Origin of the sequence: Bradyrhizobium sp. McL0615, from assembly GCF_049993905.1 — a bacterium.
Taxonomy (GTDB): Bacteria; Pseudomonadota; Alphaproteobacteria; order Rhizobiales; family Xanthobacteraceae; genus Bradyrhizobium.
Genome location: NZ_CP188254.1, coordinates 4,736,515 through 4,789,745 on the forward strand (window position 1 = coordinate 4,736,515; position 53,231 = coordinate 4,789,745).

60 protein-coding genes and 2 tRNA genes (2 of these 62 only partly in view) are annotated in these 53,231 nt (G+C 62.4%); 35 read left to right on the forward strand and 27 right to left on the reverse strand.

Translation table 11 applies throughout. From position 1 onward, the window contains the following. The 4 genes from ACPPVP_RS22370 to ACPPVP_RS22385 all read right to left on the reverse strand — a co-directional run. Positions 1–269: the 5' portion of a VOC family protein gene (locus ACPPVP_RS22370; protein WP_426524476.1), read on the reverse strand. Its footprint begins 184 nt before the window's first position; the window shows 269 of its 453 coding nt (coding positions 1–269); its start codon is at positions 267–269; its stop codon lies beyond the left edge, outside the window. A gap of 165 nt (positions 270–434) precedes the next feature. After that, positions 435–620, reverse strand: a complete 186-nt coding sequence (locus ACPPVP_RS22375; RefSeq protein WP_426524478.1) for a hypothetical protein — start codon at positions 618–620, stop codon at positions 435–437. Between the two features lie 317 nt (positions 621–937). Continuing rightward, positions 938–1,225, reverse strand: a complete 288-nt coding sequence (locus ACPPVP_RS22380) for a hypothetical protein (protein WP_426524480.1) — start codon at positions 1,223–1,225, stop codon at positions 938–940. Between the two features lie 1,087 nt (positions 1,226–2,312). Next, complete coding sequence (locus ACPPVP_RS22385; RefSeq protein ID WP_426524482.1) at positions 2,313–2,474, reverse strand: Flp family type IVb pilin; 162 nt, start codon at positions 2,472–2,474, stop codon at positions 2,313–2,315. A 492-nt stretch (positions 2,475–2,966) separates the two neighbouring features. Between ACPPVP_RS22385 and ACPPVP_RS22390 the strand changes: the two genes are divergently transcribed. Beyond that, positions 2,967–3,263 (forward strand): putative quinol monooxygenase, encoded by a 297-nt coding sequence (locus ACPPVP_RS22390; RefSeq protein ID WP_426524484.1) that lies wholly within the window; start codon positions 2,967–2,969, stop codon positions 3,261–3,263. Positions 3,264–3,293: 30 nt separating this feature from the next. On the opposite strand, the gene ACPPVP_RS22395 is transcribed toward ACPPVP_RS22390, so the two are convergent. Then, on the reverse strand, positions 3,294–3,572 hold the full coding sequence (locus tag ACPPVP_RS22395; RefSeq protein WP_426524486.1) for a hypothetical protein: 279 nt from the start codon (positions 3,570–3,572) through the stop codon (positions 3,294–3,296). Between the two features lie 58 nt (positions 3,573–3,630). Here ACPPVP_RS22395 and ACPPVP_RS22400 point away from each other — a divergent pair, with 58 nt between their 5' ends. Beyond that, positions 3,631–3,822 carry a hypothetical protein gene (locus ACPPVP_RS22400; RefSeq protein WP_426524488.1) on the forward strand — a complete coding sequence of 64 codons (192 nt, stop codon included), beginning with the start codon at positions 3,631–3,633 and terminating at the stop codon, positions 3,820–3,822. A 51-nt stretch (positions 3,823–3,873) separates the two neighbouring features. Here the strand turns inward: ACPPVP_RS22400 and ACPPVP_RS22405 are convergent, their stop codons facing one another. Beyond that, positions 3,874–4,104 carry a hypothetical protein gene (locus ACPPVP_RS22405; RefSeq protein ID WP_426524490.1) on the reverse strand — a complete coding sequence of 77 codons (231 nt, stop codon included), beginning with the start codon at positions 4,102–4,104 and terminating at the stop codon, positions 3,874–3,876. Between the two features lie 204 nt (positions 4,105–4,308). After that, on the reverse strand, positions 4,309–4,455 hold the full coding sequence (locus tag ACPPVP_RS22410) for a hypothetical protein (protein WP_426524492.1): 147 nt from the start codon (positions 4,453–4,455) through the stop codon (positions 4,309–4,311). Positions 4,456–4,730: 275 nt separating this feature from the next. Between ACPPVP_RS22410 and ACPPVP_RS22415 the strand changes: the two genes are divergently transcribed. From ACPPVP_RS22415 to ACPPVP_RS22455, 9 genes are all read left to right on the forward strand, one after another. Next, positions 4,731–4,937, forward strand: coding sequence for a hypothetical protein (locus ACPPVP_RS22415; protein WP_426524494.1), 207 nt, complete (start codon positions 4,731–4,733; stop codon positions 4,935–4,937). Between the two features lie 831 nt (positions 4,938–5,768). Continuing rightward, on the forward strand, positions 5,769–6,002 hold the full coding sequence (locus tag ACPPVP_RS22420; protein WP_426524496.1) for a hypothetical protein: 234 nt from the start codon (positions 5,769–5,771) through the stop codon (positions 6,000–6,002). A 155-nt stretch (positions 6,003–6,157) separates the two neighbouring features. Continuing rightward, positions 6,158–6,919: an SIR2 family NAD-dependent protein deacylase gene (locus tag ACPPVP_RS22425; protein ID WP_426524498.1), complete on the forward strand. Its 762-nt coding sequence runs from the start codon at positions 6,158–6,160 to the stop codon at positions 6,917–6,919. Positions 6,920–7,119: 200 nt separating this feature from the next. Continuing rightward, the gene (locus tag ACPPVP_RS22430) at positions 7,120–7,785 is read left to right on the forward strand and encodes a cold-shock protein (protein WP_426524500.1); all 666 of its coding nucleotides are present in this window, start codon (positions 7,120–7,122) and stop codon (positions 7,783–7,785) included. Between the two features lie 168 nt (positions 7,786–7,953). Beyond that, entirely contained in the window at positions 7,954–8,403 is a 450-nt protein-coding gene (locus ACPPVP_RS22435) for a DUF192 domain-containing protein (RefSeq protein WP_426538001.1), read from the forward strand. A 64-nt stretch (positions 8,404–8,467) separates the two neighbouring features. Then, positions 8,468–8,544: transfer RNA gene (locus tag ACPPVP_RS22440), tRNA-Pro, on the forward strand. Positions 8,545–8,623: 79 nt separating this feature from the next. After that, the gene (locus tag ACPPVP_RS22445; protein ID WP_426524502.1) at positions 8,624–9,208 is read left to right on the forward strand and encodes a CAP domain-containing protein; all 585 of its coding nucleotides are present in this window, start codon (positions 8,624–8,626) and stop codon (positions 9,206–9,208) included. A 76-nt stretch (positions 9,209–9,284) separates the two neighbouring features. Beyond that, positions 9,285–9,509 (forward strand): hypothetical protein, encoded by a 225-nt coding sequence (locus tag ACPPVP_RS22450; RefSeq protein WP_426524504.1) that lies wholly within the window; start codon positions 9,285–9,287, stop codon positions 9,507–9,509. Positions 9,510–9,567: 58 nt separating this feature from the next. Then, on the forward strand, positions 9,568–9,885 hold the full coding sequence (locus tag ACPPVP_RS22455; RefSeq protein WP_426524506.1) for a hypothetical protein: 318 nt from the start codon (positions 9,568–9,570) through the stop codon (positions 9,883–9,885). Here the strand turns inward: ACPPVP_RS22455 and ACPPVP_RS22460 are convergent. From ACPPVP_RS22460 to ACPPVP_RS22480, 5 genes are read right to left on the reverse strand one after another with little or no spacing between them, the layout of a single operon-like run. Then, complete coding sequence (locus ACPPVP_RS22460) at positions 9,856–10,623, reverse strand: ABC transporter permease (protein ID WP_426524508.1); 768 nt, start codon at positions 10,621–10,623, stop codon at positions 9,856–9,858. The two genes, ACPPVP_RS22455 and ACPPVP_RS22460, sit on opposite strands and share 30 nt — an antisense overlap. Further along, positions 10,620–11,384: an ABC transporter permease gene (locus ACPPVP_RS22465; RefSeq protein ID WP_426524510.1), complete on the reverse strand. Its 765-nt coding sequence runs from the start codon at positions 11,382–11,384 to the stop codon at positions 10,620–10,622. The genes ACPPVP_RS22460 and ACPPVP_RS22465 overlap by 4 nt, the downstream gene beginning before the upstream one ends. Further along, entirely contained in the window at positions 11,381–12,184 is an 804-nt protein-coding gene (locus ACPPVP_RS22470; protein WP_426524512.1) for an ABC transporter ATP-binding protein, read from the reverse strand. The genes ACPPVP_RS22465 and ACPPVP_RS22470 overlap by 4 nt, the downstream gene beginning before the upstream one ends. Before the next feature lie 4 nt (positions 12,185–12,188). Beyond that, positions 12,189–12,887, reverse strand: coding sequence for a GntR family transcriptional regulator (locus tag ACPPVP_RS22475; protein ID WP_426524514.1), 699 nt, complete (start codon positions 12,885–12,887; stop codon positions 12,189–12,191). 11 nt (positions 12,888–12,898) lie between these two features. Continuing rightward, a complete protein-coding gene (locus ACPPVP_RS22480; RefSeq protein ID WP_426524516.1) occupies positions 12,899–13,843 on the reverse strand; it encodes an ABC transporter substrate-binding protein in 945 nt (314 codons plus the stop codon). Between the two features lie 107 nt (positions 13,844–13,950). On the opposite strand from ACPPVP_RS22480, the gene ACPPVP_RS22485 reads away from it, so the two are divergent. From ACPPVP_RS22485 to ACPPVP_RS22495, 3 genes are read left to right on the forward strand one after another with little or no spacing between them, the layout of a single operon-like run. Then, positions 13,951–14,934, forward strand: a complete 984-nt coding sequence (locus ACPPVP_RS22485; protein ID WP_426524518.1) for a fumarylacetoacetate hydrolase family protein — start codon at positions 13,951–13,953, stop codon at positions 14,932–14,934. A 49-nt stretch (positions 14,935–14,983) separates the two neighbouring features. After that, complete coding sequence (locus ACPPVP_RS22490; RefSeq protein ID WP_426524520.1) at positions 14,984–15,760, forward strand: cyclase family protein; 777 nt, start codon at positions 14,984–14,986, stop codon at positions 15,758–15,760. A gap of 40 nt (positions 15,761–15,800) precedes the next feature. After that, positions 15,801–16,898, forward strand: coding sequence for an amidohydrolase family protein (locus ACPPVP_RS22495; RefSeq protein ID WP_426524522.1), 1,098 nt, complete (start codon positions 15,801–15,803; stop codon positions 16,896–16,898). A gap of 127 nt (positions 16,899–17,025) precedes the next feature. Here the strand turns inward: ACPPVP_RS22495 and ACPPVP_RS22500 are convergent, their stop codons facing one another. Continuing rightward, positions 17,026–17,334 carry a hypothetical protein gene (locus ACPPVP_RS22500; RefSeq protein ID WP_426524524.1) on the reverse strand — a complete coding sequence of 103 codons (309 nt, stop codon included), beginning with the start codon at positions 17,332–17,334 and terminating at the stop codon, positions 17,026–17,028. A gap of 339 nt (positions 17,335–17,673) precedes the next feature. Between ACPPVP_RS22500 and ACPPVP_RS22505 the strand changes: the two genes are divergently transcribed. Continuing rightward, entirely contained in the window at positions 17,674–19,482 is a 1,809-nt protein-coding gene (locus tag ACPPVP_RS22505) for a carbamoyltransferase family protein (protein WP_426524526.1), read from the forward strand. A gap of 27 nt (positions 19,483–19,509) precedes the next feature. Here ACPPVP_RS22505 and ACPPVP_RS22510 read toward each other — a convergent pair whose 3' ends face one another. After that, the gene (locus ACPPVP_RS22510) at positions 19,510–20,670 is read right to left on the reverse strand and encodes an OpgC domain-containing protein (protein ID WP_426524528.1); all 1,161 of its coding nucleotides are present in this window, start codon (positions 20,668–20,670) and stop codon (positions 19,510–19,512) included. Between the two features lie 221 nt (positions 20,671–20,891). Here ACPPVP_RS22510 and ACPPVP_RS22515 point away from each other — a divergent pair, with 221 nt between their 5' ends. Continuing rightward, entirely contained in the window at positions 20,892–21,197 is a 306-nt protein-coding gene (locus ACPPVP_RS22515) for an ETC complex I subunit (RefSeq protein ID WP_426524530.1), read from the forward strand. Positions 21,198–21,263: 66 nt separating this feature from the next. On the opposite strand, the gene ACPPVP_RS22520 is transcribed toward ACPPVP_RS22515, so the two are convergent. Then, positions 21,264–21,761 (reverse strand): Lrp/AsnC family transcriptional regulator, encoded by a 498-nt coding sequence (locus ACPPVP_RS22520; protein WP_426524532.1) that lies wholly within the window; start codon positions 21,759–21,761, stop codon positions 21,264–21,266. Positions 21,762–21,780: 19 nt separating this feature from the next. Next, on the reverse strand, positions 21,781–22,449 hold the full coding sequence (locus tag ACPPVP_RS22525) for a TetR/AcrR family transcriptional regulator (RefSeq protein WP_426524534.1): 669 nt from the start codon (positions 22,447–22,449) through the stop codon (positions 21,781–21,783). 182 nt (positions 22,450–22,631) lie between these two features. Here ACPPVP_RS22525 and ACPPVP_RS22530 point away from each other — a divergent pair, with 182 nt between their 5' ends. From ACPPVP_RS22530 to ACPPVP_RS22555, 6 genes are all read left to right on the forward strand, one after another. Beyond that, entirely contained in the window at positions 22,632–23,804 is a 1,173-nt protein-coding gene (locus tag ACPPVP_RS22530) for an isovaleryl-CoA dehydrogenase (RefSeq protein WP_426524536.1), read from the forward strand. A gap of 112 nt (positions 23,805–23,916) precedes the next feature. Then, the gene (locus ACPPVP_RS22535; RefSeq protein WP_426524538.1) at positions 23,917–25,521 is read left to right on the forward strand and encodes a carboxyl transferase domain-containing protein; all 1,605 of its coding nucleotides are present in this window, start codon (positions 23,917–23,919) and stop codon (positions 25,519–25,521) included. A 14-nt stretch (positions 25,522–25,535) separates the two neighbouring features. Next, complete coding sequence (locus tag ACPPVP_RS22540; RefSeq protein ID WP_426524540.1) at positions 25,536–27,536, forward strand: acetyl/propionyl/methylcrotonyl-CoA carboxylase subunit alpha; 2,001 nt, start codon at positions 25,536–25,538, stop codon at positions 27,534–27,536. Further along, positions 27,533–28,444 carry a hydroxymethylglutaryl-CoA lyase gene (locus ACPPVP_RS22545; protein ID WP_426524542.1) on the forward strand — a complete coding sequence of 304 codons (912 nt, stop codon included), beginning with the start codon at positions 27,533–27,535 and terminating at the stop codon, positions 28,442–28,444. Before ACPPVP_RS22540 ends, ACPPVP_RS22545 begins: the two co-directional genes overlap by 4 nt. After that, positions 28,441–28,851 (forward strand): hypothetical protein, encoded by a 411-nt coding sequence (locus ACPPVP_RS22550; protein WP_426524544.1) that lies wholly within the window; start codon positions 28,441–28,443, stop codon positions 28,849–28,851. The genes ACPPVP_RS22545 and ACPPVP_RS22550 overlap by 4 nt, the downstream gene beginning before the upstream one ends. Positions 28,852–29,148: 297 nt before the next feature. Continuing rightward, entirely contained in the window at positions 29,149–29,829 is a 681-nt protein-coding gene (locus ACPPVP_RS22555) for a GntR family transcriptional regulator (RefSeq protein ID WP_426524545.1), read from the forward strand. Between the two features lie 20 nt (positions 29,830–29,849). Here ACPPVP_RS22555 and ACPPVP_RS22560 read toward each other — a convergent pair whose 3' ends face one another. Genes ACPPVP_RS22560 through dctP form a run of 3 tightly spaced genes read right to left on the reverse strand, consistent with a single transcriptional unit; the run spans position 29,850 to position 32,778 of the window. Beyond that, positions 29,850–31,208, reverse strand: a complete 1,359-nt coding sequence (locus ACPPVP_RS22560; protein WP_426524547.1) for a TRAP transporter large permease — start codon at positions 31,206–31,208, stop codon at positions 29,850–29,852. After that, on the reverse strand, positions 31,205–31,759 hold the full coding sequence (locus ACPPVP_RS22565) for a TRAP transporter small permease (RefSeq protein ID WP_426524549.1): 555 nt from the start codon (positions 31,757–31,759) through the stop codon (positions 31,205–31,207). The genes ACPPVP_RS22560 and ACPPVP_RS22565 overlap by 4 nt, the downstream gene beginning before the upstream one ends. Next, positions 31,756–32,778: a TRAP transporter substrate-binding protein DctP gene (gene dctP, locus ACPPVP_RS22570; protein ID WP_426524551.1), complete on the reverse strand. Its 1,023-nt coding sequence runs from the start codon at positions 32,776–32,778 to the stop codon at positions 31,756–31,758. Before dctP ends, ACPPVP_RS22565 begins: the two co-directional genes overlap by 4 nt. A 397-nt stretch (positions 32,779–33,175) precedes the next feature. Between dctP and ACPPVP_RS22575 the strand changes: the two genes are divergently transcribed. Further along, a complete protein-coding gene (locus ACPPVP_RS22575; protein WP_426524553.1) occupies positions 33,176–33,415 on the forward strand; it encodes a pentapeptide MXKDX repeat protein in 240 nt (79 codons plus the stop codon). Positions 33,416–33,630: 215 nt separating this feature from the next. On the opposite strand, the gene ACPPVP_RS22580 is transcribed toward ACPPVP_RS22575, so the two are convergent. Further along, positions 33,631–33,984 carry a DUF6481 family protein gene (locus tag ACPPVP_RS22580; protein WP_426524555.1) on the reverse strand — a complete coding sequence of 118 codons (354 nt, stop codon included), beginning with the start codon at positions 33,982–33,984 and terminating at the stop codon, positions 33,631–33,633. A 139-nt stretch (positions 33,985–34,123) separates the two neighbouring features. On the opposite strand from ACPPVP_RS22580, the gene ACPPVP_RS22585 reads away from it, so the two are divergent. Continuing rightward, positions 34,124–34,288, forward strand: coding sequence for a hypothetical protein (locus ACPPVP_RS22585; protein ID WP_426524556.1), 165 nt, complete (start codon positions 34,124–34,126; stop codon positions 34,286–34,288). A 9-nt stretch (positions 34,289–34,297) separates the two neighbouring features. Here the strand turns inward: ACPPVP_RS22585 and ACPPVP_RS22590 are convergent, their stop codons facing one another. Continuing rightward, positions 34,298–34,513 (reverse strand): hypothetical protein, encoded by a 216-nt coding sequence (locus ACPPVP_RS22590; RefSeq protein WP_426524558.1) that lies wholly within the window; start codon positions 34,511–34,513, stop codon positions 34,298–34,300. Positions 34,514–34,710: 197 nt separating this feature from the next. Between ACPPVP_RS22590 and ACPPVP_RS22595 the strand changes: the two genes are divergently transcribed. From ACPPVP_RS22595 to ACPPVP_RS22605, 3 genes are all read left to right on the forward strand, one after another. After that, positions 34,711–34,956 carry a hypothetical protein gene (locus ACPPVP_RS22595; RefSeq protein ID WP_426524560.1) on the forward strand — a complete coding sequence of 82 codons (246 nt, stop codon included), beginning with the start codon at positions 34,711–34,713 and terminating at the stop codon, positions 34,954–34,956. Between the two features lie 44 nt (positions 34,957–35,000). Further along, positions 35,001–35,351: a hypothetical protein gene (locus ACPPVP_RS22600; protein WP_426524561.1), complete on the forward strand. Its 351-nt coding sequence runs from the start codon at positions 35,001–35,003 to the stop codon at positions 35,349–35,351. Positions 35,352–35,721: 370 nt separating this feature from the next. Continuing rightward, on the forward strand, positions 35,722–35,847 hold the full coding sequence (locus ACPPVP_RS22605; RefSeq protein ID WP_426524563.1) for a hypothetical protein: 126 nt from the start codon (positions 35,722–35,724) through the stop codon (positions 35,845–35,847). Between the two features lie 736 nt (positions 35,848–36,583). On the opposite strand, the gene ACPPVP_RS22610 is transcribed toward ACPPVP_RS22605, so the two are convergent. Beyond that, positions 36,584–37,000, reverse strand: a complete 417-nt coding sequence (locus ACPPVP_RS22610; RefSeq protein WP_426524564.1) for a septal ring lytic transglycosylase RlpA family protein — start codon at positions 36,998–37,000, stop codon at positions 36,584–36,586. Between the two features lie 465 nt (positions 37,001–37,465). Between ACPPVP_RS22610 and ACPPVP_RS22615 the strand changes: the two genes are divergently transcribed. Then, on the forward strand, positions 37,466–37,801 hold the full coding sequence (locus ACPPVP_RS22615) for an H-NS family nucleoid-associated regulatory protein (protein ID WP_426524566.1): 336 nt from the start codon (positions 37,466–37,468) through the stop codon (positions 37,799–37,801). 177 nt (positions 37,802–37,978) lie between these two features. On the opposite strand, the gene ACPPVP_RS22620 is transcribed toward ACPPVP_RS22615, so the two are convergent. Both ACPPVP_RS22620 and ACPPVP_RS22625 read right to left on the reverse strand, forming a co-directional pair. Beyond that, positions 37,979–38,281 (reverse strand): hypothetical protein, encoded by a 303-nt coding sequence (locus tag ACPPVP_RS22620; protein WP_426524568.1) that lies wholly within the window; start codon positions 38,279–38,281, stop codon positions 37,979–37,981. Positions 38,282–38,476: 195 nt separating this feature from the next. Then, on the reverse strand, positions 38,477–38,728 hold the full coding sequence (locus ACPPVP_RS22625; protein ID WP_426524570.1) for a PilZ domain-containing protein: 252 nt from the start codon (positions 38,726–38,728) through the stop codon (positions 38,477–38,479). 263 nt (positions 38,729–38,991) lie between these two features. Here ACPPVP_RS22625 and ACPPVP_RS22630 point away from each other — a divergent pair, with 263 nt between their 5' ends. Beyond that, positions 38,992–39,267 carry a hypothetical protein gene (locus ACPPVP_RS22630; protein ID WP_426524572.1) on the forward strand — a complete coding sequence of 92 codons (276 nt, stop codon included), beginning with the start codon at positions 38,992–38,994 and terminating at the stop codon, positions 39,265–39,267. A 129-nt stretch (positions 39,268–39,396) separates the two neighbouring features. Here ACPPVP_RS22630 and ACPPVP_RS22635 read toward each other — a convergent pair whose 3' ends face one another. Next, complete coding sequence (locus ACPPVP_RS22635; RefSeq protein WP_426524574.1) at positions 39,397–39,669, reverse strand: DUF3551 domain-containing protein; 273 nt, start codon at positions 39,667–39,669, stop codon at positions 39,397–39,399. 147 nt (positions 39,670–39,816) lie between these two features. Then, on the reverse strand, positions 39,817–40,074 hold the full coding sequence (locus ACPPVP_RS22640; RefSeq protein WP_426538003.1) for a hypothetical protein: 258 nt from the start codon (positions 40,072–40,074) through the stop codon (positions 39,817–39,819). Between the two features lie 462 nt (positions 40,075–40,536). Here ACPPVP_RS22640 and ACPPVP_RS22645 point away from each other — a divergent pair, with 462 nt between their 5' ends. Next, positions 40,537–40,821 (forward strand): H-NS family nucleoid-associated regulatory protein, encoded by a 285-nt coding sequence (locus ACPPVP_RS22645; protein ID WP_426538005.1) that lies wholly within the window; start codon positions 40,537–40,539, stop codon positions 40,819–40,821. A 1,364-nt stretch (positions 40,822–42,185) separates the two neighbouring features. On the opposite strand, the gene ACPPVP_RS22650 is transcribed toward ACPPVP_RS22645, so the two are convergent. Further along, positions 42,186–42,262, reverse strand: a tRNA-Arg gene (locus ACPPVP_RS22650). A gap of 327 nt (positions 42,263–42,589) precedes the next feature. Here ACPPVP_RS22650 and ACPPVP_RS22655 point away from each other — a divergent pair. The 5 genes from ACPPVP_RS22655 to ACPPVP_RS22675 form a co-directional block, all read left to right on the forward strand. Beyond that, positions 42,590–47,800, forward strand: a complete 5,211-nt coding sequence (locus ACPPVP_RS22655) for an alpha-2-macroglobulin family protein (RefSeq protein WP_426524576.1) — start codon at positions 42,590–42,592, stop codon at positions 47,798–47,800. Beyond that, a complete protein-coding gene (pbpC, locus tag ACPPVP_RS22660) occupies positions 47,797–49,929 on the forward strand; it encodes a penicillin-binding protein 1C (protein WP_426524578.1) in 2,133 nt (710 codons plus the stop codon). The genes ACPPVP_RS22655 and pbpC overlap by 4 nt, the downstream gene beginning before the upstream one ends. Positions 49,930–50,008: 79 nt before the next feature. After that, a complete protein-coding gene (locus ACPPVP_RS22665; RefSeq protein ID WP_426524580.1) occupies positions 50,009–51,751 on the forward strand; it encodes an ArnT family glycosyltransferase in 1,743 nt (580 codons plus the stop codon). A gap of 1 nt (position 51,752) precedes the next feature. Beyond that, on the forward strand, positions 51,753–52,598 hold the full coding sequence (locus tag ACPPVP_RS22670) for a phosphatase PAP2 family protein (RefSeq protein ID WP_426524582.1): 846 nt from the start codon (positions 51,753–51,755) through the stop codon (positions 52,596–52,598). A 71-nt stretch (positions 52,599–52,669) separates the two neighbouring features. Beyond that, positions 52,670–53,231 carry the 5' portion of a glycosyltransferase family 2 protein gene (locus tag ACPPVP_RS22675; protein ID WP_426524584.1) on the forward strand. It continues 182 nt past the right edge of the window, so the window shows 562 of its 744 coding nt (coding positions 1–562); its start codon is at positions 52,670–52,672; the stop codon falls past the right edge of the window.

Genomic DNA, 53,231 nt, shown 5'->3' on the forward strand with positions numbered 1-53,231 from the left:
TCGACCTCATAGGCGAGGTGGCCGAAATGACGGTCCTCGCCGTATTTCTCCTCGTCCCAATTGTAGGTGAGTTCGACCAGCGGGGCGCCGCGGTTCTGCGGAGCCGACTTGAACAGGCCTTCGTCCTCCGGCGCGCACAGGAACACCAGCGTGAACCGGCCCTTGTCATTGTCGATCCGGCGTACTTCCTTCAGCCCCAACGCGTCCTGGTAAAACTTCATCGCGGTATCGAGATTGCGGACGCGCAGCATGGTGTGGAGGTAGCGCATGTTTCTTATCTCCCTGAGAACATTTGCAGATTTGACTTCGTGGACGGCTGTTCAGGGCATTAGATAGCAGGAAATTGCCCCAATGGGCAGGCTCTGCGCGTACAGGCGTGGGCACCAAGCCCGCCTGGGCGAAGCTTAAGGGCGATATGCTGGAGGGCTATCCGGTCACTTGGCGTAGCCTTGGGAGCGGAGCCACGCGATCTTGCGCTCACCGTTGATCCACTCGTTCGCATCTTCCTTGCTGGTAAGACCTGTGATGGTTCGCTGCTCGCTACCCGGATAGTCGGCCTGGATGTTCCAATTATCGTCTGCGATTCGGACGATCCTGAAGGTCACTTTTGCTTTTGCCATGAGGCACTATGCAGCCAATTGCCTGAAATTGATAGCGCCGGCGGTTCCCTCGTCAGTCGACCTGTTCATCTCTTGGATAACGGTTCGCTAAACCAATGAAGCCCGCGAAGGCCGAAATGTTGACGATGGCTTCAATCCAGAGCATGACGAGTCCTCAAAGAAAAGCCCCGGTGTGCGGGGCTGGTGCCTGTTCGGGAATCCAATTCGTGCTGGTGGACTTCGTTCCCAAAAAAAAGAAAACCCTGGCTCCCGGGGGGAGAGCGCGGGGTTCTAAAGCCAATCGTGAAGGGGAGGGGCGACGATGGGCCGTGCCCTAATCAAGCGTGAGCCAAAGCTGTGCGCCGTCGCGTGACAAACAATGCGAGCGCAGCGTCAATGGGCAGTGAAAGTAGAAAGCCGATCGTCAGGCTGCTCAACGAGCGGTCGTAAAACGATACGAAGAAGCTGAGCGCGAAATCGGTCGTCACCGAATAGACGGCTCCCACCGCGCACGTGAAGAGTACGGCCTTGATACGGTTGGTGCGTCGAGCAGCCCATTTTGCAGTCGTGACCACGAACACGATGGAAAGAACAAAATCGAATATTGCGACAGTGTTTTCAAACATTGCAGTCCTCCGACGTTGCATGCGGTGTAGCCGCAACAGGAACTGCTGAAAGTGAGGGTCGTCGCGAAAAAACCCGCCGAAGCGGGGATCCAAGTACGAAAAGAGGTGGCAGTGTCCTCGAAAGTCGCGCAAGGCATCAGGCGGCTTTGGACCGCGGTTCATCCAATGTCTTCGCTTTTGCCCGGCACTCGGCTGCGAACGCCTGAAGCCTCTCCGCGGTGACAGCGTCGAGTATGCTTCGCGCCAACCGTTCGGCACGGGCAGCTTGCTCTTGCAGATACTGAAACTTGGTCATGACCCGAGCCCTCAATTTCCTGGACAATTTGAGGCGAATACGTTCGTTCCGGCGATGCTTCAGCCTAGGTGAATGCGGGATTAAGACCTGTGCGCCAGGTCACGCAGCTTTGGTTTTATGGTGGTGGCGATCGCGTCGGTGCCGGTCGGCCGAAGCGCGGCCGTTCAGTTGGCGCACCAACCCACGCGCGGACGGGCTGAAGCCTTCACCCGTAAACTTACGCGCTACCTTTCGTTGTTCCTTGTGGGTAAACCAACCAAAGCGCAATGATTGCGTCGTAGATTTGTCTTAGGCTTGGATTTGGGACGACACCCGGAGTCAGCAGGGTGTTCATGGATGGAGATTTGGATGCCCAGACAATTCGGCTTGAAGGCAACATCGATAGCCGCGCGGTCGGCGGCAGCGGCTTCATCGATCTCGACGCCGGGCGTGAGTGCATCGGCGCCTGCCTCGGACAGTCTTTCTCCGGTCAGTTCTCCAGTGTCAGAACTCGCTTCCCAAGGCGCGGAGCTGCCGTTCGCGCCTGCGAGCTGGCGGGGCTGTCATGGCCGGCGTTCTATCTCGCCAGACTAAGCCTAGGCGTCGCCGGCACGGGCAACGTCGGGAGCCGACGATTCAGGCGGCCGCGAAGGCGCGGTTGGGATGTCGGTCCGAAAGACGATTAGCTGACTCGGTCCTTCAGTTGCCTGGCAGGAAGAACCCCGATGAGTTTGACCTCACGGCTTACCGGGGCTTGAGCTTTGGACGCTCATGATCCCCGTCCTTGCAGGGCTTTAGTCGTGACTTGGCGCGTCAGGGCAGGGTCAACGCGGGAATCAGACTCTGGAACAGCGCAACAAGCCTTTGGCCGGTCATTCCGACGGCCGCGATAATGGCCAGGGCGATGAACCCGGCGATCAGGCTGTATTCGATGGCGGTGGCGGCGGACTCGTCGCGCAGAAACTTCCCAAACATTTCATGCTCTCTCGAATTTCGACGAAAGCGTTGTGGCACGCCCAAGTTGCCGCCAATACAACCAAAAGCGTAAAATTGCAGAGATTTGTTGGAGCTGCGGCCCCAGGTTGACGGTGTGATTTAATCGCGCTGGGCTTCGGCCTTGTTTTTAAAACCGATATTTGACGCGCCGGAACGCCGTATCACCGGCGTGATCCCCCACACATACGCGATTGGCTGCTCCCTTCATGGTCGTGCCAACGGAGGGATCAACCATGTACTTGCTTTACGGCCTGCTCATACTCGCGATGATTTTCTTTTTCGTGCTTCCGATTACGGACGCCAGGACGGCTCGGATGAAATTGTCCGTGCTGAGCAGCCTCGGCGTATTGCTAGCGGTATCGGTTGTCGTGCCGCGCCTGTTGCATTAACCAGGGATCTGCCCGCCTCGACGCGCAATCACCAGCGCCTTTCCGAAGGCCGGCGGTTGGTTGACGCGGACGGGGGCACGGCATGATTCTCGTAACTGGCAGCATTTTGGCGCGCGAGGATACCTTTGACGACGTGCGCCGCTCGTGTCTGGAGCATGTCGAGCGCTCCCGCAAGGAGCCGGGTTGCATCTCGCATGACGTGCATGTCGACTGCCAGAACCCGATGCGGCTATTCTTCTTCGAGCAATGGGCCGATGAGGCGGCGTTGCGGACGCATTTCGCGGTCGAAGGCTCGAAGGCGTTTGTAAGATCGCTCAAGGGCCGGATCGTCGAAACCTCGGGCACGAAGATCTATCGCGCCGAGGCGATACCGCGATAAGGAGCCGCTGCCCTGCGCGGACGGCCATCGCTAGAGCAGGGGATTGTACATCCATTCCTCGGGCCAGAACCTGTTTCCGATCCAGCCGAGGCCCGCCGCCACGGCAAAAAACACGACCGCGGTCGGGATCAATTCGTCGATCGCAAAGGCTGTGGCCAGCAGCGGGCCGGCCAGATGCGCCGTTAGTCCGGCAAAGCGATCCCGATGCCGAACAGCGCGGCTTGAACGATCCAGATCATGATTTCCCGAAGCGCCATCATGCCTCGACGATAGCGCGCGTGCAGGCGTGACTGGTGTGACGGGACGCACAGTGTCGTTCGAACGGCACGCTAGCCTTCGCGCGTCCGCTTCGCTTCGGGAGGTTTAAATGCTGGCGTGGGTTTTATTAGTCGCAAATATGCCGACCATCGTGTGCACGATTTGCTCGGCCTTCCTGGCTTACAAGGAAAGGCCGCAATGGGTCTGGTTCGCCGGGTTGGCGGTGCTCGCCGGCGTCGGCGGCCTGTTGACGCTCGGCGTCGTGTACGCGCAACAGCTTTCATTCGCGTGGCGCGCGTGAGAGAGGGCCGGACGCCGTCTGGCCTGCCGCACGAGATGAGTTGCGGTCAGGTCAGACCTTGACGTCCACCAGCGGCGGTTCTTCGTCCGGCAAATTGGCAAGCGCCGCTTCTATCGCGGCGGCCTTGGCGTGGTCGACGGCCTGAAGATCCTGATTAATCAAATGCGGTGGCGCCTTGGCGGCCTGATCGACGACGAGTTGCACTCTGGCCTGCGTCACTTCAACCGGTACGGGGTAAATGACCATGGGATCACCCTCCTGACCAAAATTTGTCAGGTCCATGTTTACGCCTTGTAAAGAGGTTGGGTTAACGGCGCGGCATTTCAGGGGAGCGCGGTAAATGGAGGCTTAAACTTCCATGACCGGCGTCAAAAAAATTTAGGGCGTTTCGAGCGAAGCCTGATCAGGGGCGGGGGGGCGCATCAGCGCACGCGTCAAAACGAAAATCCGAAAGCGTGGCGCGGCTTCAATCGGAACCGAAAGATCCTAATGCGTCTCTTCCAGCCGTTCGGCGTAGAGGCGGAATTCCTCGGCCATCTCGATCAGCTTCTTCGAGGCTTCCGGATCCTTGACGGCTTCGGCGAGCCGCCGGGCTCGGTCGGATTGATCTCGATAATGGTCGGCTTGGGTCATTGCAGCACCTTTTTAGATAAGTACGGGCTGCGCCAAAAAGGTTCGACGTCCGGCACGCGACCGGCATGGCGGCGAGAGGACGAAGCGGCGGGGTAACGGTATCTTAACACGGCAACGGTGCCGGAAAACGCGCCCCCTGTTCGTTCTGCGAGAACAAAAGGAGTCTGACGCCGCGCGATCGATACCGGATCAATTTGTTCGCGAAAACGCAGATAACCCTATTCAGTTAGGTTAAAACCCAAATCGCGTTGTGCGAATTCGGAGTTGCGATAGGGATGGCCGAAAGGAAACAGGCCATGGTCCCTTCATTTCACAACGCGGACAAACCCACTCACCGGCGCGTCATGGTGGTTGGCCTGCTGTTCTGCCTTGCCTTCGTCATGGTCAGCTTTTCGTTGCGGCCGCAAGCTGAAAGTAGCTACGTGCTGGTCAAGGCCGACAGGCTGGTCCGCACCGCGGGCGAACCTCATAAGGCAAACTGAACGCCGAACAGTTCGGCGCTCAGCGACCCCCGAATTCTTCACTCCGGGAAATTTTCATTTGGCGATCGGTGATAGGTAGCGACGGCGATGAAGCCGGCATAGCCGATCACATTGATCAGAATTTCCAACCACACGGGCATGACAAACCTTTCCCCGCAACTAAACTCCGCAAGGGCTGTGTTAGTTCCTGCGTAATCCGATGGTCAGACCCGCCAGATCGCATGGCTCGGCGATCGCGTGCGGCCGCAGGCGCTCCAAAATAAAACCCCGCCTGCATTCGAAGATGCAGACGGGGTCTTTCATGCTTTCACCTCTCGTAAGGTTGCTGCACTTGATAGAAAAACGTCGAAGCGCCGGCCTCGTTCCTGCGCCGGCGAATTTCTCGGCGGCATTTCCTGATGGAATTCGCTGCGGTTCCACGCGCCATATTCCTTCGGCAATAACGCTGCGGCCGGGCAAGCTTCTGTCGGTTCCGTCTCAACGCCAGAACGCGGGCCGCCCCGATCCGTTCAGCGCGTTGGCCAAGGTCGTTTCGCAATATGTTTCACGCTCACGTTCGAACTTCTGTTGGGTCTCCCTGAAGCTCGCGACGCGGGCTGCGATTTCGGCGCGGTCGCGCGCGAGTCTTTCTTCCTTCGTCATCGCCCATCCGTGTCTTGTTTGATTCGCGCTCCGCCATCATTGGCGTGCGCGAATGGGGCACGAATGCGGAAGCGAGGTTGCAGCATTGTGATCAGCCGCTGCCTTTGCAGCGAAGGCGGTGGATAAGCTGTGGCGCATTCTTGTCGCTCACACGGGTTCCCGTTAGCGAAAGACAAACGGGAGGTTCCAATGGCAAAGATTGATCTGGATTCACTTGGTATCGAAGAACTCGCTAGTCTGCGCGAGAACGCGACCGACAAACTGTTCGAGAAAGTCGCGTCGCGCCGCGCCGAGCTCGAAGCGGAACTGGAAAAGCTGAGTCAGTACGGCAAGCCACCGGCGAAGAAAGTGGAGATCGCAGCCGCGCCGAAAGCAAAGAAGTCCGAAAAGGAGCCGAAGGAATCGGTCGCCGAGGCTGCGTGATCAAGGCAGCATGATCGGCGGATCGTTATAAGGCGGCCTGATAGAGGCCGCCTTCACGATGCGCATGCTGCACCGCCGGGCAGAGCGCATCGATCTGGCAATCCGAAAGGCCGTGCTATAGTCGGCGCGGCCCAACAATCCCGGAAATATCAGCGGTGATCGCCAAGGATTTGCACAGCGGCGTCGAACAGCTCGGCAACATGATCGCCGAAGCCGCCTGCATCGTTCCCTTTACCGGCGCCGGCATTTCCACCGAATGCGGCATTCCGGATTTCCGCTCGCCCGGCGGCCTATGGACCCGTAACCGCCCGATTGCGTTCGATGAATTCGTTTCCAGTGCCGACGCGCGGGCCGAAGCCTGGCGGCGGCGCTTTGCGATGGAAGAGACTTTCGCGGCCGCGAAGCCCGGCCGTGGGCATCGCGCGCTGGCTTCGCTCTACAAGGCGGGCAAGACGCCGGCGATCATCACCCAGAACATCGACAATTTACATCAGGCGTCAGGCTTCAAGGCCGACGACGTCGTCGAACTGCATGGCAATACCACCTATGCCCGCTGCATCGGTTGCGGACATGCCTATGATCTTCCTTGGGTAAAGGCGCGTTTCGACGAAACCGGCGATGCCCCCGACTGCACCATCTGCGATGCGCCGGTGAAGACCGCGACGATCTCGTTCGGACAGGCGATGCCGGAAGATGAGATGCGCCGCGCCACCGAACTGGCCCAGCAATGCGACCTGCTCCTGGCGATCGGATCGTCGCTAGTCGTTTGGCCGGCCGCAGGTTTTCCGCTGATGGCCAAGAACTGCGGCGCAAAGCTGGTCATCATCAACAATGAGCCGACGGAACAGGACGATATCGCCGATCTGGTGATCCGTTTCGACATCGGTGAAACGCTTGGACCGTTCGTCGGTAATTGACTGCCGACTGATTCGCGGCTGTGCAACCTGTTCATAGCCCCCGCAATTTTGTTTTTTTTAGCTATGCTCGGCAGTCGAGAGTGTTATCTTTTGATTCGAGAGATTCGCGCAGCGTTGTCACGAGTGTCATCGATAAGCGCGTGTTCCGGTCCTGCCAGGGCGATGGCGGGCCGCTTTTTTGAAGTGTGGGGTCCGGGGTCATGGGGTCGGACGAATTTGTGTCCAAGAAGCTCGGGGGGCCGCCGTCAGGTGGGACTGGGCAAAACAGACTTGGACCAGGCGATTACGCAACCGGCTCGCAACGCGATCCGACAGTGGATGCTTTGTCAGGGCTCGGCGATTCCGCCGCCAACCTTGTCGAAATATCCGGCGTCATCAAATGGTTCGACGCTTCCAAGGGTTATGGCTTCATCGTTCCGGACAATGGCTGGCCCGACGTGCTGCTGCACGTCACCGTGCTGAGGCGCGACGGCTACCAGACCGCCTATGAAGGCGCGCGGCTGGTGGTCGAGTGCGTGCAGCGCGCAAAAGGCTATCAGGCGTTCCGGATCGTCTCGATGGACGAGTCCACCGCGATTCATCCGGCGCAGATGCTTCCGCCGCGGACCCACGTCAACGTCACACCGACCAGCGGGCTGGAGCGGGCGCAGGTTAAATGGTTCAACCGGCTGCGCGGTTTCGGCTTCCTGACCTGCGGCGAGGGCACGCCCGACATTTTCGTCCACATGGAAACGCTGCGCCGCTTCGGCATGACCGAGCTGCGTCCCGGCCAATACGTGCTGGTGCGCTTCGGGCCCGGGTCCAAGGGCATGATGGCGGCCGAGATCCATCCCGAGACCGGCCCGTCGGCGCTGTCCTCGCACTGATCCCGCTGACGCAAACGTGAGCCGGACGCCGCGCACCCGTGCGGCGGCCTCTGGCATTTGCCGCAATCGTCGGGTTAGGGTTCCCCGGCAATTCGCAAGATATCCGGCATGAGTGCTTTGATGAATTTCGCTTTGATGGTTGCGCGGCTTCGAATCGGCGGCCGCCTGATGACGTCGCTAGCCGCGGCCTCCGCCGTGCTCGTCGCGCTTTGCGCCAATCCGGCCGCGCGGGCCGCGAGCATTCAGCCGCTCGAGATCGCCACCAAGTCAGGTGTGCAGGTGTTCTCGGTCGAAATGGCCACGACGGAGGAGGAGAAGACGACGGGGCTGATGTACCGCAAGGAGTTGGCGGACGGTAAAGGCATGCTGTTCGATTTCTCGCCGGAGCAGCAGATCTCGATGTGGATGAAGAACACCTACATCTCGCTGGACATGATCTTCATCCGGGCCGACGGCCGCATCCTGCGGATCGCCGAAAATACCGAGCCGCTCTCGACCAAGATCATCTCCTCAGGCGGGCTCGCCAAGGGCGTGCTGGAGGTAATTGCGGGTACGGCGCAAAAGTATGGAATTCAGCCCGGCGACCGGGTGGCGCACCCGCTCTTCAACAAGCGCTGAGCCCTCCGGATCGCCTTGATGGCCGGGGTCTAAGCGTGTATCGACGCATTTCCCAGCATCGGATCGGGGTATAGCGCAGCCTGGTAGCGCGGCAGTTTTGGGTACTGCAGGTCGTTGGTTCGAATCCAGCTGCCCCGACCAACTAAATCAATGACTTACTGCGTCTTTTTGGTTTGATTCTCTCCCAGCGATCTCAATTGGAAGGGGCAAGGGAAAACGTGTGACCGGTACGAGGATAGTTATTCTGGCGCGGCATGCTCTGCTGCTGGGGCTGGCGCTTTGTTTTGCCACCACAGCCCTGGGCCGGACGGCCGCGGCCGATCCCGCGCAGATGATTTCTGACTTTCGGCTGAAGCACGGCGAGAAGCGCGTCGCCCTGGATGGGACCCTCACGCGGATTGCGCACGATCAAGCCCAGGCGATGGCGGCAAAGGACCAGCTGGATCACGATGTCCTCGGCCATTTCAATACGCGTGTCGGCCCGGCGGGCGCCGGCCGGGCCGCAGAGAATATTGCGTACGGTTACGACGGCTTTCCCAAAACCCTCGACCAGTGGATCAATTCGTCAGGGCACCGGAAGAACCTCCTGCTGCCCGGCGCGACTCGCGTCGGCGTGGCCAGCGTAAAAAGCGCGAAGACCGGCCGCATGTACTGGGCCATGGTGATCGCAGGCGACTATGAGAGCAAGAAGCCGAAGGGCTCGCCAAAGAGTTCGCCGAAGGAATCAAAGCAGGCTAGCGCAACGAAACCAAAATCGCGCGGGGCCGAATCCTGTCGACTGAAGATTCTCAGCCTCTGCTTCTAAGTGAATTCGCAACTTTCCGGCTTGCACTATCGTTCTTGTTATGTTCTTTTTGGTCATTCCTCGGAGGTGACCAGTGATGAATGTCGAGAAGCAACGGGAAATCATCCGGCTCTGGAATCGCATGCGCATGGTCGAGGGTCCGGTCGCGGAGGAAATCCGTATCCAGATACTGGAATGCTTTGCCCAGCCCGATTCGCCGAGCACGCGAATGAACGAGCGCCGTGACGTGCTGAATCGCGTGCCGGTTCGGACCGCGCAAATCCATCGGATCGGAGAGCGCGGCAGCAACGCAACGCTTTGACGGCTTCGCACCTCGATGGAGTTGATTCGGTGGCCGTCAAGATTGACGGAATCGACGCATGGTGCATGTTGCACCCATGTTGTCGCGTGTGCGCAATCATTTTCAAGGTGCGAAGTTCGCCCGCATGAGTAGCGGGACGTATTGCGTCATCCGAGATCTCGGCCTGGTCAAGGGCGGCAAGGGGATGCGGCACCACGAGGTGCTCGTCACCTTAAGTCCCCGAGCGTTCTTGCGGTGGATGGCCGAAATTGGCAGAGACGCGGTCGTGACCAGGAAGCGCGCGGGCTGGCTTCAGCGCATTCCGGAACGGATGTCGGAAAATGCTTCGCAAGCCGTAGCGACTCAGTCAGCGCTGCGCCGCCTGCCACGCCAATAGCCTGTTCTCGGCCATCGACATCGCCACTGACGTCACATAGCCGGTGACGCCAAGCAGGATAACGCCGGTGAACAGGTCGGCCGAGCGGAACGCGCGGGCCGACAGCAGCACCCAGTGGCCAAGCCCGTCGAGGCCGGCCAGGATTTCGCAGACCACCGAGAGAATCAGCGCCACCGTCAGGCTGAGGCGCATGCCGGCGAGAATGTCGGGGCTGGCCGAAGGCAGCGCGATCTTTGAGATCACCGCGAGCCGCGACATCTGCAGCGACCGCGCCACCTCGTAGAGCCGGGGCTCGACCGCAGCAAAGCCATGGATGGTCGCCAGCATGATCGGCCAGATCGCGCCAAAGGCGATCACGAACAGCGCCATCGCCTGCGTCAATCCGAGCATCGCGATCGCAACCGGAATGATCGCTGAGACCGGCAGCGGCCGCAAAAACTCCAGCGAGGGCGCGACATAGGTCCGCATCGTGCGCGACGATCCGATGATCGCGCCAATCGCGATACCGGCGATGGAGGCGGCGAGCCAGCCATAGGCCATGTGTTCGAGCGTGCCGACAAGCTTGCTCCAGAGGTCGCCTGTGGAAAATCCGCGTACCAATGAGGCCCATGCGCGGTCCGGCCCCGGCAGGAACACCGGCGAGACCAGTTTCAGATTGGCGATCAGTTGCCAGAGCGCAATGAAGCCGGCCGCGACCGCAAAGCTCGCGACACGCCAGAGGATGAAGGTCCGGTTCATCGGCCGTCTCCGTTCAACGCGGCGCGGCCGAACAGTCGGCTCTGGGCCACGGTCAAAAGCACGTTCAGCGCGTAGCCGATGATGCCGATCCAGACCAGATAGGCCAGCATCAGGTCGGGACGCAGCGCCTGTTGCGCCAGCATGATGCCGGCGCCGAGGCCGAGCGGATTGATCGCGATTTCAACCGTCACGGCGACGATCAGCGCGATGCCGGCCGACAGCCGAAAGGCCACAAAAATCCGCGGCAGCGCCGCCGGGATGATGATCTTCCAGACCCGTTGCGCCGGCGGCAATCGCAGCGCCCGCGCCACCTCCATCAGCCGCGGCTCGATGCTGCGCACGGCGGCGCGCGACAGGATCAGGATCGGCCAGACGCAGGCGAACGCCACGATCACGATTTCCATGCGGTAGCCGAAGCCGAGTGCGATCAGCGCGATCGGCAATAGTGCAATCGAGGGGATCGGCCGGATCGCCTCGATTGTCACTTCCATCAGGCGGTCGAGTGTATCGGAAATGCCGAAGGCAATGCCGAGCGCAAGACCGACGATGGTGCCGATCGCAAGCCCGGCAAAAGCTGAAAACATCGTGTCGCGCGTGGCCGCCAGGATTGAGAGATCGGCGAAGGCGCCAAACAGCGCCATGACGATCTCGCTCGGCGGTGCCAGGCTGTCGCTTTGCAGATGGGTGACGCGTGCCCACACTTCGAACGCCGCCAGCACGCCGAGCGGCAGCGCCAGCGCCTTGGCGGAATTAGCCGTCACTGCTCGGTCGCCTTGATGAAGTCGAACAATTGCCGCCGCAGCCGCAGGAATTCGGGATGCTCGCGGGTCGACAATTGATCGCGCGGGCGCGGCAGGTTGACCGAAAGCTCGATGCCGATCCGACCGGGATGCGGCAACAGGCCGATGACGCGGTCGCCGAGATAGATCGCTTCGTCGAGGTCGTGAGTCACGAAGATCACGGTGGCGCCGCTGGCCGCGACCAGCGACAGCACCTCGTCCTGCAACCCCTGCCGCGTCATCGCATCCAGTGCGCCGAACGGCTCGTCCATCAAAAGCGTCTTCGGCTCCTGCGCCAGGCAGCGGGCGATCTGCAGGCGCTGCTGCATGCCGCCGGACATTTCGGACGGATATTTGCCGGCATGGCCGGGCAGGCCGACGATGTGCAGCAATTCCTCGATCCGGGCAGGGCGCTCGGCCGACGGCATGCCGCCCGCTTCCAGCGCCAGCGAGACGTTGCCCGCCGCGGTGCGCCACGGCAGCAGCGCCTTGCCGTAATCCTGGAACACGATCGCGATCTCGCGGCGCGGCTCGCGCATCGGCTGGCCGTCGAAATTCACTCTTCCGCCGGTCGGCTGGTAGAGACCGGCCGCCAGACGGAGCGCCGTGGTCTTGCCGCAACCGGAGGCGCCGACGATGCAGAGGAATTCGCCGGGCCTGACACCGAGACTTAAGTTCTCGATGATGGTCTTGCCGCCGAGTTGCAGCGTGACCGCGTCGAACGCGACCTGCGGTTTGGCCTCGCCGGATACAGTTTCGAGACGCTTTGCGGCGTTTGCCATGGTGTCAGCTCTCGCGGCCCGGAGGATAGACGAAGTTGAGCGTCGAGCGCAGGTGCGCTTCCAGCATGGCCTGCGAACCGGGAACGTCGCGCGCCAGCACGCGCTCGGCCAGCATCTGGTGCGAACGCACGAACTTCTTGCCGCTGTCCATCGCGCCCATCATCACCCGGCGATAGCGGTAGGCCTGGTCGTAGAGATCGGAATGGGCCGCCAGCAGGCGCTTTGAGCCGCAACCGGCCAGCAGCGCGGTGTGAAAGCCCTTGTGCAGCCGGTCGAAGTCTTCCGCGCCCTCGCGGAATTCGTCGCCGGTGCGCTCGATATGACGGCGCATCTGGTGCAAGGAGCTGACGATGCCGGCCTCCCAGGCGTCGTCGCCATGGACGATCGCGAGCCTGATGGCCTCGACCTCGATCGCGGTGCGCATGGTGGTGATGTCGAGCAGGTCTTCGCGGCTGACATCGGCGACGCGAAACCCGCGCTGTCCGGTGCCCACGATCAGCCCCCGCGACATCAGCCGTGACAGGCCCTCGCGCAGTGGCGTCGCGCCGATCTCGTAGCGCTGCACGAGGTCGACGATGCCGAGCCGCGATCCCGGCGCCAGATGACCGGCCAGGATATCCTGCTCGACCAGCATGGCCGCGCGCTCGCTCAGCGTGGCGGCCTCGGTCACCGGTCGGCTCGGTTGGCGCTCGGACGCCGGCATCGCGAAATCCTCTACTTCAGGACCAGTTTTGAGGTGTCGAGCTTCGATTGCAGCATTTTTTGCGTCGACATCACCTCGATCCACCAGGCGAGTTGCTCGGGCTTCAGCGCCGGTTCGGAGCGGTTCGGCGGCGTCGCCTTGACCAGCTCGATCGGCTGTTTGGTGAATTTTGCAATCGAGTTCGAGGCCTTTTCGCGGTCGTTGTTGACGATCTCGGCGGACTCGGCGAGCGCATCGCGGAATTTCTTGATTGCCGCGGCGTTCTTTTCCGCCCATTCGCGCGACGCCGCATAGAAGATGATCGGATCGGTGCGCGCCAGTTCGACGGCATAGCGTGCGCCGACCGAGCCCAGGCCGGCATTGGTCATGCGCGTCACGAACGGCTCAGCCGTCAGCACGGCGTCGACGCCACCGGACTTGATGATATCGGCCATGGTCGGAAAGGTGACCTCGACGAAATTGACGCTCTTGGGATCGACGCCTTTCTCCACCAGCCATTTCACGAACAGCACGTGCAGGAAGGCGTTCAGCCCGGGCGCGCCGACTTTCTTGCCGACAAAATCCTTCGGCTCCTTGATGGTGATGCCGTTGCGCATAAAGGCGGTGATGTTGCCGTTCGACACCGGGTTCATGACGGTGGCGCCGGCAATCGCAACGAGATCGAGCCCGCCATCGACCGCCTGCAGGAACACGGTCGAGGTCGGCCCGCCGATCTGGATCGAGTTCGACAGGATCGCCGCCGGGATATTCGAGTTGATGCCGATCGGCGTCATCTCCACCTCGAGCCCGTGCTTTTTGAAAATGCCTTCGTCGATCGCCACCATCGCCGAGGCGCAGTCCGAGGTCGCCGTGCAGCCGACCTGGATCTTGGCCTGCGCAAAGGCGGTGCCGGTCAGCGCCACGCTGACCGCTAGGGCGGCAGCGCTGACCGCAAGGGCGGCAAGGACCTTTTTCACGACGCTCTCCCCGTTTTCACGACATTCTCCCCAGGATACATTTTTCTGTCTTGTTTATCGATATTTTTTTTGATCATATATTTCATCGGAAAACAAGGGGTGATCCAGTGAAACTCGCAACGTTCAAATCCGGCGGACAGGAAAAGATCGGAATCGTGCATACGGGCGATACGCTCCTGTTCGATCTCGCAGCCGCTGCCAATGGAAGCGGAAGCGCCAACCCCGCTTTCGCATCGATGCTGGCATTGATCGATGCCGGCGACGCCGCGCTCGAACAGGCGGCAAAAGTGTTCGACAAGCACGGCGAGGACGAGAGCCTGTCGATCAAGACCGGGACGGCCGAGATTCTCGCGCCGATCCCGGAGCCGCGGCAGATGCGCGACGGCATGTCGTTTCCGCTGCACATCCTGCAGGCCCCGCGCGGGCAGCTCAAGCTCGCCGCCCGCGCCAAGAACGACATGGCCGAACTGGCACGGATCGAGGCGGAGCCGCTCGGCGAATTGCCGGAGGTCTATCGCAAGCAGCCGATCTACTACATCACCAACCGTTTCAGCGTGCGCGGCACCAACACCACGGTGAAGTGGCCGCGCTACAGCCAGGTGATGGATTACGAACTCGAATTCGGCGTCATCACCAAAAGCAAGGGCGCCAACATCTCTGCCGCCAAGGCCAAAGACCACATCTTCGGCTATACGATCTTCAACGACTTTTCCGCGCGCGACGCCCAGCGCATTGAGATGGAAGGTCGGCTGGGGCCGGCGAAAGGCAAGAGTTTTGACGGCGGCAACGTGATGGGGCCATGGATCGTCACGCCGGACGAGATCGGCGATCCCTACAAATTGAAGATGGAAGCCCGCGTCAACGGCAAGATGCGCTCGCAGGGCGTGACCGAGGGCATGCTATTCTCGTTCGAGGAAATCATCGCCCATGTCACCAAGGATGAAACCCTGATGCCCGGCGAATTCATCGGGTCGGGCACCGTCGGCAATGGTTGCGGCCTCGAACTCGGCTGGTATCTCGAGCACGGCGATACCATCGAACTCGAAGTCGAAAAGATCGGCACGTTGAAGAACCGGGTCGAGCGGCAATAGTCTGCTGCCGGCGACGTCACCAACAAGAAATATCCAGCGAGGAAACGCCATGGCGCGCAAGTTGATCGATATCTCCGTTCCCCTGCAAAACGACGTGCCGGCCGACCCGCCGGGCGGACATCCGACGATCCAGTACATCGATCACCAGCAGGGCCTGCCGCGGATGCTGCAGTTCTTTGACGGGCTGAAGGCGGAAGATCTGCCTGACGGGCAGGGCTGGGCGGTGGAGCAGGTGCAGCTCTCCACCCACAATGGCACGCATCTGGACGCGCCCTGGCACTTCCATCCCACCATGAATCGCGGCGAGCGTTCCTGGACCATCGACGAGGTGCCGCTGGAATGGTGTCTTCAGCCGGGCGTGAAGCTCGACTTCCGGCACTTGCCTGACGGCTATGTCGCCACCGCCAAGGATGTCGAAGCTGAACTGAAGCGTATCGGCCACACGCTGTCGCCGCTGGAGATCGTCGTGGTCAACACCAGCGCCGGCGTTAAATACGGCCGGCAGGACTACGTCACCTCCGGCTGCGGCATGGGCTATGAGGCGACGATGTACCTGCTGGAGCGCGGCGTGCGGCTGACCGGCATCGACGGCTGGAGCTGGGACGCGCCATTCGTCTACACCGCGAAGAAATATGCCGAGACAAAGGACGCCAGCCTGATCTGGGAAGGCCACAAGGCGGGCCGCCACATCGGCTATTGCCACATCGAAAAACTGCACAATCTCGAACAGCTGCCATCGACCGGCTTCATGGTGTCGTGCTTCCCGGTGAAGATCGAGCGCGCTTCGGCGGGCTGGACCCGGGCGGTGGCCATTCTCGACGACTGAAGGCTGCGCGCGACAACAAACAAAAGCAGGGAGAAAACGAATGACGGATTTGCGTGCGCCGTGCTTGCGGGGATGCTTCTGCTGTGGCCCATCAGATCCGCCGCTCTCCAACCCGAGCCGGCGCAGCTTCATGCTCGGCGCCGGCGCGCTGGCGCTGACGACGGCGGCGGGTGGCGGCCGGGCGAGGGCACAAGCCACCGACACAAAGCCGTTCCGGATCGACGTTCATCATCATCTGTCGCCGCCGACCTATGTGACCGCGTCGAACGACAGCGGTTTTGGCGATCTGCTGATGAAGAACTGGAGCATCGAGAAGTCGCTCGCGGATATGGACAAGGCCGGCATCGCCACCGCGATGCTGTCCGTCACCACGCCCGCCGTCAATTTCACCACGGGCGATGCGGCGCGAAAACTCTGTCGTGAGTCGAATGAGTATGGCGCAAAACTGGTCGCGGATTATCCCGGACGGTTTGGCAATTTCGCAATGCTGCCGCTCACCGACGCCGAAGGCAGCCTGCGCGAGCTGACCTATGCGCTCGACACGCTCAAGGCCGACGGCATCGCCTTGATGACGAGCTATGGCGACAAATGGCTTGGCGATCCGCTGTTCCTGCCTGTGATGGAAGAACTCAATCGCCGCAAGGCGCTGGTCTACACCCATCCCACCGCGGCCAATTGCTGTGTCAATCTCGCTCCGACGCAGCCGCCTGTCATGATCGAGTTCGGCACCGATACGACACGCACCATCGCCGACATCATCTTCTCCGGCAATGCGCGGCGGTTTCCCGACATCCGCTGGATATTTTCGCACGCCGGCGGCACCATGCCGTTCCTGATCGAGCGCTTCGTTCGGCATCCGCTGCTGGTGCCGAAGGCCAAAGAGACGGTGCCTGATGGCACGCTCACCGAGCTGAAGCGGTTCTTCTACGACACCGCGCAGACGTCCAACCGCAGTTCGATGTCGGCGCTGGCGGCGATCATCCCGCCGTCGCAGATCGTGTTCGGAACCGATTTCCCGTACCGGACCGGCATCGATCATGTGAAGGGGTTGCGCGAGGCGGGCGTGTTCACGGACGAACAGATGGCCGCGATCGAGCGCAGCAATGCGTTGAAGCTGATCCCGCGGCTGGCAATTTAGCGTGGACGAAACCGCTGCTTATGTGTAATGGCGGAGAGAAGCGGACAAAAGAAAAAGCGCACCGGTTGAGCGGTGCGCTTGAACTCTGGCTTCGATCTCGCCTTAGGCGACGGCGATCGAACCTATCTCACCACCTGCAGACACGTTGACCGTAGGCATTCCACCAGCAGCGCGGACCAACAACCACGGGCGCGCCATAGAAGCCATAACCTCGACCGTAACCTCGGCCGCCATAGAAGCCACGACCGCCGCCGCGATAGAAGCCACGGCCACCGCCGCCGCGAAAGCCGCCACGGCCACCGCCGCCTCGGCCACCACGCGCCAGCGCCGACGTGGTCGTTCCGCCGACCAGAATAGCAGAGGTGCTGGCGACGTAGACGAACAACAAAGCTAAAGCTGCGAGGCAGCGGGTCAGGATATTGTAGCGTTTAGCCATTCAGGGATCTCCGGGTCACTTCCAAGACATCTGGACTTTTGCACTATCTCACTTAGACGCGCGAGACAGCTTTCGGTTCAGATGCGCTACGATTTATATTTTTACTAAGGTTCTTTCGGGCTCTTGGGACTTTATTAAGAAGGGCAGGTAAGGTCAAGTTATGGCCAATCTACCGAGGGTTTTCGCATTTTGTCGTTCATGTTCCTGAATGATTCCTGAACGCCGATGATTGTGCGCTGCGTAATTCCGGGAGAAGCTACGGCAAGGCCACGCCCGCAACTTGATCTCGACATGATTTCCATTTTTCAGCGTAAGACCATCTCGCCTTAACGAGTACCCATGCCCAAAAAACACACTTATGTCCTCGGCCTGAACACCTATGACCATGATGTCAGCGCCTGCCTGCTGCGCGACGGCGCCATCGCGTTTGCGATCGCCAAGGAGCGCATCACGCGGGCCAAGCACGCGTCGGGCTTCTACAAGGAAGTGATCGACTATTGCCTCGAAGCCGAGGGCATTACACTCGACGACGTCGATCTGGTCGTGCGCAATTGTTACATCCTGCCGGTCCAGGAAATGGAGGAGCGGCTGGTGTATTTCGATGCACCGGGCTTCCTACCAGAATTCGAACGCGGCGACGCAGCCAAGCACCCGCTGTATCTGTCGCGCCAGGACAAGGTGGTCACGATCTCCCATCATCTGGCGCACGCCTATAGTGCGTTCGCGGTGTCGCCGTTCGAGGATGGCGTCGTGATGATCGTCGATGGCGTCGGCAGCTATCGCTCCGACGTCATGGAAGTCTTTCCCGCCAGTGATACGGCGACGCCGCTCGCCCGCGAATCCGAGAGCTACTACAAGTTCAGCGGCGCCACGCTGGAGTGCCTGAAGAAGGTCTGGATGGAGCCGGACCGCGGCTTCCTCAGCGACGAGTTCTACACCATGCCCGGTCTCGGCGCGCTCTACAGCCGCGCCTCCACCTACATTTTCGGCGACTGGAATAAATGCGGCGAGCTGATGGGGCTGGCGCCCTATGGCCGCCGCGACGAGGTCAAGCACCTGCTCGAACTGAACGACGGCAAGCTGGATGTGCCGCACTGGACTGCCGACTTCACGCAGCCCTTTGTGTTCGATGGCAGCAATTGGGAAAAGAGCCCGGCGATGCGGCACTGGGAGGATCTGGCCTGGCGCACGCAGGATGACACCGAAAACGTACTGCTCGCCCGCGCCCGCTGGCTGCGCGAAACCACTGGGGCGAAGAACCTCTGCATGGCCGGTGGCGTTGCGCTCAATTGCGTGGCGAACGGGCGGGTCGCCCGCGAAGCCGGATTCGAGAACGTCTGGATTCAGCCCGCGGCCGGCGATGACGGGATTGCGATCGGCTGCGCCTATTACGGCTGGCTCGAGATCCTGAGGCGGCGCCGCGACTTCGTCATGGATCACTCCTATGTCGGCAGGGCCTATACCGATCAGGAGGCCGCCAGGGAATTGCAGAAATTCCTCGTCCGTATCCAGGTCGATGCCGTCAAGAGCGACAACGTCTGCCGCGACACTGCAAAGCTGCTTGCCGACCAGAAAGTGATCGGCTGGTTTCAGGACGGGTCGGAATTCGGACCGCGCGCGCTCGGCAACCGCAGCCTGATCGCGGATCCGCGCAAGCCCGAGATGAAGGACATCCTCAACAGCCGCGTCAAGCACCGGCAGGCGTTCCGTCCGTTCGCGCCGATCGTGCTGGCCGAGCGGATGAAGGAAGTTTTTGAAGGCGACGAAGACTCGCCCTTCATGCTGATTGCGAAGCCGGTGCGTCCGGAGTGGCGCGACAAGATCCCGGCGATCGTGCATGTCGACGGCACCGCGCGCGTCCAGACCGTCCGCGAAGCAACCAATCCGATGCTCTATCGCCTGCTGAAGGAGTTCGAGGCGCTGACCGGCGTTCCCGTGCTGATCAACACCTCATTCAACATCAAGGGTGAGCCGATCGTGGAAACGCCGCAGGATGCCGTGAACTGCTTTCTGACCACGGGTGTCGATCATCTCGTCATCCATGATACGATCGTCTCGAAGAGCGCCATGCACAAGGTGGTCGCGCCAGTGCTCAACGTCTACGCCGACGTGCGGACTCTGGTGGCGTCGACCGCGCAGCCGGCCTGAAGGCGGCTGTGCAAGATCAACTCCAGATCAGCCGGCGGCCGCTCCGGCGGCTTTCGGCGCCGGCGGCTTGAGCGGCTTGTCCTGCCGCTTCGACCACGAAATGTAGTAGGCGACGATGGTCATGATCGCGATGCCGGTCACGCTGACGAAGATCTGCGCAAACAGCGAGCCTGAGCTCAGCGACAGTTCGAAATGCCCGACGAACGACAGGAACACGCCGACGCAGAACACGGCAAGTGACTGCTGGCCGCAAACCACTAGCGGATCGAAGATCTTCCATTCCAGGCCCGGCCAATCCTTCGGCACAAAGCGGATGACCAGGATCACGATCACCACGAAGTGCAGGAAGCGATAGGGCGCCAGGTTGGTCTTGTCGTTCGGGTTGAACATCGAATACAGCCACTGCGGGAACATATCGCCGAACGCCGGAAACTTGCCGGCCATGGTCATGACAAGCCCCAGGATCATGTAGGCGATGCAGAAATACAGCGTGGCCGGCGCATTGATGATGGCGAGATTCTTGCGGGCGCCGCCGAGCGCGCACCATGCGCCGAATACGAACAGCACCTGCCAGCAGAACGGGTTGAAGTACCAGGTACCCTGCGGGTAGGCAGGCAGGTTCCAGCCGGTCTGCCGCGACACCAGCCACAGCGCGATCGCGGCGATCATCGTCCAGTTGGGCTGGCGCAGCATGATCCACAATACCGGCGGGAACAGGCCCATCAGCACGATGTAGAGCGGCAGCACGTCGAGATTGACCGGCTTGAACTTCAGGAACAGGCCCTGCCGCAGCGTTTCGGTCGCGTTGTCGACCAGGCCGACGACGTTGAACTCGTTGACCAGTTCGGAATCGCCGAAGCGCAGCGCCAGATAGCTGATCGAGGCGATATAGATCACGAACAGGATGATGTGGGCGACATAGAGCTGCCAGACCCGCTTGGTCAGCCGGGTGGCGCCGACGATGAAGCCGCGTTCCAGCATCATCCGGGCGTAGACGAAGGAGGCCGTATAGCCGGAGATGAAAACGAACAGGTCGGCGGCGTCGCTAAACCCGTAATTGCGGGTGGTGATCCAGTTCACGACGTTGTCGGGGATGTGATCCAGGTAGATCGCCCAGTTCGCGACTCCGCGAAACAGGTCGAGCCGGAGGTCGCGTCCTTTGTCGGGCAGGGTGGCGTTGATTTTCATGGCTGCCGTTTCGCAGTAATGCTTTCGGGAGGATGGCGCAGGTCCCGGGCGCCGGATAGTCCCAGATTGTCACAGTACGGTATAATGACTATACCGGTACGGAATGGTACATCCGGGTTGCTGGAATCACCGTCAAATTTCCTGAAAGGTGTGTCTATACTATCCCGGCTGTTTCCGCCAAACGCTACCGCGCCGCATACGCTTTAAGGACCCAACCATCCATGACCGCACGCATTTTTAAGCCCGCCAAAAACGCGATGCAATCGGGCAGGGCGAAGACCCGGGAATGGCAGCTCGACTACGAGCCCGAGCAGCCCCGGGCGGTCGAGCCGCTGATGGGCTGGACCTCGTCGGGCGACATGAAACAGCAGCTCACCCTGCACTTCGACACCAAGGAAGACGCGATCGCCTATTGCGAGCACAGGAGTATTGCCTACCAGGTGATCGAGCCCAAGGATTCGAAGCAGCGGCAGGTGGCCTACGCCGACAATTTCGCCTTCAAGCGCGTCGAACCCTGGACGCACTAAGGTTGGTCTCACTAAGGCTGGACCACGCCGGGCTCCTTTGGTGCGGCGCCACGGGGGGCAGGGCGACTAGTCAACCCGGCCCGATGCCGCCGGATCGTGGGGTATCGGCAGCGGCGCGTCCTTGGCGACGCCGAGCACCGGAAAGGTCCTGATGTTGCGCACTTCAGGCATCGCGGAAAACTGCAGAAGCTGCTGGTGCATGCCCTCGACGTTTCGCGCCACGCATTTGAGCAGATAGTCGGCATCGCCCGAAATCCGCCAGGACTGCAGGACGAGCGGCACCGCCGCGATCGATTTTTCGAACGCCTGCAGCGGGGCCTGGGCCTGGCTCTGCAACTGGATCAGGACAAAAGAAATCACTTCGTAGCCAAGCAGCGCTTCGTCGAGCGTGGCCCTGATGGCGCTGACATAGCCGCGCTCGCGCAGGGCGCGGACGCGCCGCCGGCATGGCGGCTCCGAGATGCCGACCCTCTCCGCCAGCTCGTTGTTGCGGATGCGGCCATCCCGTTGCAGCTCGGACAATATCTTGAGGTCGATGTCGTCGAGGGGCTGGCGTTCCGTCATGGGTTCCTCTTGGGCAACCTCATCGGCGCTCCAGCCTGCCACGCGTGGCCGTCTTCGGGGAGGGGGCTGGCTTGGTTGGAGCCCGCTTGGGTGTTGCGCCGGGGGCGACGCTCGACAGCACCAGCTTTTCGTGCGCTGCAACGATGGCTTCCTTGGTGAGCCGCCCGCCGGGCCGGTACCAGGTGGTGAGGCCGGTCAACAGGGCCAGGATCGCAAATGTCGCCACCTGGATATCGACGACCTCGAACTCGCCTTCGGCGACGCCCTCGCTGAGGATTTCCGCCAGCCGCCGCTCATAGGCGCCGCGCAGCGCCACGATCTCCTCGTAGTTCTTCGGCTCCAGGCTCCGCAGCTCGGAATTGGCGATGAAGACCTCGCGCTTCCTGGTCATGTGATAGGTGACGTGGAAAGCCGTGAAGGCGCGGAGCCTGTCGACCGGCCGCGCCTTACCCTGCAGGGCCCGATCGAGCTGGCGCAGCAATTCGTTGATGTGGTCCCGCACCAGCTCGAACAGCAATTCCTGCTTGGTCGAGATGTGGTTGTAGAGCGATCCCGACTGGATCCCGACCTCGGCGGCGAGCCGGCGCAGGCTCATGGCAGCAAAGCCGTGCTCGAAGATCAGGCGCAGCCCGGCTTTGCGGATCGCCTCCATCGTCTTCGGGCCGTGTGAGCCGATCGTCCGCGCCATGGGGCCTCTGAAAGGTGGCATTCGCCGCCTTGGAAACGAGCGGTTGATCGTATAATCCTGACACGAAAGGATAGTCATTTCAATCACCTTTAGCCATTATTTGTGCCCAAACAGGTTCCGCTTGCAGGTAAGTTAAAAAAACGTATGATCGTTTAATTCGAAGAAGAACCAAGGGTGGAATGATGGCCTCGAACAGGGCGCTGCTTCTCAACTTCGATCTCGGCGAGACTGCGGATGCGATCCGCGAGACGGTGAACGCGTTTTCGCAGAACGAAATCGCTCCACGCGCCGCCGAAATCGACCGCAGCAATGAGTTCCCCAGGGACCTCTGGCCCAAGATCGGCGCGCTGGGCCTGCACGGCATCACGGTGGAAGAGGAGTATGGTGGCACCGGCCTCGGCTATCTCGAGCACTGCATTGCTGTGGAGGAGATGTCGCGGGCCTCGGCCGCGGTCGGCCTGTCCTACGGCGCGCATTCCAACCTCTGCGTCAACCAGATCCGCCGCAACGGCAACGAGGCGCAGAAGCGAAAATATCTGCCCAAGCTGATTTCCGGCGAACATGTCGGTTCGCTCGCGATGTCGGAGCCGGGCGCCGGCTCGGACGTGGTCTCGATGAAGACCCGCGCCGACAAGAAGGGCGACCGCTTTGTGCTGAACGGCAACAAGATGTGGATCACCAACGGTCCCGTCGCCGATACGCTGGTGGTCTACGCCAAGACCGACCTCAACGCCGGCCCGCGCGGCATGACCGCCTTCATCATCGAAAAGGGCATGAAAGGATTTTCCACCGCGCAAAAACTCGACAAGCTCGGCATGCGCGGCTCCGACACCTGCGAACTGGTGTTCGAGGACTGCGAGGTGCCCGAGGAGAACGTGCTCAGCGAGGTCGGCCGCGGCGTCAATGTGCTGATGTCGGGCCTCGACTACGAGCGGGCAGTGCTGGCGGCGGGCCCGATCGGCATCATGCAGGCCTGCATGGACGTGGTGCTGCCTTATGTGCATGAGCGCAAGCAATTCGGCGAGCCGATCGGCACTTTTCAATTGGTGCAGGGCAAGATCGCCGACATGTACACCACCATGAACGCCTCGCGCGCTTACGTGTATGCGGTGGCAAAAGCCTGCGACCGCGGCGAGACCACGCGGGAGGACGCGGCGGGCGCCATTCTTTATGCTGCGGAAAAAGCCACCCAATGCGCGCTCGACGCCATCCAGCTCTTGGGCGGCAATGGCTATATCAACGACTACCCAACCGGGCGGCTTTTGCGCGACGCCAAACTTTACGAGATCGGCGCCGGTACCAGCGAAATCCGCCGCATGCTGATCGGCCGGGAACTGTTCGAAAAGACCGCCTGAACTTCACATCGGGGCCAAGATGGTACAGGCTGTCGCATTCTCTTCGAATGGGCGGGCCCGACCGTCCTGAAGCCATCTTTAGGGCACTCCAGCATCCAAAGAAATGCCGACCATGCCGCTTCATTCCACCATCGATCCCACCTCGTCCGAGTTTGCCCGCAACGCCGACGTGATGCGCGGCCTGGTGGCCGAGCTTCGTGACAAGCTCAAGGTCGTGTCCGGCGGGGGCGGCGAGACGTCGCGCAAGCGGCATACCTCGCGCGGCAAGATGCTGGCGCGCGAACGCGTCGACCTGCTGGTCGATCCCGGCACCGCGTTTCTCGAGTTGTCCCCACTGGCCGCCCACGGCCTCTATGGCGGCGATGTCCATTCCGCCAGCGTCATCACCGGCGTCGGGCGCATTTCGGGCCGCGAATGCGTCATCGTCGCCAATGACGCCACCATCAAGGGCGGCACTTACTACCCGATGACCGTGAAGAAGCATCTGCGCGCGCAGGATATCGCGCGGCAAAACAATCTGCCTTGCGTCTACATGGTCGATTCCGGCGGCGCCTTTCTGCCGATGCAGGACGAAATCTTTCCCGACGAGCGGCACTTTGGCCGCATCTTCTACAACCAGGCGCAGATGTCCGCGCAGGGCATTCCGCAGATCGCGATCGTGATGGGCTCCTGTACCGCCGGCGGCGCCTATGTGCCGGCGATGTCGGACGAGAGCATCATCGTGCGTAACCAGGGCACGATCTTTCTCGGCGGCCCGCCGCTGGTGAAGGCCGCGACCGGCGAGGTGGTGACCGCGGAAGAACTCGGCGGCGCCGACGTGCATTCCCGCCAATCCGGCGTCACCGATCACTACGCGCAGAACGATGCCCATGCGATCGGCATCGCCCGGCGCATCGTCGCCACGCTGAAGCAGCCCACCAAAGCCGCGCTGAACATGCGCGAGCCCCGCGAGCCGCTATTCCCGGCGGAAGAAATCTACGGCGTCGTCTCCGCCGACGGCAGAAAACCGTTCGACGTGCACGACATCATCGCGCGGGTGGTCGACGGCTCCGAATTCGACGAATTCAAAAAGCTCTACGGCACGACGCTGATCTGCGGCTTTGCCCATATCTGGGGTTTTCCGGTCGGCATCATCGCCAACAACGGCATTCTGTTCAGCGAGAGCTCGTTGAAGGGCGCGCACTTCATCGAACTGTGCTGCCAGCGCAATATTCCGCTGGTGTTTTTGCAGAACATCACCGGCTTCATGGTCGGCAAGAAATACGAGGCCGGCGGCATCGCACGCGACGGCGCCAAGCTGGTGACGGCGGTGGCGACCGCCGGCGTGCCGAAGTTCACGGTCGTGATCGGCGGTTCCTACGGCGCCGGCAATTACGGCATGAGCGGCCGCGCCTACTCTCCGCGCTTCCTGTGGATGTGGCCGAACGCGCGCATCTCCGTGATGGGCGGCGAGCAGGCCTCCATGGTGCTCAGCCAGGTTCGCCGCGACAATATCGAAGCCAAGGGCGAGAGCTGGTCGGCCGAGGAAGAGGACAAGTTCCGCGCACCCATCCGCGCGCAGTACGAACATCAGGGTAGCCCCTATTACGCGACGGCGCGGCTGTGGGACGACGGCGTGATCGACCCCGCCGATACGAGGCTGGTGCTTGGTCTTGGATTGTCGGCGTCGGCCAACGCGCCGATCGAGCCGACGAAATTCGGCCTGTTCAGGATGTGATGCAGGAAACGATGATGGACCGCGCAAAACTCTACCGGCGTTTTCGTACGCTGCTGATCGCCAACCGCGGCGAGATTGCCTGCCGCGTCATCCGCTCGGCCCGCGCCATGGGCCTGCGTACCGTCGCCGTCTATTCCGAGGCCGACCGCGACGCCATGCATGTCGCCATGGCTGACGAGGCCGTGCTGCTCGGACCGGCGCGGGCGCGCGACAGCTATCTCAACATCGAACGCGTGATCGCGGCTGCGAAAAAGACTGGCGCCGAGGCGGTGCATCCCGGCTACGGTTTCCTGTCCGAGAACGCCGAGTTCGCGCAGGCGTGCCTGGATGCCGGATTGGTGTTCGTCGGCCCTACCGCCGAGATGATGACGGCGATGGGTTCGAAGTCAGGTTCGAAGGCGCTGATGGAGAAGGCCGGCGTGCCGCTGGTGCCCGGCTATCACGGCGAGGCGCAGGACGAGGCGACGCTCGCAAAGGCCGCCGACAAGATCGGTTTTCCGGTGCTGGTGAAGGCGTCCGCCGGCGGCGGCGGGCGCGGCATGCGCGCGGTCAATTCGGCCGGCGAACTCTCGGCGGCGATCGTCAGCGCCAAGCGCGAGGCCAAGGCGGCGTTCGGCGACGACCGCATGCTGATCGAAAAGTTCGTACAGAACCCGCGCCACATCGAGGTGCAGATCATCGGCGACAGCCATGGCAATCTTCTCTCGCTCTGGGAACGCGAATGCACGCTGCAGCGGCGGCATCAGAAGGTGATCGAGGAAGCGCCGTCGCCGACGCTCGACGCCACGCAGCGCGAGGCCGTCTGCGCCGCGGCGCGCAAGGCCGCCGCCGCCGTGAGCTATGTCGGCGCCGGCACCATCGAGTTCGTCTCCGACGGCAAGGACGTGTTCTTCATCGAGATGAACACGCGACTGCAGGTCGAGCATCCCGTGACCGAGCTGATTACCGGCGTCGACCTGGTGGAGTGGCAGTTGCGGGTGGCGTTCGGCGAAAAGCTGCCGCTGGCGCAGGAAGAGATCAGGCTGAACGGCCACGCCATCGAGGCGCGGGTCTACGCCGAAAATCCGCAGAAGAATTTCATGCCGTCAGTGGGCCGGATCAAGACCTGGCGCACGCCTGACGCGGTCGATGGCCTGCGGATCGACGCCGGCTATCGCAGCGGCGATGCGGTGTCGCCCTATTACGACGCCATGCTGGCAAAAGTGATTGCCTGGGCGCCGACGCGGCAGGCAGCAATCGACCGGCTCAACCGCGGACTGGAAGAGACTGACGTTCGGGGCATCATCACTAACATCCCGTTCCTGTCGGCGCTCATCACGCACCCGAAAGTTCGCGCCAACACCATCGACACCGGCTTCATCGAGCGCGAGCTGAAGAAGTTGACGGAATCGTCAGGCGAGGCCGGCGATCTCGAGCTTTGCGCAGGGGTGGCCGCCATCGTCCACGCGGAGCAGATACCCGCGCGCAAGGATTCGCCGTGGCAGACGTTTGGCTGGATGCCGGTCGGAAGGCGGCAACGGGTCTTCTCGTTCCGTCAGGGGCAGGGCGCCGAGCAGAAGGTGACGCTGCACTACGGCTCCGGGCCGATGACACTTTCGATCGGCAAACACGAATTTGTCTTCGCGACCTCGCCTGTGGATGACGGCAGCTTCGATCTGACCATCGACGGCATGAAATCACGCGTCACCGCCGTGATCGAGGGCCATGAGCTTTATCTGCGCACCCGCAACGGCCGTTTCGACCTGCACTGGGTCGATCCGTTCGGCGGCGAGACCGAGGAGCAGGTCGGCGAAGACAAGATCGTGGCGCCCTTGCCGGGCACCGTGGTGGCGCTGCTGGCCGAGGAGGGCGCGACCTTGGAAAAGGGTGCTGCGATCCTCACCCTCGAAGTCATGAAGATGGAGCAGACGCTGCGCGCACCGTTTGCGGGCGTGCTGAAGAAGATCAAGTGCAAGGTCGGCGATATCGTCGGCGAAGGCGTCGAATTGGCCGAAATCGAACCGGCAGCGTCATGAGCGATCGCGTCCATATCGTTGAAGTCGGCCCACGCGACGGGTTGCAGAACGAGAAGACCCCGGTCAGCGTCGCCGACCGGGTCGCGTTCGTTGAGGCATTGATTGGCGCAGGCCTCACATCGGTCGAGATCGGAGCGTTCGTGTCGCCCAAGGCGATCCCGCAAATGGTTGGGTCGACCGAGGTGCTGCGCGGCGTCAGCCATCACACGGATTGCGAACTGCCGGTGCTGGTGCCCAATGAGAAGGGATATGAGGCGTCACAGGCCGCCGGCGCCAAACTGATCGCGGTATTCGCCGCGGCATCGGAAAGCTTTTCGCGGGCCAACATCAATTGCTCGATTGCGGAATCGATCGACCGGTTCAAGCCGGTGCTCGCCCGCGCCAAGGCCGACGGCATCAGGGTGCGCGGCTATATCTCCACCGTGCTCGGCTGCCCCTATGAGGGCGAGATCAGCCCACAGGCGGTGGTCGATGTCGCAAAAGTGCTGTGGGACCTCGGCTGCTACGAAGTCTCGCTCGGCGACACCATCGGCGTCGGGACGCCCCTGAAGGCGCGGCATCTGTTGCGCGCCGTGGCGGGCGACGTGCCGATGGCCAATCTGGCCATGCATTTTCACGACACGTACGGCCAGGCGCTCGCCAATCTCTATGCCGGGATGGAGGAGGGCTGCCGCGTGATCGATTCCGCGGCCGGCGGCCTCGGCGGCTGCCCCTACGCCCCCGGCGCGACCGGGAACGTCGCCACCGAGGACGTGGTCTACATGCTCGAAGGCATGGGCATCGCGACCGGCGTGGACATGACGAAGCTGGTTGCGGCGACCAATGTCGTGAGCGGGCTGATCGGCCGCCCGCCGGTCAGCCGCGTGGCCGCCGCGTTGAACGCAAAAAGGGCCGCAGGCACAACATGACGCGCAAGGGAAAGACGTTAGCGTCGTTAGCCGCTGCGGTGGCTGCACTGCTGGCAACCTTGGCCTATGTCGATTCTGCCTTTGACTGGGAGAGCGTGATCGGATTGTGCAATGTACCGGTGACGAGCGTTACGCCTGATCCAAATGGCACGCTCTCGGCGGTTGCGTTCGAAGTATACTGTGGGCCGGTACCGCCATCGAACACGCATGTAAGCCTGGTTCCGAAGGGGCGGAGGTTTTCTCGAAAACGTAGCGTCGACTTCCTGGTCTTGGATGGAAGCTATCATCTTCCGATTCAATGGACTGAAGAGTCCACGCTGGAGATAGGTTTACCGGCGCAAGCTAAAGCATTTAAGCGCGAAACCCGGATAGAACATGTGACGGTGAACTATCGACCTATTCTGTAAGATATGACAGCGCCGCCATCGACCTGACGGCGGCGCTTAATGCGAAGAGGGTCGCTTGCGCAGCCCAGTCCGACATTCGGCAGCCGTGGCCGATTCTTCAGCGTTGTCACCTATCATGGGTTCGCTTCTTCTCGCACGGCTCAGCCGCGAATAGCCCCGCCTCCCGTATAATTTATACAATCCTGTCAAATGGAGATTACCGGGGACCGGTTAGCTTTTGCTGGGTCGGGGCCCCGTCAACGTGCGAAATAGAGCCCGCCTCGATCGGAAAGGCCGGCCATGACGACGGAAGATCAAATGAAGGGCCCTCTGAAGCACCGGACGCTGTCGGCTGCGATCGTCGACCAGCTCAGGCAGTCGATTCTCGACGGGACCTATCCGGCCGGTTCGCAGCTTCGGCAGGACGCGCTGGGCGATGCCTACGGCGTCAGCCGCATTCCGGTGCGCGAGGCGCTGTTTCAGCTCGAGGCCGAAGGGCTGGTGCGGATCGTCCCGCAAAAGGGGGCGATCGTCTCGGAGCTGTCGCTGGACGAAATCAACGACGTGTTCGACCTGCGCGGGATCATGGAGCCGCGTCTGTTGGCGCAGTCGGCGCCGCACTTTTCCGAACCAGACTTTGCCGGGCTGGACGACATCCAGAAGCACTTCGAGAAGGCGATCAAGGCGGGCAACATCAGCGAGTGGGGTCAGCTCAATGCCGACTTCCATATGGCGCTCTACGTTCACGCGCGGCGGCCACGGACCAAGGCGATCGTCATCGCGCTGCTGCAGACCAGCGACCGCTACACGCGCCTACAGCTCTCCAACACCAAGGCGATGGGGACGGCCGAAAAAGAGCATGCCCACCTGATCGCGCTATGCCGGGCGCAACAGATCGACGAGGCCTGCCGGTTTCTGGCGCAGCATATCGAGGCGGTGCGGACGGACCTGTTGCAGGTGGTTGGCGGCGGCTCGATCGCGGCACGGGCGGTGCGGTAAATTGTAGGGTGGGTAGAGCCTCACCTTCCTCCGTCAGGCCCCATCACCAGATCAGGTAACCCGGTCGAAATCCCCGGGAAGAAACACAGCAGCGCCACCGCCAGCATCATCAGCAGCACGAACGGCAGCGTGCCCCAGATCACCTCGCTGAGCGGAATATCCGGCGCGACGTTGCGGATGACGAAGATGTTCAACCCGACCGGCGGGTGGATCAGCCCCATCTCCATCACGATGGTCATGACCACGCCGAACCAGATGATGTCGAAATTGGCGGCGCGCAGCGGCGGCAGGATGATCGGCGCGGTCATCAGGATGATCGAGACCGGGGGCAGGAAGAAACCGAGCACGACGACCATCAGCAGGATCGCGACCAGCAGTTCCCAGCGCGGCAGATGCATGGCGACGATGGCTTCCGCCGCCGATTGCGAGATGTGCAAATAGCTCATCACGTAGGAATAGAGCAGCGACATGCCGATGATCATCATCAGCATGGTGGATTCGCGGATGGTGGATTTCAGGATCGGCGACAGGTCGCTCGGCCGCCACACCGCGTAGATCACCGCAATCAGCACCAGCGCGAGCAGGCCGCCGAGCCCGGCCGTCTCTGACGGCGTGGCGTAGCCGCCATACAGCGCGATCATCACGCCGGTGAGCAGCAGCACGAACGGGAGCACCCGCGGCAGCATGGTGAAGCGCTCGGCCATGGTAAACTCGTCGCGCTGCAGGATCGCGGATTCCGTTCCGGTCTTCTCGTAGAGCGCCTTCGCCGTCGCATATTCCTTGCGGAAACGCAGCACGGCGTAGATACCGAACAAGGTCACCAGCAACAGCCCCGGCCCGATGCCGGCGAGGAACAACCGGCCCAGAGACTTCTCCGCGGCGACCGCGAACAGGATCATGGTGATGGACGGCGGCAGCAGGATGCCGAGCGTGCCGCCGGCGGCGATGATGCCTGCGGCAAAGCCGCCGGAATAGCCGCGCTTGCGCATCTCGGGGATGCCGGCGGAACCGATCGCCGAGCAGGTCGCTGGCGAGGAGCCCGCCATCGCCGCGAACAGCGCGCAGGCGAATACGTTGGCAACGCCAAGCCCGCCGGGCACGCGATGCAGCCAGGCATGCAGCGCCGAATAGAGGTCCTGGCCGGCGCGGGATTTGCCGATCGCCGCTCCCTTGAGGATGAACAGCGGGATCGACAATAGCGTGATCGAGGCCATTTCCTCGTAGACGTTCTGCGTCACGGTATCCAGCGATGCCGCGGGCATGAAGATCGCCATGAACACGACAGCAACGGCGCCCAAGGCAAATGCGATGGGCATGCCGGAAAACATCGCAAACAGGGTGGCAACGCCGTAACTGATACCAATTCCGAGAACGCTCATCGACGTGAAGCACCAGCAAAGGGAATAATGATCTGCAACAGGATTTGCAGGCACAACAGCGTCATGCCCAAGGCCATCAGCACGTAGGGGATCGCAAGCGGCGGCGACCACATCGAGTTCGACACCTGGCCATCGACCCAGGCCTCATGCGCCAGCGTCCAGGATTTCCAGGCAAAGAAGGCGCAGAATAACAGGCTCGCGACATCGACCAGCCACAGCCTGATACGGTTGGCGAGCGGCGACAACAGCCCGACAAAGGCCTCGATGCCGATGTGGCCCCGCTGGCCCTGTACATAGGCCGCGGTCAGGAAGGTGGCGCCGACCAGCAGAAACACCGCCGCTTCGTCCTGCCAGTAATTGGCGCTGTGGAACAGAGCGCGGCCGAGCACGCTGTAACTAAGGATCACGCAGGCCGCGATCAGCGCAAGCGCGGCGAAGACCACGATGACGTTGTTGCACAGCGCCAGCGCCTGGCCGAGCGCCGCCACGAGCGGATTGCCCGTGGCGGTCTCGGAATGGTCTTGTTGATCCGGAAGCGGACCATGCATCATGCGGCAACGTCGCTGGCAAGCTTGAGCAGGTTGGCCGACGTCGCGGTCTTGGCGCTGTAGTCCTTCCAGGCGGTATCGCGCGCAATATCCCGCCATTTGTTGACGATCGCCACGTCGAGCTTGCTGACCTTGGCGCCGGCCTTCTCATAGACCTTGGCGACCTCGACATCGTCGTCCTGCGCGCCCTTGCGGCCGAACGCTTCCAGTTCGCTGCCGACCGACAGGATGATGTCCTGCTGGTTCTTGGGCAGCTTGTCGAAGATCGCCTTCGACATCATCAGCGGCTCCAGCATGAACCAGTAGGAAGCGCCGGCGCCCGAGGTCAGCGATTTGGCGACCTCTTCGAGGCGGAACGAGATCAGGCTGGTCGAGGAGGTGATGCCGGCGTCGCAGGCGCCGGTCTGCATCGCGGCGTAGATTTCGTTCGACGGCACCGACAGCACGGCAGCGCCCGCTGTCTGCAGCACCATGTCCATTTCTTTCGAGCCGCCGCGAACCTTCAGTCCCTTGGCGTCTTCAGGCGCCACGATCGGCCTGGAACGGCTGGCGACGCCACCGGCCTGCCAGACCCAGGTCAGGAGGATGATGCCCTTGTCGGCGAGGAAATCGGTTAGCGCCTTGCCGACCGGCTCCTTCTTCCAGCGAAGCCCTTGGTCATAGGTTGCGACCAGGCCCGGCATCAGGCCGATATTGGTCTCCGGCAATTCACCACCGGCATAGGGCATCGGATAGAGGCTGATATCGAGCGCGCCTTTGCGCATCGCCGAGAATTGCGCGTTGGTCTTGATCAGCGAGGAGTTCGGATAGATTTCGGCGGCGATCTCGCCGCCGGAGCGTTTGGTGACTTCGGCGGCGAACATGCGGCAGAGCCGGTCGCGGAAATCACCCTTGTCGACGGTACCACCCGGGAACTGGTGCGAGATCTTCAGCGTCGTGGCGGCATGGGCGGTGCCGATGCCGAAACGAAGGATGGTGGGCGCAGCAAGTGCGGATGCGATGACATGGCGGCGTGTGAGCATGGTTTATCCCCTGCTAATAGGTGTTGGGTCGGCGATCAGGACCGGCTTCAGCCCATGTTGGCCGGTCTTCGTCCGAGGTTGCTCTCGTCTGATAGTTCAAGGCTGTGTGATAGGTCGGGGCGGCACGCGACGGCAAGCCCAGATTCCAGCCCCGAGACCAAAAGACTGATATCGCTGCAGCGCACACCCGGGAACAGCCGTTCGCAGAAGACTCCGACAATAATACGTCCAACTTGGGCACTCGCGGAGCGTTAGCCGCCATCAATTTGCCCGCTTCAACTATCCGTGACAACGGCAGAACTTTGGGGTCCGGCCGGTAACAACGCCGCTTGCGGCGTCGTCGTTAGGGGAGCGGCAGATGTCGCTTTCGAGAAACCAACCCAAAGGATGACGACCCATGACCACCACGACCCGTATCGGCCTCGGCCTGTCTGCCGCACTCGTTTCGCTCGGCCTTGCGTTCGGGCCGGCCGTCTTCGCTCAGGACAAAATGGGCAAGGACGACGGCATGAAGAAAGAATCGATGTCCAAGGATGCGATGAAGAAAGACGACGGCATGATGAAGAAGGACGGCATGAAGCACGATGGCATGATGAAAGACGGCATGAAAAAAGACGACGGCATGAAAAAGAACTGAGCCGCGCCGTCATTACCTGCGACAAGCGCAAAGCGCTTGCGCAAGGGAGCGATGCTCAAGCATCGGCCCTGAAGGTTCGAGATTCCCCGATGCGCTATTGCGCATCGTGGGATCTGACGCTCACGCACCAGCCCGGAATGACGGAGCACTGAAGACAGCGGGGCATGGTCTGTCATCGGCAGGAGACGGTGCGCGTTTTGCCCGCTTTCTCTTGCCTACTTCTTCTTGCCCTTGCCTTTGCGCGCGGCGTAACGGGCATCGCGCTTGGCCTTTTGCTCGGCCTCCAGCGCGGCCAGCCTGGCCACCTCTTCTTCCTTCTCGCGCGCGATCCGGGCGGCTTCGGCTGCGGCGGCCTCGGCCTCGAGACGCTTCTGTTCGGCCTTGGCCGCTTCCTTGGCCTCTCTCGCTTTGGCGCGGGCGGCGGCCTGGGCTTCGCGCTCGGCCTGACGGCGCTGCACCTCGGGATCGTCGAGTCCCGGCTTGGCGCGAAACTTGTTCAAAATGTCCTGTCGCGCCTGCATCGCGGCCTTTTGGCGATCCGCGAAGTTCGGTTCCTTGAATCCACTCATAGACGAGGCCTTGTCGCTTTCACTCTCGGGGGTTGGGCGCACGCGGCGCGCGGAATGGCGCCTTGGTAAGTGAACCCGGGGCAAAATGCCAGCGCCGAAATGGCGCTGGCAGAGCAGGGGAGACTTGCGTGTACGGCAAATGGCCCAAATTGATGCCGATGGGTGGGATTACGTCAGTCTGGCTGCTCTACGAGACGGCAACGGCGACCCAAGCCGGCCGGCGGCGATCCTGCAATATGGCCTTCTCGCCTGTGCGCGGATTGGCCTGGTCGGCTCGGTGGTGATGCTCGCTTCAGAGAAGTGACGCGCGATCTTAGATGTTGTCGCGATGGCGACCGGGGCTGAGAACCCGTGCCACCGTCATCACCGTCATCGCGATCCGATCCGCGGCGCGCTGCGCCTCCAGCCTGTCGCGGGCATTTTCCCTGATCATGATCTCGATCAGTTCGCGCCGCTTGGTCTCATCGACTGCTTCGGCCAGCAATTGCTTGTACCTGATGTAGTCGTAGCCTGTTTCCTGCTTGTCCATCGCACGCCCCGCCCACGCGCTCACCCCGAACGCGCACACTGTCGACCAAGGGTTGTAAGCGCGCAACGAAATTGCGCGAGTTATACCCATGTCTGCGTCAAACGGGCTCACGCACAAACCCGTGTAGTGTGAACCTGTTCACAAGAACCGTAATGGGTCGTTCCTATCTTCCGGGCATCTCAACAGGAGCGACCGCCATGCCCCGCAATTGGTGGACCCGCAAAAACCTCATGCTCGCCGCCGCCGTCGTTGCGCTGGCCTTCATCGGCTGCATCGTGATCGGCGTTTCCTATCCCGAGCCGGCCGCCAGCGCCGCCCTCGGTCCGGACTGGCACTGCAGCCGGCTGGCCTTCATCTTCACGACCTGCAGTCGGGTCAGGCAAAGCAAGTCCATGGCCGTCCGCCTCGCCAAAATCCCGGTGTGCGGCCGGCTGCGGACGTAATAGGATCGGGCCGGAAACGGAACTGGCCAGAACCGGAGCTTCCTATGCTAAAATTGTCTCGTGTTATGGTGGCTGCGTCGGCGGCTGCTCTCGTATTCCTGCCGGCCGGCGCCGCACGGGCGCAGGGCGCGCCGGGCAGCGAGACCGCGCCCGCGGCACCGCCCACTGCCGCCGCTTCGGAAGCCAAAGCTCCCGAAAACACGGCTCCTGAAAACAAGGCCACTGAGAACACGGCTCCTGAAAAGGAGAAGGCCGCGCCAAAGAAAAAGAAGCCGGCCAAGATGACCCGGCAACAGGAAATCGACCGGTCGGTCGATCGTGGCACGGTGCCCGCGCGTTATCGGAACTCGATTCCGAAAGAGTATCATCAGTATATTCCGTTCGATAAGCAGTAGGACGCGGCGAGACGGATTGCTTCGCTGCGCCCGCAATGACGGCCGGGCAGAATCTTGTGGTCTCGCGTGAGGGACACACGCAAGGAATTTACGCAGGAGTATCGGACCGTACTCATACGGATTGGCTGCGCGTGCGCGGCGCATCTATAACGACGCCGCTTGCAGCGGGGGGCAGGGCGGTCGTTCATCACGACGAACGCTACCACTGGAGGCCACGAGGCCCGGACTCCTAGGCACTCCGGGCCTCGTCTACTCTTCATCGCATCGGTCGAACCGATTTTTCACCGTTCGACCTGCTTCATCGGCCCAATCGCAATCGGAAAAACGCCAATGCGGCACGCGGTCATTGGGCCGGCGTGCCGACGATCGGATGACCGGCCGCGCGCTGCTCGCCTTCGTCCTCCTGGAGTTGATGGCGAACATCGGCGGCGTTGCCGTATTTCTGGGCCATGTCATGGACGTCGATTTGCCGTTCTTCGCGGCCTCCGAGGAATAGCCGGCGGACGGACTTCCTAACCCAGCAGCCGGTAGACGATGCTGGTCGATGCGCCGGCCAGGCAGAACGCCAGCGCCATGCACACCAGCACCTCGTCGCGATCGAATTCCGGCAGTGGCGAGCTCAACGGATCCTCCCGCTCTGCCGTTTCAATTCATGCCATAGGGAAAACGTGCCGAAGGCGCTCTGTTCCCAATCTCGCGGGATTTCGGCCCGCTTTACGCCGTTTCGGTTCCCTTGACGCTCGGATGGCGGTGCCGATTATCGATCGCGGAAATAAAAATCGTAATGATTCAACAGTCTTTTAAATTCTCTTTAAGTTAAAAATGAGTTCCTATTCAGGCCGCACCGCCGCGCGGCCCGAATAGCCGGGCGCCGCCCCTTCACCTACCCCAGGGAGACGAGCGCTCGGCTATTGTGGGCGCACAAGCCCGACGACAAAAGCATCGCTGGCCGATCTCGGCCCGGTGTTTCGGACGATCGGGCCGCTCAGCGGTAATTCAGGCCGACACGCAGAATGTTGTCGGTGATGTGCGAATTGTAATTGCAAAGGCACCGGTTCCGCTAACGGCGAGAACGGAAATCGCGAGTGCCAGCCTTTTCATGGAAATGCCCCCAGAAACAGGATTGCGCGAAACCGGTCCAGATTATCGAATTCTTGCGCGAACGATGTCACCGGGCGGCAACAGCGGGCGCCGTTTGGAAGACAACCTGAAGGTGAACGATATTTCTCATGCTACTCGTATCCCGCGCGGCGCACGGTGACGCGGCACAAGCCATCGCAGCCAATCTGGCGCGCGGCGCCGAGCGAGAAGTCGAGCACCCGGCCGCGTGTGAAGGGGCCGCGGTCCTGCACGGGGCAGCGGATCTTCTTGCCGTTCTCGAGATTGGTGACGACGAAGATGGTGCCAAACGCCTCGGTGCGGTGCGCGCAGGAGACCTCGTTGGCCTTGAAGCGCTTGCCGCGCGCGTCCCACTTGTCTTCCCAGTAGACGGAGGCTTCCTGATCGTCTGCCGGCGGCCGGGCGATCCGCCCCATCCACTTTTCCTGGAAGGTGTCGGCGCATGCATGCGACGAGGTCAGCGCCAACGCCAGCGCCGCAAACTGCAGCCTGAACGCACCGCGGCCAATCCGGTGGCGATACTCTGCCATGACGCCAACATTCTGTTGCGGGACGGGCTTGGGCCCGCCGGAAATTCCAGCGGAAGTTCCGCATCGACTTTGGCGTCGGCGTGGCGGATATGTGTCGGCATTGCGCCGACTCGAAAACGCCGGACGCTGTTGCGCGTAAGCAACGATCGAATGAGGTTGCGCGATTGGGAAACTGTCAACAAGAGACCCATAGTTTCAGCTCGTCACTGCCTTGCGCTTCGTGATCGGCCAATCTATCAAAGGTTGTGAAGGAAAAATGGGATGCGCCTCACTGCGAATTGCGCCTTGGTGGTATTGTCTCAAGAGATCGATCGCCAAGGATCTCACAATCTGAAGAGGTCAGCCGCTTGGAACTTTTTCGGCCTGAAAGAGTCACATAAAGTGGTGCTGAATTGGCCTTATTCTGCTCATGTTTCCCTACCAACGATGACAACTACATCGAATGACAACTACATCGAATCATGATTGGGGACGGTCGTGAACCGGAATGACTTCAAATCGATGTCCACCGATGACTTGTGGGCACTGCACGAAGAAATCGCTTCAAGGCTTGCAGCAGCGCTGCTCGCGGAGAAGCGCGTGCTCGAAAATCGCCTGAAACAACTGCAGGGTGGTGCCGAAGCCGAGCGCGAGAGCTCGTCGACCGGGCGGCGTCCATACCCAACAGTCGTTCCCAAGTTTCGGAACCCGGATCGGCCGTCCGAGACGTGGGCGGGACGCGGAAAGACGCCACGCTGGCTGACTGCGAAGTTGAAGTCCGGCAAGCGGATCGACGACTTCCGTATCAGGCACGTCGCCTAACAGGATTTGTGGCTGATCGGCTGCGGCGTGCCTGCACTTTGGCCAACCAGTGAATTGGCTACGTGAAGTCTGCGGATGCCGTGGCGACCTGCTGCGGATCGGTAGTGCACCCGCGTTCTGATCGTTCGGGTTGGAAAGCCGTCGGGTGCCAGCACCATTGGTGATGTCGATCTGAAATCAGATGCTGGCGTCACCGTTGCACTTCAGCTTGTCTCGATCTTGGCTTGGACCGCGGTGTACGGGATTGAGCGTTCTTTCGGCGTGCGCTTCCAGGGCTCTGACAATTCCCATGCGCGCGAACAGCATGGGTCCACGATCTTCGGCGGCATCGATCAGCATCTGCACAGCCAGCCGCCATTCCTGGCAATCACGTTCCGGCTGTGGAAGCTTCCTGATGTAGCCGGCGGCGTCTCGCAGGGTTTGCGCTGGCGGGCCTTCCGGGAGAGGGACAGGCTGCGCGAACGGACGATCCCAGGACATACTGAACTCCCGTCATAGACCTCCAATCGGTCCCAAGATGGAAGGGACGCGCCCAAACGGTCAACCCCGCTTGGGTCGTCTTCCGGAGGCACCGGAAGCACGGGGATTCGACGCATAGTCTCTATGTTAGTTCCATTGGCTCGAGGCTGTTTTGTCCGCGCCGATCGATCAAGGCGAGCGTCTCTTGCGGATCGATCAGTTTTGGAATGCAACGCCGACGAAATCGCCTTGCCGCCAGATCACGCGGCATTCGCGAACGGTGTGAAAATTGTCAAAACTCAATTCGAAATCCAGCGGCAGCAAATTGAGGCTGTGAAGTGCGATGCCAGCCCCGGAATTCGTGACGTCCTGAACGCGGCAGGTCAGGACGCCGCGCTCCGCGTCAAAGAACAGCAGCGCGTCTTTCGAGATCGTTGTCCTCGTTACAGATCGGCGGTCGGGTTCCATCGGAGCTACCAATAGTTCATGCAAGCCCCCAGCAACTCAAAGCTAGCGAATTGAGCGGGGGCGGCAATCAGGTTCGGCCTTCTTCGTAAACAAACAATTTTAATGATCGCGGAAAGTCGCAGTCCACAAGCAAGAGCGGCCGTCGCATGGGGGCTGCCGTTGCGGCTTAAGCACAGCGCCGACTGTTCCGGGGGCGGAACTCACAATCAGACTTGATGCGGCGGTGAAAGCCGGTCCTTTCTTAATGTGCAGAGGGGAATCAGATGGGCCTACGTTGGGTGTGCGCGGTGGCGCTGTGTCTGGGAATGCCAAGCGCGGGATTTGCGGGTGAACAGTCCGGTGTCTTGCGTCGAATTTCGTGTCCTGTCGTGCGCTATTACGTGGCGCAATACAGTGCGTCCGCCGCCGAGCAGTGGGCCCGCAGCAAAGGCGCGAGCGATGCTGAGATCGATGCCGCCCGGCGCTGCCTTAAGCCCGACACGACGCGAACCGCCAAGGCGCCATCGAGGCCGCTCGCGCTCGGCAGCTACGGCTGGTGAATTGCGGGATAGTAGGGGTGGCGGGTAGGCAGGTCGTCCGGCATAAGCCAACGGGTCGCGCGAATGGGCGCCCGCTGACGCCGGGCTACTTTCAGGCAGGGCCGTCAGGCCGCCGAAGTGCGCTGGATTTCAATATTGCCGCTGACGCTTGCTGCGCTTGGCCTTCGGCCCGCCGTAATATGGATTGACCACGCATTGCGCCGAGCGGCCCGAGGCTGACGCGGCACACTGCGCCATCGTTTGGTAGCGGCACTCGAAGTAGTAGTCCACCATGCCCTGGTAGATCTGCAGGCAAACGGGGTAGCTCGGATCGTAGGTTTGGGCCTGTGTCGGGGCGGGCAGGGCGATCGTCGCCAAGATAATCAAAGCCTTTGCCGTGGCAGGTGCGTGCGGCAGCTTCATCCTGAGGTCCTCCCAATATTACTTTAAGCAAGCAACCAGTAGCCTGCAGGAGCGGAGCGATATGCGGGGCTCGAAAGCCTGGATGTCGCTGCGTTTATCCAGGCGACGCTTGCACATCCGGCTGCGTCACGACCACCAGCCCGATTTTCAGACTTCTCGATCCTCAAATCCATACTCTCGATAGATAACGGCGCGATCGCCGTGAGGATTTAGCCGGCACTTAGCCTGGGCGAGATGCAGGTTAAGGGTCCCGGGCTGACAATTGGCCGCCAGCAGTTTTCGGATGTCGTCCATCTGCTGGCGCGATTGCTGGGTCGGTTCGAGTTGCTCAAGCGCGATCAGCGCCGTTGCCAGCGCTTCGGTGACGACCCATTCGTCGTGGCCGGTGATTCCCTTTTTTGGCATGACGATCCGCATCCTTTGTCAGGGCAACGGAGCAATTCCCTAACGGGCATTATAAGCCCAAACCGCAAATCGTCACCCGTGCCGCTTCAGTTTTCTTTGGCCTTTGATGTACGAGTGGTCCCGAACGGAGCGAACCGTGGCGAAGTTTCCCAAGTGATTGCACTACGGGCTTCCCCGCAGTGGCAGGCGGAGGGTATCCAGTTCGGATTATGCTATCGGAATTTGGAAAATTTATTGACTTAATGCCATCAAGCTTGCGCTGCACAACGCATATTCCTTCCGTGGAGCCGCGACTCGATCTAACCTGATGCGGGGGAGCGTTTTTAAATCGGCTTCGTGCTCAAAATTTCAGCCGACGATGAACGCTCGAATATCGAATCATGATTGGGGACGGTCGTGAACCGGAATGACTTGAAGTCGATGTCCACCGACGAATTGTGGGCGCTCCACGAGGAAGTTGCCATGAGGCTTGCCTCGGCACTAAGAGCGGAAAAGGCCGTGGTTGAAAACCGCTTGAAGCAGTTGCGCCGCCGAGCTGAAACTCAGCCTGCAGCTCGAGCTGCAAAGTCGTCTCGTGCTGCAAAGTCGCCGGATCGCCGCCCCTATCCTGCGGTCGTTCCGAAATATCGGAATCCGGACCGGCCGTCGGAGACTTGGGCAGGCCGCGGCAAGACGCCCCGCTGGCTGACTGCACAACTAAAGTCCGGCAGGCGGATGGACGATTTTCGGATCAGGCACGCAGCGTAGGCAATCAGCTAAGCCGACCAGCTTCGGCTTTCTGAACCAGCTTACGCAACGCCTGCACCTCGGCCAACCGTCTCGCGAGTTTTGCGGCCACGACTGGCTTTCTTGAGGCTGAAGAAAGTCGTTTGGTTTTGCCGGATGTTGGTCTGGCCGCCATGGTGGTTGTTCCTGCCTGAAGTCTTACCCCCAAGGGCAACATGCTCTCTTCCCGGGTTGCAGGCTAGTGCCGCACCGACACAGCCGGCGAAAATTGAGCGGGACTCCGCCCATGTAACGCACGGGCCTGGAGCCCGTACCATTCGTGCCACAACCTCCACCGGCTTCGATTGGTAGAATCGGGATCGCATTGCTCGTCCGACCCACGCCCATCAAGATGTCGGCGCACCGGTCACGGCATGCCCCCTCAGTCCAGATTTTTCCGCTTCAGCCGCATCTGCATATCGAACTTGAGGTCATATTTCTTTCCATCCGCGCATACGCATCGTCGATTCAACTGTTGATCGTCTTCGTCCATCTCCAATTTGCCGCCGGAACATCCCTCGGCCTGGACCCCAGCGGAGAGCTTTGCGCGTTCGTCCTAGGTAACCTGGCGATCGGCGAACGCAGGCAGCGCCGATAGAGCGAGTATCGCCATCGTCGCAATCAACCGCATGAGCAAAGTCCTCCGGGCGTATGTAGCACGGGCTTCGCGATGAAGCTCGCGTTAGGCCATTGGGCGAGCCAGCACGCAGAACCCGAATGCCGGCGGTCGGCAAACGTTCGGGAACCCGGGCAATTGCTGTCAGAAATGTCGAACGAGCAGGCTAGCGCCGCCCAAGTAGGACGGCCACCAATCGTGGATCACCCACCGACCGCGGCCAAAAGGGCCGTCCGGCGTCAACATTCACACACCGCACACCTGCCCGTGTTAGGAAGCGGTTAGCACCAGACGACACCCGGGTAATATCTCGGGTCTCTCGCTGGCGCGCGCTTCTCCTGCCCGACCGTGCCGAACCTGATCGATTTTCCGATCAGCACCGCGAGTGGGAGCTGTATGGCGAGCCAAACGAGGATGCTGGTCCACATCGTTGTCATGGATTTATAACGCCTCAAGGCCGGCCAAGGATCCACGCAGAAAGTCACGGTTCCGGCGGAACTAAGGCCAACGGGCGGGTCCCAGCAAGGTAGTGGTCACCGCCGCGTGGACGGCCTGTTCCGGGTCAACGCGCGGGTCAAAACGGCCGACGACCGGTCACCGTCCCGGTCACCGGGCCGAGTTCATTTGACGTTCCTAACGACGGACTGCGGCGGCCGTTCAAATCGGCGGCCGCATTCGAAACAAGTTCGCCGCTTGCTGCGTAGGTCTGAACGGGAGAAGAAAAAAGGAGTGGCGATCCCAGCAGGATTCGAACCTGCAACCCACGGAGTAGAAATCCGTTACTCTATCCAGTTGAGCTATGGGACCGTCCGGGCGGCAACCGCCCTCGATATTCGCCTTATAGGCTTTCCTTATCTAGCACTGCCAATATGAAAAATCCGCTTCCCCGCCAAGACGGTCGAACCGATTTCCTCAAGTTCGCGACCAAGGCAGACGGTGGGCCATAGCCTATGGTCCGCCCCTGACATAAAGCCAGCCGCCGGCACCCCCGCCGGGCGGCGCGGCCGGGACCGTTTGGACTGCCAGCGCCATGCATGCGACCTTTTCGCAAGCCGTTTCGACCGTCATCAGTCCGTCACCTTTTCGCGCATTTTTCGACGTTACGCGGCTGATGTCCGCGCCAAGGAGCCCATCATGATCGGTTTGGTTCGCGCCACAGTGATTTGCGCCACGCTGGCGCTCGGCCTGACGGCGGCCGGGGCGGCCGACAAGGCGTTCAAGCGCGAGGAACTGGCCGATTCGGCGGTCAAGCTGGAGGCCCAGATCAAGAGCGAGGCGGGGCCGGTCGCCAAATCCTCCGCGACGCTCCGCAACGACGCCGACGCCGCCTTCAAGCGGTCCGATTTCCGGGTCGGTTTGCAGATCCTGGGCCAGATTGCCGCCACCACGCCCGAAGACAGCGCCAACTGGCTGAAGCTCGCCAAAACCATCTTTCAGATCCGCTCCGCCAGTTCCAGCGAACAGACTTTTCTATACGAGCGCGCCTCGACCGCGGCCTACATCGCCTATCAGCGCGCCGGCAACGCGGCCGAGGAGGCCGACGCGCTCGCCGTGCTGGGCCGGGCGATGTCCGAGCGCAAGCTGTGGCGTCCGGCGCTGGATGCGTTGCGGCTGTCGCTCGACATGCGCGAGGTCGCCGAGGTCCGCGGCCAGTACGAGAAGATGCGCGACGAGCACGGCTTCCGGCTGCTGGATTACACCGTCGATTCCGACGGAGCCTCGCCGCGGGCCTGTTTCCAGTTCTCCGAGGATCTCGCCAAGCGGGTCGACTTTGCGCCGTTCCTCGCGCTGGCCGGCACCGACAAACCGGCGCTGACCAGCGAAGGCAAGCAGCTCTGTGTCGACGGCCTGAAGCATGGCGAGCGCTACAACATCAATCTGCGCTCCGGCCTGCCGTCCACCGTCAAGGAGTCCTTGCCGAAATCGGCCGAGTTCAACATCTATGTCCGCGACCGCAAGCCGTTCGTGCGCTTCACGGGCCGCGCCTATGTGCTGCCGCGCACCGGCCAGCGCGGGATTCCGCTGGTTAGCGTCAACACGCCGTCGGTAAACGTTAACGTGTTCCGGATCGGCGACCGCAATCTGATCAACACCGTGGTCGACAGCGATTTTCAGAAGACGCTCTCCAGCTACCAGCTCTCGAGCCTGGGCGACGAGCGCGGCGTAAAAGTCTGGACGGGCGAACTCGCGACTGCATCCACGCTGAACCAGGACGTCGTGACGGCATTCCCGGTCGACCAGGCGCTCGGTGATCTGCAGCCCGGCGTTTACGTGATGACGGCATCGGCCAAGGGCCCCGGCAGCGGCGACGATGACGGCTCGCTGGCGACGCAATGGTTCATCGTCTCCGACATGGGGCTGACGGCGTTTTCCGGTAATGACGGCATCCATGTGTTCGTCAATTCGCTGGCCTCGACGGAGGCAGTCGCGAAGGCCGAGGTACGGCTGGTCGCGCGCAACAACGAAATCCTTGCCACGCGCAAGACCGACGATGCCGGCCACGTGCTGTTCGAGGCCGGGCTCGCGCGCGGCGAGGGCGGGCTGTCGCCGGCGCTACTGACGGTCATGAGCGACAAGGCGGATTACGCCTTCCTCAGCCTGAAGACCAATGCCTTCGACCTCACCGACCGCGGCGTGTCGGGCCGGGTCGTTCCGGCCGGCGCCGACGCCTTCGTCTATGCCGAGCGCGGGGTCTATCGGTCAAACGAAACCGTCTACCTGACCGCGCTGTTGCGCGACGGGCAGGGCAACGCGATGGCCGGCGGGCCGCTGACGCTGGTGATCGAGCGGCCGGATGGCGTCGAATTCCGCCGCGCCCAGCTCCCCGACCAGGGCGCGGGCGGCCGCTCTCTTGTCCTGCCACTCAATTCCGCGGTCCCGACCGGGACCTGGCGGGTGCGCGCCTTTACCGACCCCAAGGGCTCGTCGGTCGGCGAGACCACCTTCATGGTCGAGGATTACATCCCCGAACGGATCGAGTTCGACGTCTCGGCCAAGGAGAAGATGATCAAGGCTGAGACTCCGGTGGAGCTTAAGGTCTCCGGCAAGTTCCTCTACGGCGCGCCGGCCTCGGGCCTGCAGCTCGAAGGCGATATGCTGGTGGCTCCCGCAGCCTCCGGGCGGCCGGGTTATCCCGGCTATCAGTTCGGCGTGGCAGATGAGGAAACTGCCTCCAACGAGCGGACCCCGATCGAGAACCTGCCGGAGGCCGACGCCAATGGTGTGGCGACCTTCCCGGTGTCGCTCGCCAAGGCGCCGACCTCGACCCGCCCGCAGGAGGCGCAGATCTTCATCCGCATGGTGGAAACCGGCGGCCGTTCGGTCGAGCGCAAGCTGGTGCTCCCCGTGGCGCCGCAGGCGGCGCTGATCGGCATCAAGCCGCTATTCACTGACAAGAGCGTTGCGGAAGGCGACAAGGCCGAATTCGATGTCGTGTTCGTCGGCCCCGACGGCAACCAACTTTCGCGAGATGGCCTGCGCTACGAGTTGCTGAAGATGGAATCCCGGTACCAGTGGTATCGCCAAAACTCGTCCTGGGAATACGAGCCCGTCAAATCGACCAAGCGCGTCGCCGACGGCGACCTGACGCCGACATCGGACAAGGCGGCGCGGGTGTCGCTCGCGCCGCAGCCGGGCCGCTATCGCCTCGACGTCAAATCGACCGAAGCGGACGGACCGGTCACGTCGGTGCAGTTCGATGTCGGCTGGTATTCCGACGGCAGCGCCGATACGCCCGATTTGTTGGAAACCTCGATAGACAAGCCGGACTACGCGTCCGGCGACACCATGGTGGTGTCGGTCAATGCCCGCACCGCCGGCAAGCTCACCATCAACGTGCTCGGCGACCGCCTGCTGACGACGCAGACCGTCGACGTCAAGGAAGGCACCCAGCAGGTCAAGTTGACCGTCGGCAAGGACTGGGGCACCGGCGCCTATGTGCTGGCGACGCTGCGCCGGCCGCTGGATGCGGCAGCGCTGCGGATGCCGGGGCGGGCGATCGGGCTGAAATGGTTCGGCATAGACAAGAAGACCCACACGCTGCAGGTCGCGCTGTCGCCGCCACCTCTGGTGCGACCCGGCACGGCACTGAAGATCCCAGTCAAGCTCGGCGGGCTCAATCCTGGCGAGGACGCTAAGATCGTGGTTGCCGCCGTCGATGTCGGCATTCTCAACCTGACCAACTACAAGCCGCCGGCGCCGGATGATTACTATCTCGGCCAGCGCCGTCTCACGTCTGAAATCCGCGACCTCTACGGGCAGTTGATCGACGGCATGCAGGGCACGCGCGGCCAGATCCGCACCGGAGGCGATTCCGCCGGCGCTGAGCTGCAGGGCTCGCCGCCCACGCAAAAACCGCTGGCGCTCTATTCAGGGATCGTCACGGTCGGCGCTGACGGCACCGCCGAAATCAGCTTCGACATTCCGGAGTTTGCCGGCACGGCCCGCGTCATGGCAGTGGCATGGAATTCGACCAAGCTCGGCCGAGCCACGATCGACGTCACGGTACGCGATCCCGTGGTGCTGACGGCGACGCTGCCGCGCTTCCTGCTCAATGGCGACAAGGGCACCATGAGTTTCGACCTCGACAATGTCGAAGGCGCGCCCGGCGATTACAGCATCAGCGTGAAAACGTCGGGTCCGGTGAAGGTGACGGGCAATCCCACGACCACCGTCAAACTTGCCGCCAAGCAGCGGACCTCGATGGCGCTGGCGCTCGATGCGGGCGGCGCAGGCACCGCCAATCTCGACGTCGACATCAAGGGCCCGAACGGGCTGACGCTGGCACGGCACTATGCGCTCGACGTCAAGGCGGCGACGCAGGTGCTGGCGCGGCGTTCGATCCGGACATTGGCCAAGGGCGAGAGCCTGACGCTGACACCGGACATGTTCTCGGACCTGGTGTCCGGCACCGGCAGCGTGTCGCTGTCGGTCGGTCTCTCCACCGCGCTCGATGCGGCGACCATTTTGAAGGCGCTGGATCGCTATCCGTACGGCTGTTCCGAGCAGATCACCAGCCGCGCGATGCCGCTGCTCTACGTCAATGATCTGGCGGCCGGCGCGCATCTGGCGATGGATACGGCGGTCGACCAGCGCATCAAGGACGCGATCGAACGGCTGCTGGCGCGGCAGGGCTCGAACGGCTCGTTCGGTCTGTGGTCGGCCGGCGGCGACGATGCCTGGCTCGATGCCTACGTGACCGACTTCCTGACCCGCGCCCGCGAAAAGGGCTTTGCGGTACCGGACGTGCTGTTCAAGAACGCGCTCGACCGCATCAGAAACTCGGTGGTCAACGCCAACGAGCCGGAAAAGGACGGCGGCCGCGATCTGGCCTACGGCCTCTATGTGTTGGCCCGCAATGGCGCAGCCCCGATCGGCGATCTGCGTTACCTTGCCGATACCAAGATCTCCAATCTCGCCACCCCGATTGCGAAATCGCAGCTCGCGGCGGCACTGGCCCTGGTCGGCGACAAGACGCGGGCGGAGCGGGTCTACGGCGCGGCGCTCGATGCGCTGGCGCCAAAGCCCGTGCTCGAGTTCGGCCGCGTCGATTATGGCTCGGCGCTGCGCGACGCGGCGGCACTGGTCTCGCTTGCCAGCGAAGGCAACGCCCCGCGGGCGACGCTGACGCAGGCGGTGGCACGGGTCGAAGCCGCGCGCGGGCTGTCTCCCTACACCTCGACGCAGGAGAATGCGTGGATGGTGCTGGCCGCGCGCGCGCTGTCGAAGGAGACGCTGGCGCTCGACATCGATGGATCGCCGGCCAAGGCCGCAGTCTATCGCAGCTACAAGGCCGAGGTGTTGGCCGGCAAGCCGGTCAAGCTCACCAACACCGGCGATGCGCCGCTGCAGGCCGTCGTCTCGGTCTCGGGTTCGCCGGTTACGCCGGAGCCCGCTGCGTCGAACGGCTTCAAGATCGAGCGCAATTACTTCACGCTCGACGGCAAGCCGGCCGATGTCAGCAAGGCCAAGCAGAACGATCGCTTCGCCGTGGTGCTGAAGATCACCGAGGCCAAGCCTGAATACGGGCACATCATGGTGGCCGATTATCTGCCGGCCGGGCTCGAGATCGACAACCCGCATCTGGTGTCGTCGGGTGATAGCGGCACGCTGGACTGGATCGAGGACGGCGAGGAGCCCGAGCATACCGAGTTCCGCGACGACCGCTTCACGGCGGCGATCGACCGCGCCAGCGACGACAAGTCGGTGTTCACGGTGGCCTACATCGTGCGCGCGGTGTCGCCGGGCAAATACGTGCTGCCGCAGGCCTATGTCGAGGACATGTACAACCCCTCGCGCTACGGTCGCACCGGCACCGGCTCGGTCGAGGTACGACCGGCGAAATGAGCGAGGCGGCTCCCATAGCCCCGCCTGCGCTGCGCAGAGGGCGCTGGCGGCGGACCAGAAAGGTGGCGGCAATTTCGGCCGTCGCAGGTCTGATCGCGGCCGGTGGCTTCTCGGCCTGGGTGGTCTCGCTCGGACCACTGCCGCTGGAGGTGTCGCGAAAAGTTTCCACCACCATCGTTGACCGCAACGGCAAGCTGCTGCGCGCCTATGCGATGGCGGATGGCCGCTGGCGGCTGCCGGTCGATGCAAAGACCGCCGTCGATCCCGGCTATCTGAAATTGCTGCTCGCTTACGAGGACCGCCGGTTCTGGTCGCATGGCGGCGTCGATCCGCTGGCGCTCGGGCGCGCGGCGCTGCAGTTCGGCAGCCGCGGCCACATCGTCTCGGGCGGCTCGACCATCACGATGCAGCTGGCGCGGCTGATGGAGCCGCGGCGCGAGCGTTCGATCTCCGCAAAGCTGCGCCAGATGGTGCGCGCGGTCCAGATCGAGCGGCAATTGAGCAAGGACGAGATCCTCGATCTGTATCTGGCGCTGGCGCCGTTCGGCGGCAATCTCGAAGGCATCCGCGCCGCCTCCATCGCCTATTTCGGCAAGGAGCCGAAGCGGCTTTCGCTGGCGGAAGCCGCATTGCTGGTCGCGCTACCGCAATCGCCGGAGCGCCGCCGGCTCGACCGTTATCCGGAAGCCGCGCATGCCGCGCGCGATCGCGTGCTGGCGCGGATGGTTGAAGATGGCGTGGTGTCGAAAGACGACGCGGCGCAGGCCACGGGGGCGGCAGTGCCGCGGCTGCGCAAGCCGATGCCAATTCTGGCGCCGCATTCCGCCGATGCAGCGATGGCGACGGTGAAGGACACGCCGTTGATCAAGCTGACGCTGGATTCGGCCTTGCAGAAAACGCTGGAAGCGTTGGCGCGCGATCGCGCGGTGGCGCAGGGGCCGAACATTTCGGTCGCCATCATCGCGGTCGACAATGAGAGCGGCGACGTGCTGGCGCGCGTCGGCTCATCCGATTATTTCGACGAACGCCGCGCCGGCCAGGTCGACATGACCCGCGCGGTGCGCTCGCCGGGTTCGACGCTGAAGCCATTTATCTATGGCCTCGCGTTCGAGGATGGCTTTGTGCACCCTGAGAGCCTGATCGACGACCGTCCCATTCGTTTCGGCTCCTACGCGCCGGAAAATTTCGACATGACGTTCCAGGGTACGGTGCCAGTGCGCAAGGCGCTGCAACTTTCCCTGAACGTGCCGGCAATTGCGCTGCTCGACCGCGTCGGCGCCAGCCGGCTGTCGTCGCGGCTGAAGCAGGCCGGCGGCAATCTTGTGCTGCCGAAGGATGAAGCGCCGGGTCTTGCGATGGGCCTTGGCGGCGTCGGTGTCACCTTGCAGGATTTGGCGCAGCTCTATGCCGGGCTGGCACGGCTCGGTTCGGCACGGCCGCTGCGCGAGGTCATGCTCGCCCAAGAAAAAGATAACTCCGAACGTGAGCCGCTGCGGCTGATGGATCAGGCCGCGGCCTGGCAGGTCGGCAATGTGCTGCTCGGCACGCCGCCGCCGGAAAACGGCGTGCACAACAAAATCGCCTTCAAGACCGGCACCAGCTACGGCTATCGCGATGCGTGGTCGGTCGGTTTCGACGGCCGCGTGACGATCGGTGTGTGGGTCGGACGTCCCGACGGCGCGCCGGTGCCGGGCCTGGTCGGCCGCACCGCCGCAGCCCCGATCCTGTTCGACGCGTTTGCGCGCACCGGCAAGATCCCTGCAGCGCTGCCGAGGGCGCCGAAGGGCGCGCTGATCGCTGGCAATGCCAAGCTGCCGTTACCGCTGCGGCGCTTCCGTCCTGTCGGCGAACTGATCTGCACCGGCAGCGATCAGATGCCGCGCATCCAGTTTCCGCTAAATGGCTCGCGGATCGACGTCGACCGGACCAGTGGCGGGCAGGCTGCACCCATGCCGGTCAAGGTGGCCGGCGGTGTGTTGCCGCTGACCGTCATGCTGAACGGTACCTCGGTTGGCGAAATCGACAGCCGGCGCCAGCGCCTGGTCGATCCGCCCGGGCCGGGTTTTGCCCGGCTGACCGTGATCGATGCGACGGGGGCGGCCGATACCGTTGTGATCCGGGTACAGTAAGGAAAAAGCGACCGGGGACAGTCGGATAGGGCGAATTTGTGGTGTTGTTTGCAGTGCGGTTTCATCGTATGCGAGCAAGATGGTTGAAACCTTCCAACCCCCACGCTTTGGAGCGGGCCAACAGCCTGTAAAACCTACGCATTCCAGCCGGAGGCTGGCCGCGGCGTTCGATTACGCGACCGCGAGCCACTTTCGCGCCATCGTGTTCCTGGTGCTCTGCGGCATCGTGCTGTTCCTGCCCGGCTTCTTCAATATTCCGGCGATCGACCGCGACGAGGCACGGTTTGCGCAGGCGACCAAGCAGATGGTCGAAAGCGGCGACTTCGTCGACATCCGCTTTCAGGACGACGTCCGCTACAAGAAGCCGGTCGGCATCTATTGGCTGCAGGCCGCCGTGGTGGAAACCGCCTCATCGCTCGGCCTGCCACGGGCGCAGTTGCGCATCTGGCTCTATCGGATTCCCTCCCTGATCGGCGCCATCGGCGCGGTGCTGTTGACCTACTGGACGGCGCTTGCCTTTGTCACGCGGCAAGGGGCCGCGATGGCGGCGCTGATGATGTGCAGTTGCGTCCTGCTCGGCGCCGAAGCCCGGCTCGCCAAGACCGACGCGATGCTGCTGTTGACCGTTGTCGCCGCGATGGGGGCGATGGCGCGGGTCTATCTCGCCTGGCAGCGCGGCGAGGAGCCGGCGCATCCGTCGTGGACGGCGCCTGCGGTGTTCTGGACCGCGCTGGCCGGCGGCATCCTGCTCAAGGGGCCGCTGATCCTGATGTTCGTCGGACTGACCATCCTGGCGCTCGCGATCCTCGATCGTTCGGCGGCATGGCTGTGGCGGCTGCGCCCGGTCTGGGGCCTGATGTGGACGCTGGTGCTGGTGCTGCCGTGGTTCGTCGCGATCTTCTGGCGCGCGGGCGAGGCATTCTTCTCAAATTCGCTGGGCGGCGACATGCTGAGCAAGCTCGGCGCGCAGGAATCCCACGGAGCGCCACCCGGCCTCTATCTGCTGCTGTTCTGGATCACGTTCTGGCCGGGCGCGGCGCTGGCCGGAATGGCGGCGCCCGCGGTATGGCGCGCAAGGCGCGAGCCTGGCGCGCAATATCTCCTGGCATGGCTGGTGCCGTCCTGGATTGTATTCGAACTGGTGTTGACCAAGCTGCCGCATTACGTGCTGCCGCTGTATCCGGCGATTGCGATCCTCACCGCCGGCGCGCTGGAACGCCGCGTGCTGTCGCGCTCCTGGCTGATGCGTGGTGCGGCCTGGTGGTTTGTCATTCCGGTGGGCGCGTCGGTGATCGCCGTCATCGGCGCCATCAAGCTGACGCATTACCCGGCGTTTCCGGCTTGGCCGTTCCTGGCGGCGGCGATGATATCAGGCCTGATCGCGTGGTGGATGTTCGAGGACAGCCGCGCCGAGCGCTCGCTCTTGAATGCGGTGGTCGCGGCGATGTTTCTGGCGGTCGGAATCTACGGCATCGTCCTGCCGTCGCTGACCACCATGTTCCCGAGCGCCGAGGTCGCGCGTGCGCTTCGCAACGTGGTCTGCGTCGGGCCGAGGGCCGCCGCGGCAGGTTTTCATGAGCCGAGCCTGGTCTTCATGACTGGCACCAGTACGGTGCTCACCGATGGATCGGGCGCGGCGGATTTCCTGGGGCAAGGCAGTTGTCGTTTTGCGCTGGTGGAATCGCGCACCGAACGCGCCTTCGTCCAGCGCGCCGAAGCAATCGGGGTGCGCTACAACGTAGCCAAGCGGATAGAGGGGTATAACATCTCGCAGGGCAGGTCGATCTCGATCGCCATCTTCCGCTCGGAAGGCACGGAGTAAAATGGCCGCGCTTCCTGCCGTCGGCGAAACCAAAAACTATTTTGCGCGCTTCGGGACGCTGGCGTGGTTGTCGCTGGCGCAGCTCGTGCGCTCGCCATCGCATTCGCGGCGTGCCGAGGCGGCACGGCGGGCGGCTCGACACGTGTTGTGGCTGTCGGCCGGTCTCGGCGTTGCCATCATCGTGCTGATGTACGCGATCGATGCGTGGGAGATCGCCCAGATGCCAAAGCGTGGTACCCCCTCGCTGTGGTGGCTCCGCATTCTCACCGATTTCGGCAAAGACGAATATGTGCTGCTGGTGTTGGGGGCATTGCTGATTGCGGTCGCGATCGTCGCGCCGGCGTTGCGCGGCATCCAGCGCTCGCTGCTGCTTGGCCTCGGAACGCGGCTGCAGTTCATCTTCTGGGCGGTCGCCTTTTCCAATCTGGTCACGGAAGTGCTGAAATATTGCATCGGCCGCGGTCGGCCATTTGTCGGTGGCGAGGCCAGCGTCCTTCACTTCTCGCACTTCGCTGGCAATCCGGCCTACTACAGCTTTCCGTCCGGTCACGCCACGACCGCCTTTGCGCTCGCCCTGGCGGTGTCTGCCGTATGGCCCCAGGCGCGCGTGGCGATGGCCATCTATGCTCTGATCATTGCGATGAGCCGTCTGGTGCTGCTGGCCCATCATCCGAGCGACGTCGTGGCGGGCGCGATGGTCGGGATCGTCGGCACGGTGTGCGTGCGATACTGGTTTGCGGCCCGGCGGCTCGGATTTGCTATCCAGCGCGACGGTAGCATTGTGTCCCTTGTTGGACCCTCGTCCGGGCGCCTCAAAAGGGTTGCCCGGGGCGCTTTCGCCCCATAAAAGCGGACGCCGCCAGCCGGCCAGATAGGCCCGGTTCCGGGTCCTCCCAAACCAACCAGACGAGTGCCGATTTGACACCTTCCGACACAGATGCGGTCGCCGTTTCCATCGTTGTGCCGGTGCGCAACGAAGCGGAGAACGTCGCGCCGCTGGTTGCGGAAATCGTCAGCGCGCTCGACGGCCGGTGGGCCTACGAGATCATCTACGTCAATGACGGCTCGACGGATGCGACCGCCGAGCGGCTGGCCGTGCTGATGAAGCAGCACCGTCAGCTCCGGCAACTCAAGCACGCCGTTTCGTCAGGTCAATCCGCCGCCGTGCGCAGCGGGGTGCGGGCCGCGCGCGGCCCCATCGTGGCGACGCTGGACGGCGACGGCCAGAACAATCCGGTGTTCCTGCCGGACCTGATTGCGGCGGTCGAGAAAGGTGAGGGTCGCGTCGGCCTCGCCGCGGGTCAGCGCGTCGGCCGCAAGGATACCGGCTTCAAGAAATTACAGTCGCGGATTGCTAACGGCGTACGCAAGGCGATCCTGAGCGACGGAACCCGCGACACCGGCTGCGGGCTGAAGGCGTTCCCGCGCGATGTCTTCCTGTCGATGCCCTACTTCGACGGGCTGCATCGCTTCCTGCCGG

Bases quoted from the DNA above. Each gene is read 5' to 3' on its own strand.
- ACPPVP_RS22375 (WP_426524478.1), bottom strand. From the start codon at position 620: ATGGCAAAAGCAAAAGTGACCTTCAGGATCGTCCGAATCGCAGACGAT.
- ACPPVP_RS22380 (WP_426524480.1), bottom strand. From the start codon at position 1,225: ATGTTTGAAAACACTGTCGCAATATTCGATTTTGTTCTTTCCATCGTG.
- ACPPVP_RS22385 (WP_426524482.1), bottom strand. From the start codon at position 2,474: ATGTTTGGGAAGTTTCTGCGCGACGAGTCCGCCGCCACCGCCATCGAA.
- ACPPVP_RS22390 (WP_426524484.1), top strand. From the start codon at position 2,967: ATGATTCTCGTAACTGGCAGCATTTTGGCGCGCGAGGATACCTTTGAC.
- ACPPVP_RS22400 (WP_426524488.1), top strand. From the start codon at position 3,631: ATGCTGGCGTGGGTTTTATTAGTCGCAAATATGCCGACCATCGTGTGC.
- ACPPVP_RS22405 (WP_426524490.1), bottom strand. From the start codon at position 4,104: ATGGACCTGACAAATTTTGGTCAGGAGGGTGATCCCATGGTCATTTAC.
- ACPPVP_RS22410 (WP_426524492.1), bottom strand. From the start codon at position 4,455: ATGACCCAAGCCGACCATTATCGAGATCAATCCGACCGAGCCCGGCGG.
- ACPPVP_RS22415 (WP_426524494.1), top strand. From the start codon at position 4,731: ATGGCCGAAAGGAAACAGGCCATGGTCCCTTCATTTCACAACGCGGAC.
- ACPPVP_RS22420 (WP_426524496.1), top strand. From the start codon at position 5,769: ATGGCAAAGATTGATCTGGATTCACTTGGTATCGAAGAACTCGCTAGT.
- ACPPVP_RS22430 (WP_426524500.1), top strand. From the start codon at position 7,120: ATGGGGTCGGACGAATTTGTGTCCAAGAAGCTCGGGGGGCCGCCGTCA.
- ACPPVP_RS22435 (WP_426538001.1), top strand. From the start codon at position 7,954: ATGACGTCGCTAGCCGCGGCCTCCGCCGTGCTCGTCGCGCTTTGCGCC.
- ACPPVP_RS22450 (WP_426524504.1), top strand. From the start codon at position 9,285: ATGAATGTCGAGAAGCAACGGGAAATCATCCGGCTCTGGAATCGCATG.
- ACPPVP_RS22455 (WP_426524506.1), top strand. From the start codon at position 9,568: ATGGTGCATGTTGCACCCATGTTGTCGCGTGTGCGCAATCATTTTCAA.
- ACPPVP_RS22460 (WP_426524508.1), bottom strand. From the start codon at position 10,623: ATGAACCGGACCTTCATCCTCTGGCGTGTCGCGAGCTTTGCGGTCGCG.
- ACPPVP_RS22470 (WP_426524512.1), bottom strand. From the start codon at position 12,184: ATGGCAAACGCCGCAAAGCGTCTCGAAACTGTATCCGGCGAGGCCAAA.
- ACPPVP_RS22475 (WP_426524514.1), bottom strand. From the start codon at position 12,887: ATGCCGGCGTCCGAGCGCCAACCGAGCCGACCGGTGACCGAGGCCGCC.
- ACPPVP_RS22490 (WP_426524520.1), top strand. From the start codon at position 14,984: ATGGCGCGCAAGTTGATCGATATCTCCGTTCCCCTGCAAAACGACGTG.
- ACPPVP_RS22495 (WP_426524522.1), top strand. From the start codon at position 15,801: ATGACGGATTTGCGTGCGCCGTGCTTGCGGGGATGCTTCTGCTGTGGC.
- ACPPVP_RS22500 (WP_426524524.1), bottom strand. From the start codon at position 17,334: ATGGCTAAACGCTACAATATCCTGACCCGCTGCCTCGCAGCTTTAGCT.
- ACPPVP_RS22505 (WP_426524526.1), top strand. From the start codon at position 17,674: ATGCCCAAAAAACACACTTATGTCCTCGGCCTGAACACCTATGACCAT.
- ACPPVP_RS22510 (WP_426524528.1), bottom strand. From the start codon at position 20,670: ATGAAAATCAACGCCACCCTGCCCGACAAAGGACGCGACCTCCGGCTC.
- ACPPVP_RS22515 (WP_426524530.1), top strand. From the start codon at position 20,892: ATGACCGCACGCATTTTTAAGCCCGCCAAAAACGCGATGCAATCGGGC.
- ACPPVP_RS22520 (WP_426524532.1), bottom strand. From the start codon at position 21,761: ATGACGGAACGCCAGCCCCTCGACGACATCGACCTCAAGATATTGTCC.
- ACPPVP_RS22525 (WP_426524534.1), bottom strand. From the start codon at position 22,449: ATGGCGCGGACGATCGGCTCACACGGCCCGAAGACGATGGAGGCGATC.
- ACPPVP_RS22530 (WP_426524536.1), top strand. From the start codon at position 22,632: ATGGCCTCGAACAGGGCGCTGCTTCTCAACTTCGATCTCGGCGAGACT.
- ACPPVP_RS22535 (WP_426524538.1), top strand. From the start codon at position 23,917: ATGCCGCTTCATTCCACCATCGATCCCACCTCGTCCGAGTTTGCCCGC.
- ACPPVP_RS22540 (WP_426524540.1), top strand. From the start codon at position 25,536: ATGGACCGCGCAAAACTCTACCGGCGTTTTCGTACGCTGCTGATCGCC.
- ACPPVP_RS22545 (WP_426524542.1), top strand. From the start codon at position 27,533: ATGAGCGATCGCGTCCATATCGTTGAAGTCGGCCCACGCGACGGGTTG.
- ACPPVP_RS22550 (WP_426524544.1), top strand. From the start codon at position 28,441: ATGACGCGCAAGGGAAAGACGTTAGCGTCGTTAGCCGCTGCGGTGGCT.
- ACPPVP_RS22555 (WP_426524545.1), top strand. From the start codon at position 29,149: ATGAAGGGCCCTCTGAAGCACCGGACGCTGTCGGCTGCGATCGTCGAC.
- ACPPVP_RS22560 (WP_426524547.1), bottom strand. From the start codon at position 31,208: ATGAGCGTTCTCGGAATTGGTATCAGTTACGGCGTTGCCACCCTGTTT.
- ACPPVP_RS22565 (WP_426524549.1), bottom strand. From the start codon at position 31,759: ATGATGCATGGTCCGCTTCCGGATCAACAAGACCATTCCGAGACCGCC.
- dctP (WP_426524551.1), bottom strand. From the start codon at position 32,778: ATGCTCACACGCCGCCATGTCATCGCATCCGCACTTGCTGCGCCCACC.
- ACPPVP_RS22575 (WP_426524553.1), top strand. From the start codon at position 33,176: ATGACCACCACGACCCGTATCGGCCTCGGCCTGTCTGCCGCACTCGTT.
- ACPPVP_RS22580 (WP_426524555.1), bottom strand. From the start codon at position 33,984: ATGAGTGGATTCAAGGAACCGAACTTCGCGGATCGCCAAAAGGCCGCG.
- ACPPVP_RS22585 (WP_426524556.1), top strand. From the start codon at position 34,124: ATGGCCCAAATTGATGCCGATGGGTGGGATTACGTCAGTCTGGCTGCT.
- ACPPVP_RS22590 (WP_426524558.1), bottom strand. From the start codon at position 34,513: ATGGACAAGCAGGAAACAGGCTACGACTACATCAGGTACAAGCAATTG.
- ACPPVP_RS22595 (WP_426524560.1), top strand. From the start codon at position 34,711: ATGCCCCGCAATTGGTGGACCCGCAAAAACCTCATGCTCGCCGCCGCC.
- ACPPVP_RS22600 (WP_426524561.1), top strand. From the start codon at position 35,001: ATGCTAAAATTGTCTCGTGTTATGGTGGCTGCGTCGGCGGCTGCTCTC.
- ACPPVP_RS22605 (WP_426524563.1), top strand. From the start codon at position 35,722: ATGACCGGCCGCGCGCTGCTCGCCTTCGTCCTCCTGGAGTTGATGGCG.
- ACPPVP_RS22610 (WP_426524564.1), bottom strand. From the start codon at position 37,000: ATGGCAGAGTATCGCCACCGGATTGGCCGCGGTGCGTTCAGGCTGCAG.
- ACPPVP_RS22620 (WP_426524568.1), bottom strand. From the start codon at position 38,281: ATGTCCTGGGATCGTCCGTTCGCGCAGCCTGTCCCTCTCCCGGAAGGC.
- ACPPVP_RS22625 (WP_426524570.1), bottom strand. From the start codon at position 38,728: ATGGAACCCGACCGCCGATCTGTAACGAGGACAACGATCTCGAAAGAC.
- ACPPVP_RS22630 (WP_426524572.1), top strand. From the start codon at position 38,992: ATGGGCCTACGTTGGGTGTGCGCGGTGGCGCTGTGTCTGGGAATGCCA.
- ACPPVP_RS22635 (WP_426524574.1), bottom strand. From the start codon at position 39,669: ATGAAGCTGCCGCACGCACCTGCCACGGCAAAGGCTTTGATTATCTTG.
- ACPPVP_RS22640 (WP_426538003.1), bottom strand. From the start codon at position 40,074: ATGCCAAAAAAGGGAATCACCGGCCACGACGAATGGGTCGTCACCGAA.
- ACPPVP_RS22645 (WP_426538005.1), top strand. From the start codon at position 40,537: ATGAGGCTTGCCTCGGCACTAAGAGCGGAAAAGGCCGTGGTTGAAAAC.
- ACPPVP_RS22655 (WP_426524576.1), top strand. From the start codon at position 42,590: ATGATCGGTTTGGTTCGCGCCACAGTGATTTGCGCCACGCTGGCGCTC.
- pbpC (WP_426524578.1), top strand. From the start codon at position 47,797: ATGAGCGAGGCGGCTCCCATAGCCCCGCCTGCGCTGCGCAGAGGGCGC.
- ACPPVP_RS22665 (WP_426524580.1), top strand. From the start codon at position 50,009: ATGGTTGAAACCTTCCAACCCCCACGCTTTGGAGCGGGCCAACAGCCT.
- ACPPVP_RS22670 (WP_426524582.1), top strand. From the start codon at position 51,753: ATGGCCGCGCTTCCTGCCGTCGGCGAAACCAAAAACTATTTTGCGCGC.